Origin of the sequence: Paenibacillus sp. S-38, from assembly GCF_049942825.1 — a bacterium.
In the GTDB taxonomy this organism is placed as follows: domain Bacteria; phylum Bacillota; class Bacilli; order Paenibacillales; family NBRC-103111; genus Paenibacillus_G.
This window is the reverse complement of record NZ_CP187970.1, coordinates 1,479,851-1,537,521: the sequence shown is the minus strand read 5'-3', so window position 1 is coordinate 1,537,521 and position 57,671 is coordinate 1,479,851. Positions and strand designations below refer to the sequence as shown.

43 protein-coding genes and 1 riboswitch (2 of these 44 running past the window's edge) are annotated in these 57,671 nt (G+C 59.9%); of the genes, 16 read left to right on the top strand and 27 right to left on the bottom strand.

The genetic code is table 11. The features are described from left to right. The 3 genes from ACP26L_RS07200 to ACP26L_RS07190 form a co-directional block, all read right to left on the bottom strand. A protein-coding gene (locus tag ACP26L_RS07200) for an ABC transporter substrate-binding protein (RefSeq protein WP_426451880.1) crosses the window boundary here: on the bottom strand, nucleotides 1–1,402 show its 5' portion. Its footprint begins 278 nt before the window's first position; the window shows 1,402 of its 1,680 coding nt (coding positions 1–1,402); it begins with the start codon at nucleotides 1,400–1,402; the stop codon falls past the left edge of the window. Between the two features lie 471 nt (nucleotides 1,403–1,873). Then, complete coding sequence (locus ACP26L_RS07195) at nucleotides 1,874–3,640, bottom strand: sensor histidine kinase (RefSeq protein ID WP_426451879.1); 1,767 nt, start codon at nucleotides 3,638–3,640, stop codon at nucleotides 1,874–1,876. 22 nt (nucleotides 3,641–3,662) lie between these two features. Beyond that, nucleotides 3,663–5,240: a response regulator transcription factor gene (locus ACP26L_RS07190; protein WP_426451878.1), complete on the bottom strand. Its 1,578-nt coding sequence runs from the start codon at nucleotides 5,238–5,240 to the stop codon at nucleotides 3,663–3,665. Between the two features lie 295 nt (nucleotides 5,241–5,535). Between ACP26L_RS07190 and ACP26L_RS07185 the strand changes: the two genes are divergently transcribed. Then, nucleotides 5,536–6,093 carry an NADPH-dependent FMN reductase gene (locus ACP26L_RS07185; RefSeq protein ID WP_426451877.1) on the top strand — a complete coding sequence of 186 codons (558 nt, stop codon included), beginning with the start codon at nucleotides 5,536–5,538 and terminating at the stop codon, nucleotides 6,091–6,093. 46 nt (nucleotides 6,094–6,139) lie between these two features. On the opposite strand, the gene ACP26L_RS07180 is transcribed toward ACP26L_RS07185, so the two are convergent. After that, a complete protein-coding gene (locus ACP26L_RS07180) occupies nucleotides 6,140–7,399 on the bottom strand; it encodes an ATP-binding protein (RefSeq protein ID WP_426451876.1) in 1,260 nt (419 codons plus the stop codon). Nucleotides 7,400–7,616: 217 nt separating this feature from the next. Beyond that, the gene (gene asnA / locus ACP26L_RS07175) at nucleotides 7,617–8,645 is read right to left on the bottom strand and encodes an aspartate--ammonia ligase (protein WP_426451875.1); all 1,029 of its coding nucleotides are present in this window, start codon (nucleotides 8,643–8,645) and stop codon (nucleotides 7,617–7,619) included. Between the two features lie 353 nt (nucleotides 8,646–8,998). Here asnA and yhbH point away from each other — a divergent pair, with 353 nt between their 5' ends. Continuing rightward, complete coding sequence (gene yhbH, locus ACP26L_RS07170; RefSeq protein WP_013917185.1) at nucleotides 8,999–10,159, top strand: sporulation protein YhbH; 1,161 nt, start codon at nucleotides 8,999–9,001, stop codon at nucleotides 10,157–10,159. Then, entirely contained in the window at nucleotides 10,156–11,571 is a 1,416-nt protein-coding gene (locus ACP26L_RS07165) for a SpoVR family protein (protein WP_426451874.1), read from the top strand. Before yhbH ends, ACP26L_RS07165 begins: the two co-directional genes overlap by 4 nt. 186 nt (nucleotides 11,572–11,757) lie before the next feature. Here ACP26L_RS07165 and ACP26L_RS07160 read toward each other — a convergent pair whose 3' ends face one another. The 3 genes from ACP26L_RS07160 to ACP26L_RS07150 form a co-directional block, all read right to left on the bottom strand. Then, nucleotides 11,758–12,153 (bottom strand): helix-turn-helix domain-containing protein, encoded by a 396-nt coding sequence (locus tag ACP26L_RS07160; RefSeq protein ID WP_426451873.1) that lies wholly within the window; start codon nucleotides 12,151–12,153, stop codon nucleotides 11,758–11,760. 219 nt (nucleotides 12,154–12,372) lie between these two features. Beyond that, nucleotides 12,373–14,139, bottom strand: a complete 1,767-nt coding sequence (locus ACP26L_RS07155) for a glycoside hydrolase family 30 beta sandwich domain-containing protein (protein ID WP_426451872.1) — start codon at nucleotides 14,137–14,139, stop codon at nucleotides 12,373–12,375. A gap of 315 nt (nucleotides 14,140–14,454) precedes the next feature. Further along, a complete protein-coding gene (locus ACP26L_RS07150; RefSeq protein WP_426451871.1) occupies nucleotides 14,455–22,299 on the bottom strand; it encodes a glycoside hydrolase family 3 N-terminal domain-containing protein in 7,845 nt (2,614 codons plus the stop codon). 498 nt (nucleotides 22,300–22,797) lie between these two features. Between ACP26L_RS07150 and ACP26L_RS07145 the strand changes: the two genes are divergently transcribed. Next, on the top strand, nucleotides 22,798–23,607 hold the full coding sequence (locus tag ACP26L_RS07145) for a DUF5995 family protein (RefSeq protein ID WP_426451870.1): 810 nt from the start codon (nucleotides 22,798–22,800) through the stop codon (nucleotides 23,605–23,607). 206 nt (nucleotides 23,608–23,813) lie between these two features. Here ACP26L_RS07145 and ACP26L_RS07140 read toward each other — a convergent pair whose 3' ends face one another. The 3 genes from ACP26L_RS07140 to ACP26L_RS07130 all read right to left on the bottom strand — a co-directional run bounded on the left by ACP26L_RS07140 (nucleotide 23,814) and on the right by ACP26L_RS07130 (nucleotide 26,287). Then, nucleotides 23,814–24,023 carry a hypothetical protein gene (locus ACP26L_RS07140; protein WP_426451869.1) on the bottom strand — a complete coding sequence of 70 codons (210 nt, stop codon included), beginning with the start codon at nucleotides 24,021–24,023 and terminating at the stop codon, nucleotides 23,814–23,816. Between the two features lie 41 nt (nucleotides 24,024–24,064). Beyond that, nucleotides 24,065–24,898: a hypothetical protein gene (locus ACP26L_RS07135; protein WP_426451868.1), complete on the bottom strand. Its 834-nt coding sequence runs from the start codon at nucleotides 24,896–24,898 to the stop codon at nucleotides 24,065–24,067. Nucleotides 24,899–25,057: 159 nt separating this feature from the next. Beyond that, the gene (locus ACP26L_RS07130; protein ID WP_426451867.1) at nucleotides 25,058–26,287 is read right to left on the bottom strand and encodes an MFS transporter; all 1,230 of its coding nucleotides are present in this window, start codon (nucleotides 26,285–26,287) and stop codon (nucleotides 25,058–25,060) included. Nucleotides 26,288–26,964: 677 nt separating this feature from the next. Between ACP26L_RS07130 and ACP26L_RS07125 the strand changes: the two genes are divergently transcribed. Continuing rightward, nucleotides 26,965–27,951 carry an aldo/keto reductase gene (locus ACP26L_RS07125; protein ID WP_426451866.1) on the top strand — a complete coding sequence of 329 codons (987 nt, stop codon included), beginning with the start codon at nucleotides 26,965–26,967 and terminating at the stop codon, nucleotides 27,949–27,951. A 1,204-nt stretch (nucleotides 27,952–29,155) separates the two neighbouring features. Here the strand turns inward: ACP26L_RS07125 and ACP26L_RS07120 are convergent. Further along, complete coding sequence (locus ACP26L_RS07120) at nucleotides 29,156–30,145, bottom strand: Gfo/Idh/MocA family protein (RefSeq protein WP_426451865.1); 990 nt, start codon at nucleotides 30,143–30,145, stop codon at nucleotides 29,156–29,158. A 218-nt stretch (nucleotides 30,146–30,363) separates the two neighbouring features. Between ACP26L_RS07120 and ACP26L_RS07115 the strand changes: the two genes are divergently transcribed. The 5 genes from ACP26L_RS07115 to ACP26L_RS07095 all read left to right on the top strand — a co-directional run bounded on the left by ACP26L_RS07115 (nucleotide 30,364) and on the right by ACP26L_RS07095 (nucleotide 32,325). Further along, nucleotides 30,364–30,555, top strand: a complete 192-nt coding sequence (locus ACP26L_RS07115; protein WP_426454846.1) for a hypothetical protein — start codon at nucleotides 30,364–30,366, stop codon at nucleotides 30,553–30,555. Nucleotides 30,556–30,696: 141 nt separating this feature from the next. Continuing rightward, complete coding sequence (locus ACP26L_RS07110; RefSeq protein ID WP_426451864.1) at nucleotides 30,697–30,948, top strand: hypothetical protein; 252 nt, start codon at nucleotides 30,697–30,699, stop codon at nucleotides 30,946–30,948. After that, complete coding sequence (locus ACP26L_RS07105) at nucleotides 30,948–31,217, top strand: hypothetical protein (protein ID WP_426451863.1); 270 nt, start codon at nucleotides 30,948–30,950, stop codon at nucleotides 31,215–31,217. Before ACP26L_RS07110 ends, ACP26L_RS07105 begins: the two co-directional genes overlap by 1 nt. A 145-nt stretch (nucleotides 31,218–31,362) precedes the next feature. Then, nucleotides 31,363–32,073 (top strand): hypothetical protein, encoded by a 711-nt coding sequence (locus ACP26L_RS07100; RefSeq protein WP_426451862.1) that lies wholly within the window; start codon nucleotides 31,363–31,365, stop codon nucleotides 32,071–32,073. 69 nt (nucleotides 32,074–32,142) lie between these two features. Further along, on the top strand, nucleotides 32,143–32,325 hold the full coding sequence (locus ACP26L_RS07095) for a hypothetical protein (RefSeq protein WP_426451861.1): 183 nt from the start codon (nucleotides 32,143–32,145) through the stop codon (nucleotides 32,323–32,325). Between the two features lie 626 nt (nucleotides 32,326–32,951). On the opposite strand, the gene ACP26L_RS07090 is transcribed toward ACP26L_RS07095, so the two are convergent. From ACP26L_RS07090 to rbsK, 3 genes are all read right to left on the bottom strand, one after another. Continuing rightward, the gene (locus ACP26L_RS07090) at nucleotides 32,952–36,137 is read right to left on the bottom strand and encodes a bifunctional cytochrome P450/NADPH--P450 reductase (RefSeq protein ID WP_426451860.1); all 3,186 of its coding nucleotides are present in this window, start codon (nucleotides 36,135–36,137) and stop codon (nucleotides 32,952–32,954) included. A gap of 157 nt (nucleotides 36,138–36,294) precedes the next feature. Beyond that, nucleotides 36,295–36,912, bottom strand: coding sequence for a TetR family transcriptional regulator (locus tag ACP26L_RS07085; protein ID WP_426451859.1), 618 nt, complete (start codon nucleotides 36,910–36,912; stop codon nucleotides 36,295–36,297). 457 nt (nucleotides 36,913–37,369) lie between these two features. Continuing rightward, a complete protein-coding gene (gene rbsK / locus ACP26L_RS07080) occupies nucleotides 37,370–38,278 on the bottom strand; it encodes a ribokinase (protein ID WP_426451858.1) in 909 nt (302 codons plus the stop codon). Between the two features lie 816 nt (nucleotides 38,279–39,094). Further along, a riboswitch (SAM riboswitch) is annotated at nucleotides 39,095–39,244 on the top strand. Between the two features lie 215 nt (nucleotides 39,245–39,459). On the opposite strand from rbsK, the gene ACP26L_RS07075 reads away from it, so the two are divergent. Genes ACP26L_RS07075 through ACP26L_RS07065 form a run of 3 tightly spaced genes read left to right on the top strand, consistent with a single transcriptional unit; the run spans nucleotide 39,460 to nucleotide 42,049 of the window. Beyond that, nucleotides 39,460–40,485, top strand: coding sequence for a methionine ABC transporter ATP-binding protein (locus tag ACP26L_RS07075; RefSeq protein WP_426451857.1), 1,026 nt, complete (start codon nucleotides 39,460–39,462; stop codon nucleotides 40,483–40,485). Further along, a complete protein-coding gene (locus ACP26L_RS07070; RefSeq protein WP_013917163.1) occupies nucleotides 40,478–41,143 on the top strand; it encodes a methionine ABC transporter permease in 666 nt (221 codons plus the stop codon). The genes ACP26L_RS07075 and ACP26L_RS07070 overlap by 8 nt, the downstream gene beginning before the upstream one ends. 60 nt (nucleotides 41,144–41,203) lie before the next feature. After that, a complete protein-coding gene (locus ACP26L_RS07065) occupies nucleotides 41,204–42,049 on the top strand; it encodes a MetQ/NlpA family ABC transporter substrate-binding protein (protein WP_426451856.1) in 846 nt (281 codons plus the stop codon). Nucleotides 42,050–43,123: 1,074 nt separating this feature from the next. Here ACP26L_RS07065 and ACP26L_RS07060 read toward each other — a convergent pair. The 7 genes from ACP26L_RS07060 to ACP26L_RS07030 form a co-directional block, all read right to left on the bottom strand. Further along, nucleotides 43,124–44,245 (bottom strand): IS110 family transposase, encoded by a 1,122-nt coding sequence (locus ACP26L_RS07060; RefSeq protein WP_426448395.1) that lies wholly within the window; start codon nucleotides 44,243–44,245, stop codon nucleotides 43,124–43,126. A 410-nt stretch (nucleotides 44,246–44,655) separates the two neighbouring features. Beyond that, nucleotides 44,656–45,165, bottom strand: coding sequence for a hypothetical protein (locus tag ACP26L_RS07055; protein WP_426451855.1), 510 nt, complete (start codon nucleotides 45,163–45,165; stop codon nucleotides 44,656–44,658). Further along, nucleotides 45,162–46,835 carry a hypothetical protein gene (locus ACP26L_RS07050; RefSeq protein ID WP_426451854.1) on the bottom strand — a complete coding sequence of 558 codons (1,674 nt, stop codon included), beginning with the start codon at nucleotides 46,833–46,835 and terminating at the stop codon, nucleotides 45,162–45,164. The genes ACP26L_RS07055 and ACP26L_RS07050 overlap by 4 nt, the downstream gene beginning before the upstream one ends. Before the next feature lie 73 nt (nucleotides 46,836–46,908). Then, nucleotides 46,909–47,649 (bottom strand): hypothetical protein, encoded by a 741-nt coding sequence (locus tag ACP26L_RS07045; RefSeq protein ID WP_426451853.1) that lies wholly within the window; start codon nucleotides 47,647–47,649, stop codon nucleotides 46,909–46,911. After that, nucleotides 47,646–47,846, bottom strand: coding sequence for a hypothetical protein (locus tag ACP26L_RS07040; protein WP_426451852.1), 201 nt, complete (start codon nucleotides 47,844–47,846; stop codon nucleotides 47,646–47,648). The genes ACP26L_RS07045 and ACP26L_RS07040 overlap by 4 nt, the downstream gene beginning before the upstream one ends. A gap of 18 nt (nucleotides 47,847–47,864) precedes the next feature. Then, entirely contained in the window at nucleotides 47,865–48,428 is a 564-nt protein-coding gene (locus ACP26L_RS07035; protein WP_426451851.1) for a hypothetical protein, read from the bottom strand. Nucleotides 48,429–48,500: 72 nt separating this feature from the next. Continuing rightward, nucleotides 48,501–49,577: a metallophosphoesterase family protein gene (locus ACP26L_RS07030; RefSeq protein WP_426451850.1), complete on the bottom strand. Its 1,077-nt coding sequence runs from the start codon at nucleotides 49,575–49,577 to the stop codon at nucleotides 48,501–48,503. A 276-nt stretch (nucleotides 49,578–49,853) separates the two neighbouring features. Between ACP26L_RS07030 and ACP26L_RS07025 the strand changes: the two genes are divergently transcribed. Further along, complete coding sequence (locus ACP26L_RS07025) at nucleotides 49,854–50,906, top strand: phosphatidylinositol-specific phospholipase C/glycerophosphodiester phosphodiesterase family protein (protein ID WP_426451849.1); 1,053 nt, start codon at nucleotides 49,854–49,856, stop codon at nucleotides 50,904–50,906. 391 nt (nucleotides 50,907–51,297) lie between these two features. After that, nucleotides 51,298–51,768, top strand: a complete 471-nt coding sequence (locus ACP26L_RS07020) for an SRPBCC family protein (RefSeq protein WP_426451848.1) — start codon at nucleotides 51,298–51,300, stop codon at nucleotides 51,766–51,768. A 191-nt stretch (nucleotides 51,769–51,959) separates the two neighbouring features. Here the strand turns inward: ACP26L_RS07020 and gerQ are convergent, their stop codons facing one another. The 5 genes from gerQ to ACP26L_RS06995 form a co-directional block, all read right to left on the bottom strand. After that, complete coding sequence (gerQ, locus tag ACP26L_RS07015; protein WP_426454844.1) at nucleotides 51,960–52,403, bottom strand: spore coat protein GerQ; 444 nt, start codon at nucleotides 52,401–52,403, stop codon at nucleotides 51,960–51,962. Nucleotides 52,404–52,426: 23 nt separating this feature from the next. Further along, nucleotides 52,427–52,849, bottom strand: a complete 423-nt coding sequence (locus ACP26L_RS07010) for a cell wall hydrolase (RefSeq protein WP_426454842.1) — start codon at nucleotides 52,847–52,849, stop codon at nucleotides 52,427–52,429. Nucleotides 52,850–53,145: 296 nt separating this feature from the next. Continuing rightward, nucleotides 53,146–55,809, bottom strand: a complete 2,664-nt coding sequence (locus tag ACP26L_RS07005) for a metallophosphoesterase (RefSeq protein WP_426451847.1) — start codon at nucleotides 55,807–55,809, stop codon at nucleotides 53,146–53,148. A gap of 300 nt (nucleotides 55,810–56,109) precedes the next feature. Continuing rightward, nucleotides 56,110–56,415, bottom strand: coding sequence for a DUF5658 family protein (locus ACP26L_RS07000; RefSeq protein ID WP_426454841.1), 306 nt, complete (start codon nucleotides 56,413–56,415; stop codon nucleotides 56,110–56,112). Nucleotides 56,416–56,555: 140 nt separating this feature from the next. After that, on the bottom strand, nucleotides 56,556–57,410 hold the full coding sequence (locus ACP26L_RS06995; protein WP_426451846.1) for an AraC family transcriptional regulator: 855 nt from the start codon (nucleotides 57,408–57,410) through the stop codon (nucleotides 56,556–56,558). 185 nt (nucleotides 57,411–57,595) lie between these two features. Between ACP26L_RS06995 and ACP26L_RS06990 the strand changes: the two genes are divergently transcribed. Further along, nucleotides 57,596–57,671, top strand: the 5' portion of a protein-coding gene (locus ACP26L_RS06990; RefSeq protein WP_426451845.1) for a Gfo/Idh/MocA family protein. It continues 953 nt past the right edge of the window; only the first 76 of its 1,029 coding nucleotides appear in the window; its start codon is at nucleotides 57,596–57,598; the stop codon falls past the right edge of the window.

The window sequence follows — 57,671 nt, the reverse complement described above, 5'->3', positions numbered from 1 at the left end:
CGTAAGCCTGAAGGATCTTCCGGTCCCCTTCGGTGTAGTCCATCTCCGCTACTTCCGGCTGGTTGCCCACGCCGTAGGAGTTACCGTCCTTCAGTATGGAGTTGTTGCCGTAACGCGGCCAGCTGTACTCAAAGTATTGGAAGCCGAAGGAACGCTTGAACTCCGGATCGTTGCGCTTCTTGAGCATCTCCGGTGTCAAGACATAGCGGCCCTTCTGATTGACGGTGTACGTCTGGTCCTTGATACCCCACTGGACGAGGATCTGGTTCTCTTCCTTGAGCAGGTTGTCGAAGAACTTGATGATGCGCACTGGATCCTTTGCCTTCACCGAGATGCCGATCCCGCGGTTGTTAACGAAAGCCGGCGGATCGAGATACTGATCCTTGATCTCCTTATCGAAGACGATCGGCAGCGGAGCATAGCGCTTCTCGTCCACGCCGGCTTTCTTCAGATTGTTGGTTGCGTCCCCGACGAGCCAGTTGTAGCCAAAGTAACCGAGCACACGGCCGGAGGTCAGCTTGGCGAGATATTGGTCCTTGTTAACCGTGAACGATTCCGGATCGAAGAGTCCCTGGGCGTTGACTTCGTTCAGCTTCTGAATCCAGCGCTTCTCGTATTCGCCCGCAGAGTAGACCTTCGCCTCGTGGGTCTTCATGTCAACAATGACGCCGCCGTCGTTCGGGTACCCGGCCAGGTGCATCGACGCGTTCGTCAGCGCGAAGAAGTTGTCCTTGACGCCGGCGAAGGCCGCGAAGCCGATCGTGTCCTTGCCATCTACCTGGGGATACTTCTCCTTGTATTTCTTGATGAGGTCAAAGTACTCGTCGAGCGTCTTGATCTTCGGATAGCCGAACTCCTTGAGGACGGAGCGCTGAATCCAGAAAGCGCCCTGAGAAATGCCGGGATCGGCGATATAGCCTTGGTTGGCGGAGAACGGAAGGTGATAGATCTTGCCGTCTTCCTGACGGAATTTGTCCATATAAGGTCCGTATACCCTCTTGATGTTCGGGCCGTACTTCTCGATGAGCTCATCGAGAGGGATGAATGCTCCTGCATCGAGCAGCTTATCGATCTCGCCTTCCGGTACGATGACGTCGGCATAGTCACCGCTCGCGATCATGACCCCTGACTTCGTCTTCGAATCGCCGACCGCGAACTCCATCTTGAAGTTGACGCCGGTCTGCTTCTCGAGCTCCTTGCCGATAACCGTCTCGTTCGAATTGACATCCTTCTCCTTGGAAAAGGAGAAATACGTGAACGTGACGGGCGACTTGTCATCCGCGGCTCCCACGGATTCCTGGGCTGCGCCAGCCGCCGGCTGCTTGTCGCTGCTGCATCCCACGGCTGTCGCTGCAAGCAGCACCGACAAGCCTACAGCAGCTATTTTTTTATGATTGATCATCTGCGTTACTACCCCTTTCGATCCTCGAAATTCGCTAACGGTGTAAGCACTTTCAGTATAACGCGCGGGCGCTTTCCCCATGTACCCATCAAACTTTAGTTTCCACTTTGAAAAGCATATAACAATTGGCAAAAAGCGGGAAAACGGCGCATGCAGAAAAAAGGCCTCACGCAGGAAGCCTTTAGGTTAACCGATACTAGACACAAATCCCACCGCGTCTTGGCTGGTTTTGCTGACCCCGATTCTTAGGAAAGGGGGACCCCCGCTGCCGTAAAAGGCAGTTGCCAACCCGTACTCACACGTAACTACCGCCGGCCGATCATCGCGACTCCGTCCAGGCGGCCTCTCCCGTCTCGGGCGGCAGGCAGATGCTCACGAACGTGCGGGGTAGCTACCAGCAGACATAGTCACTCGTTCCACCTTACGGCTAACGCTCCAGGCCACGCCGATCCGTATTCAGCACGCGACCGATCATCGCGACTCCGTCCAGGCGGCCTCTCCCGTCTCGAGCGGCAGTCGGATGCTCACGAACGTGCCGATATCCTCCTCGCTTTCGATATGAAAGCGAAAGTTCCCGCCGAACCACATCCGGAGGCGGTAATAGGCGTTCTTCATGCCGACTCGGTCGCCCATCGAATCCTCCTCCTGGAGGTAGCCCAGGATTTCGTTCAGCTTCGAAGCGCGCATTCCTACGCCGTTGTCCCGAATGGAAAACACAAGCTCCCCGCTGCCCCTGTCGATTGCGATGCCAATCACGATCAGCCCTTTGCGCGGAGAGGTCTCGATGCCGTGGATGCTCGCATTCTCTACGAACGGCAGGAGGGTCATCTTCGGGATCGACAGGTCGCCTGCTGCCGGGTCCACCGTGATCCGATAGTCCAGCTTATCGCCAAAGCGGTATTTTTGAATCTCCAGGAACCGCTCGATGAGCTCCATCTCGTCTTTCACACTGACCCAGTCCCGGCCCCACGAGATCGATTTGCGGAAGATTTTGGCCATATGCTGGATGATTCTTGCAGTCTCCCCTTCCCCCTTCATCAAGCTGCGCATGCGTACGGTCTCCAGCACATTGAACATGAAGTGGGGATTGATCTGGCTCTGAAGCGCATGAAGCTGGGCCTGCCTCTGCTTGAGCTCGGAATCCTTCTTCTGAATATCCGCTATGTACACATCGTCGATCAGGCTGCGGATCCGGGAGGTCATCCGGTTGAATTCCGCCGTCAGCTGGCCGATCTCATCGCGGTACTCCTCGTCCGGAATCTCCTCGAAATTCTGGTTCTTGACCTTCTTCATATGCCTCAGGATGCGGACAAGCCGCACGTGGATTGAGCGGGACATGGCTATGATGATAATGGAGGGGATGACAAAATTGAGGCAGGCCAGATAAATCAGGAACTTCCAGGATTTGCGCACCTCCTCGAGCACCACCTTGTCGTTCATGGTCCCGTGAAGACTCCATCCGTTCAGGTAACTGCGGGTCGTATAAGGCACTTCATAATAGAGGTTTTTCTCCCGCAGGGACAGAGAGGAGAATGATGCGCTGCCGCTCTTCCAGTCCACGCCCGGCACGTTCGTGGAGATGATGCTTCCTTCCCGGTTCAACAGATAGAGCTCGCCGTCGAAGGTCGAATTGCGCAGCCTTTGCTGGAAGGTCCCCATATTCAGCGTGATCTTCACGAACTTCTCGTGCCCGTTGTAATATTTGTAATTGTCGAGCCGCTGAAGCAGGCTCAGCGTGTCACCTGTGCGGAGCAGCACCGGATTAGGCGCCGGAACATTCATCAGCTCCTTGTACCATGCCGTGCTGCGGACCGTATCGCTGATATATTCCATGCTCCCCGAGGCGAGCAGCGTTTTGTTATCCGAGTATACTTCAATCCTCTGAATGGACTGGTAGGTGGACTCATTATACTTATCGAACATGCTCCGCAGTGTGTTCTGGTACACCTCGATGTAATCAAGCGAGGAACGGTAGTCCCGGTCCAGCGTCTCATTCAGCAGCGGATCGGAGAAGAAAATATACGATACACCCGCCGCCTCGTCCATGAGGGCCTGAATCTCGCTTCCCGTCTTGTCGATCGCCACGGAAGCATCCCGGTGCTTCTGGTTCTTGATGTTCGTCGTGGTCACATGATAGAACACCACATTGGTCAGCACGATCGGGATAAACACCGACAGGACATACATCAGCAGCCACTTGTCGCGGAGCCTCATGTGGTTGAGGTGCAGCTTGCCCATGCCTAACCTGGCCTCCTTCCTGTCAAGCCTTGCCGATCAGCTTGTTGCGGTATTCCGTCGGCGTGACCCCCTCCAGCTTCTCGAACTGGGTCACGAAATAATCGGCGTTCTGAAAGCCTACTTTATCGGCCACCTCATACATCCGAAGATCCGTCTGGCGCAGCAGCTTCTTCGCTTCTCCGACCCGGATGCCCAGAAGGAAATCGTTGAAGTAGACCCCATACGTCTTGCGGAACAGCTGGCCGAGATACACCGGGTTCATAAAAAATTTGGCCGCGATGCTCTTCAGGCTGATATTCTCCATGTAATGGCACTCAATAAACTTCCGGATCTTCTCAATGCCGCCTTTCATCTGTTCCTTGCGGAGACGGCCGATGTAATCCGACGCTTCCGTAAGAAAAGCGGCAAGCTGGTCCCGCAGCTCCTGCAGTCCCCCCTGGCGCCCCTGCGCTTCCATCATGCCCTGCAGGGTGGAGAGGGTGTTCTCGTCACCCTCCATTCCGCGGACCACATTCACGATGTCGATCACGCAGCGGGTGACGCTGCCTGCCACCGCACTGGGGGCCAGACGCTTCGTCCGGAACTGAAGGACCATCTCATCCACGGTCCGGAGGCAGGCCTCCAGCCGGTTCTCTTCCAGATGCTCCAGCAGCTCAGCATACAGGCGGGGCTCGATATCAAAATAAGACAAGGGCGTTCCCTGCACGCTCTCATAGGCGATTACCGGCCGGCCATCCTCCGCATATTTGTACGAAAGCGCTTCACAAGCCGCCCGGTAGGAGATCTCCACATCCGTTATACGATCCACCGTCCTGCCTGCAAAGAGCACAGCGTGCAGCCTCGCCGACCGGGTCAGCTCGCGCTGAAGCAGATGGAGAAATTCTTCGAGCGTTCTGCCTGCAGCCGCCAGGAGCGAAGCGTCAACGAGAAAACCATACTGTCCGGGAGGCTGCTCCACCATCGGCAGCTCGGCGGAAGCCCCGCCGAGTACGGATCGCACCGAGGAGACCAGCTTTGCAGGCAGAGCTCCCCCCTCTTCCGCTTTCCCGTCCGGATTCGAAATCCCGATAATGACATAGGTAAAACGGGAGGCCTGCTCCATCCCCAGCACGGCCGCGACCTGCGGGGCGTCCTCCGGACTCACGCTTCCCCGGATCAGCATCTCCAGCGCGGAAGAAGCCCCGCTCGACAGCGCCTCCCCCTTCTTGCGGGACAGCCTGCGCATGCTGAGCTTACCTGCAAGCTTCCTCAGCGTATCCTGCATTTCCTCATCGTCGACAGGCTTCAGGAGATAGTCCTGCACCCCATAGCGCAGCGCCTTCTGAGCATAATGAAAGTCATGATAGCCGCTGATGATCACAAAGGATGGCGGGGACGACAGCTCCTCCGACGCCCTGCCGATCAGCCCCAGACCATCGAGAACAGGCATCCGGATATCCGTGATGACCAGGTCCGGGTCCAGCCGACCGATCTCCGCAAAAGCCTCCTCTCCGTTCTCCGCTTCGCCGCACACCTCATAGCCGAGCGCTCCCCAATCGATCAGGCTCCGCAGCCCCATGCGCACGAACATTTCGTCGTCCACGAGCAGCACCTTAAGCATCGGTCCATTCCCTCCTGCCCTGTCTCCTGCCAAGTTTCTTCACATAGCATGCACCGGCCATCCTTTATTTTGCACCAATTATTGTAATCGTTTTCAAATTTCTTCGACCGTTTTCAACATAGTATAATGCACTTTGCCTTCCCTGCCTACCTCTATAATCTTACATTCTACTCTAAAGATTAAAGATCCCTTTCGTGTGATCCATGTCCTCATCTAGAATTAATCCTTTGCTGAATTTCCAGAGAAAACATCGTATACTAGAAAAAAATGGATTTTGAGAAAGAAGGTCCTTTCCTTGAGCAAAGCATCTCCCCTAACCGTTCTGGCGCTGGCCGGCAGCCTGCGCAGCCGCTCCTCGAACACAAAGCTTTTGCAATCCGCCGCCGCCCTGGCCCCCTCCGCTGTCCGCCTCTCCTTCTACGAAGATCTGGCGTTGCTCCCCCACTTCAATCCCGACCTGGACGAAGGGGAGCCGCATGAGGCGGTGCTGGCCTTCCGCACCCGGCTTCAGGCCGCCGACGGCGTGATCATCTGCACCCCGGAGTATGCTAGAGGGGTGCCGGGCTTCCTGAAGAACGCCCTGGACTGGATCGTCTCCTCCGGCGAGCTTGTGAACAAACCGGTGGCAGTGATCTCCGCTTCGCCGTTCGAGAGCGGTGGAGAAGTCGCTCATGCTTCACTTCTCCTCACGCTCGGCATGATGACAGCGAAGCTCGATGAAGCCATGAACCTCACCGTCCCTTTCGTGAACAAAAAGTTCACCGGAGAGGAGCTGACAGATGATGAGACCCGGGGCAGGCTGGAGCTCCTGCTGCGGACGCTTGCGGGGCATGCGGAAAAAGGGCGGAGCTGAGCTTCCGCCCGTCTCCGTCCGCGGCTAAACTAAGAATCGGCTCAGGTCAGGACTTCACCATGCCGAGCGGCAGCAGGATGGCGAACTTCGTCCCCACCTGCGCCTTGGAGGTTACCATCACGCTTCCGCCCAAGGCATGGATGACCTGATAGGAATAGGTCAGTCCGAGGCCGGTGCCGCTGGTTTTCGTGGAAAAGTAAATCGACCCGAGACGGCTCATCTGGCTCTCGCTCATGCCGATCCCGTTATCCTTGATGGTCAGTACGGCATGCGGCTCTTCCGTCGCCAGCTTCAGGATTACCCTGCCGTTCGGCACCTCGGAGCAGGCTTCGACGGCATTCTTGATAAAATTCAGGAGCACCTGCTTAATCTCGTCCGGATTGGCCATAATCCGCACGGGCTCTTCAGGCTTATGAATCTCCAGCCCTACGTTGTGCATATTGGCGTAAGGGGACATGACCTCTCCGATGGCCTGCATCTGGGTACAAAGATTAATAAGCTCACTGCGCTCCGCCCGGGGCTTCGAGATCGACAGGTAGTCGGAGAGTATGGTCTCCGTCCGTTGGATCTCTTCGAGCGAAATGGCGATGTACTGCTCCATCTTGGTGCGGTTCTCCGGGTTCTCGCGGATCAGCTTCAGGAAGCCCTTCACCGCCGTCAGGGGATTGCGGACCTCATGCGCCAGCGAGGCCGCCACATGGCTCATCGTCTCGATCTTCTCGTTCTGCGCATGCTTGATGAACAGGTCCTTATCGGCCACCGCCTTGCTGAACAAGGACATCAAGAGCCAGATCCCAAGCGCGTTCTGCAGCGGGATGACGAAGAGATGGAAGGGCAGGTTCTCGAGCGTTTGTCCGGGGAAGAAAAGATAAACCAAGGTGAGAGGAACGGAGGCGAAGACGATGCCGGCCACGAGGGTCACCAGCGTTTTGCGATAAGTATTCCTGTACCAATGATATAGAAACAGGGACAGCACGAAGGCGCAGGCGACGATGAGGAGGGATACGGGCGCCCCCTGTCCTCCAATATACACTCGGTAGGCGGCGAATTCGGCCAGAAGAATAAGCGAGGTCGGCAGGCCGCCGTAGACGAGGGAGAAAAACATCATGACGTACCGAATGTCGAAGATCAGCCCTTCCGTGCGGCTCGATGCGAAAGTCATCGACAGCAGCAGGCAGGCGGAGCTCGTAGCAAGAATGAACCAGGGACTGTAGTTGCGGAGCTTATCCCGGTAATAGATATTGTATACGACGAAAGGAGCGAGAGCGAAAAAGAGCTGCAGGATAATCTCTTTGAACAAACTCATCAGGTCAACCCCAATACCGTTTTGGCGTGCTTGTCATCTTTACCACATTCGACACAGGGTCTTCCAATCCTTCCTCTGTTCAGGAAAAAACAGGAGAAAATCCAGCCGATGGCCTGAATCGGCGGATGACTGCAGGCGCTCAACCTGCCCCCAACACAAAAAGCCCTGCCTCCCCTTCAACTAGGGCAGACAAGGCTCCGTACCCGTCCCTCTTCGGTTATTCGGCCGCGTTCAGCAGCTCGATCCCTCTCTCTCGGCAGCGCTCAACCATATCCGCCGGCCAGACGGACATCTGCACCTCACCGATGTGGGCCTTGCGCAGCAGGAACATGGCCACCCGAGACTGGCCGATCCCCCCGCCCATCGTGAAGGGCAGCTCCCCGTTCGCCAGCATCCGGTGGAAGGGAAGCGCCAGCCGGTCTTCGCAGCCGCACTCGCGAAGCTGGGCCAGGAGTGCCGCCTCGTCCACACGAATGCCCATGGAGGAAAGCTCGAACGAGGTGCCGAGGACCGGGTTCCAAACGATGAGATCCCCGTTCAGCCTCCAGTCGTCGTAGTCGGGAGAGCGGCCGTCATGCACCTCTCCGGAAGCCAGCTTCCCTCCCACCTCCAGCAGGAAAACAGCGCCCGCCTCCCGTGCGGCTTCATGCTCGCGTTCCTTGGGCGTCAGGCCCGGGTAGCGGTCCTCGAGCTCCTGCGTGGTCATGAAGGAGACCGCTTTGGGAAGCACGGGCGCAAGCTCCGGGTACAGCACGGCAAGTTCCGCTTCGGTTTCCTTCAGCGCCTCATAGATGTGTGTCACGGCGCTCGTTAACGTGCCGGTGTGTCTCTCTTCCCGGGTAATCACCTTCTCCCAATCCCACTGGTCGACAAGGTAGGAGTGCAGCGGACCAACCGCCTCGTCCCTCCGGATCGCCCGCATGTCCGTGTACAGCCCTTCTCCGGGACCGAAGTCGTAATAGCGGGCCGCCAGCCTCTTCCATTTGGCCAGGGACTGTACCACCTCCAGCCGAAGGGGGGCCTCTTCCCCGAGCCCCGCCGTATCAAAGGAGACGGCCCGCTCCCAGCCGTTCAGGTTGTCATTGATCCCGCTGCCTTCGGCTACGAACAAGGGAGCCGATACCTTCATCAGGTTGAGCCTGCGGCTGAAATGGGCATCGAACTTCCCCTTCGCCAAGGCAGCCCGCCTCTCCGCTTCTCTGGCCCGGTCTCCTGCCGCAGGCCTTGGCTTCACTGCTTCCATCATCCTTCATACCCTCTCTCATTCTTATAGTCCGGCTTCGGCACAGTACCGCTTCCCTTCTTTAATCTACTAAATTATTACATCTTTTACAATATTAATGTTTCGTTAAGATACAGCTCCTGCTGGCCTCTTCCGAGCCCTTCCCCTTCCCGCTTCCTGTAACTCTATCAGCATGCCGTAAGACAGCGGTATGACGCCTAACCGCCAAAAAATAGGCACCTGCTCCCATCACATATCCCCGTCCTCCTTGAATATAGTTAGTAACAAGCACTTTTTTTACAAAGTCTTGTTCATCCAAACCATCGTCCGGTTTTTCATTTTGCTTACCATGAAGCCCACTTCAGGAGGTGTCCCGCATGACAGAGCCTTTGTTTACCGTCTCAAGAGAAGATTGGTCCCTGCACCGCAAAGGATATCAAGACCAGACCCGCCATCAGGAAAAAGTACGCGAAGCCATCAAACAAAACCTGCCTGACCTGGTGACGGACGAGAGCATCGTGATGTCGGACGGCAAGCAGATCGTGAAGGTGCCTATCCGTTCCCTGGATGAGTACCGTTTCCGTTATAACTACAACAAGAGCAAGCACGTCGGGCAGGGCGACGGCGACAGCCAGGTCGGCGATGTGCTCGGGGTCGATCCGCAGCCGGCCAAAGGATCAGGGAAGGGCGAGGGGGCAGGCGACCAGCCCGGTGACGATTATTACGATGCCGAAGTGCAGATGGAGGAGCTGCAGACCATGCTCTTCGAAGAGCTGGAGCTGCCGAACCTGCAGCAGAAAGAGAAAAATAACGTAACGACCAAAGAGATCATTTTCAACGACGTCCGCAAAAAAGGCATCATGTCCAACATCGACAAGAAACGAACGATCATGGAGAACCTGCGCCGCAACTCGCGGGAGGGCACGCCGGGCATCCACCACATTTCGCCGGATGACCTTCGCTTTCGGACCTGGGATGAGATCGTCACCCCGCATTCCAATGCGCTGATCCTCGCCATGATGGATACGTCGGGCTCCATGGGATCGTTCGAGAAGTATATTGCCCGCTCCTTCTTCTTCTGGATGACCCGCTTCCTGCGCACCAAGTACGAGCATGTAGAGATTGTCTTCATCGCACACCATACCGAAGCCAAGGAAGTGACGGAGGAGGAATTCTTCACGAAGGGAGAGAGCGGCGGCACGATCTGCTCCTCCGCTTACCAGCTCGCCGTTGACCTGATCGATCGCAAGTATCCGCCTTCCCGGTACAACATCTACCCGTTCCACTTCTCGGATGGCGACAACCTTACCTCGGATAATGAGCGCTGCGTGAAGCTGATCGGAGAGCTCGTCAAACGGGCGAACCTGTTCGGTTACGGTGAAGTCAACCAGTACAACCGCAGCTCCACCCTGATGTCGGCGTACCGCAATATCCATGATCCGAAGTTTGTGCACTATGTGATCCGTGAGAAAGGCGAAGTGTACAAAGCACTGCGGACCTTCTTCCCCAAAAATGTTGAAGGGAGAGCCGCCCGATGAAGCTCGACGATATCAAAAAGCTGGAGTATGCCATTGCCGAGATTACCGAGGTCGCCACGGGCTTCGGCCTCGACTTCTACCCGATGCGCTATGAGATCTGCCCGGCTGAGATTATCTACACCTTCGGCGCCTACGGGATGCCGACCCGCTTCAGCCACTGGAGCTTCGGCAAGACGTTCCACAAGATGAAGATGCAGTACGACTTCGGCCTGAGCAAGATCTACGAGCTCGTCATCAACTCCGACCCCTGCTATGCGTTCCTGCTCGACGGCAACTCGCTCATCCAGAACAAGCTCATCGTCGCGCACGTCCTGGCGCACTGCGACTTTTTCAAGAACAACGTGCGCTTCTCGAAGACGAACCGGAACATGGTCGAGAGCATGTCGGCCACGGCCGAGCGGATCCGGCAGTACGAGATCGAATACGGCAACGAGGAAGTCGAGAAATTCATCGACGCGGTGCTGGCGATCCAGGAGCATGTCGATCCCTTAATCACCAAGCCCGGGCGCGGGATGAGCGGACTGCGGACCGAGGCGGCAGCCCCGCCGACCGAGCGGACTTTCGGCTACGAGGATCTGTGGGATCTCGACGAGAAGCCGAAGCCGCCCGAGCGCAAGGAAGGGCCCGCGAAGTTCCCTCCCCGGCCGGAGAAGGATCTCATGCTCTTCATCGAAGAGTACGCGCCGTACCTCAAGGACTGGCAGCGGGACATCATGACGATGCTGCGCGACGAGATGCTCTACTTCTGGCCGCAGATGGAGACGAAGATCATGAACGAGGGCTGGGCCTCGTATTGGCATCAGCGCATCCTGCGGGAGCTCGATCTCACGGAGGATGAGACGATCGAATATGCGAAGCTGAACTCCTCCGTCGTCGTCCCGTCGCGCCACAGCCTGAACCCCTACTACCTCGGTCTCAAGATCTTCGAGGACATCGAGAAGCGCTGGGAGCATCCGAGCCGGGAGGACCGCGAGCGGTTCGGCTACAAGGGCGGCGAAGGGCGGCAGAAGATCTTCGAAGTCCGCGAATTCGACTCCGACTCGTCATTCATCCGCAACTACATGACAAAGCAGCTTGTCGATGAGCTCGACCTCTATGTGTTCGAGAAGAAGGGGCCCGAGTGGAAAATCACCGACAAATCGTGGGAGAACATTCGCGACCAGCTGATCTTCGCTCGGGTGAACGGCGGCTTCCCTTACATTGTGGTGGAGGACGGTGATTATGAGCGCAGCGGCGAGCTGTACCTGCGCCATATGTATGAGGGCACGGAGCTCGATCTGAAGTATGTGGAGCGCACCATCCCCTACATCCACCGGCTGTGGGGCAAACCCGTCTACCTGGAGAGTGTCATCGAAGGCAAACCCGTGCTGTTCTCTTATGACGGCCGCAAGCATAACCGAAAATTTCTGTGAACCCCTGTGTTATATTATCTGAAATTTCTGATATAATGGGCTTTTTACTGTATACCCCCCGCAAAACCAAAATCAAGGCCGCGGCAGAATCGAATCTGCCGCGGCCTTTTTGGAGTGGTGTCTGACTGCTTGGCTTGTGAATAACCATACAATGAACGTGACGAATGAGGTTGGCGAAATGCAGGATCATTCCGGCGCCACGGCCAGCCGCAAGCCCGGCTGGCGGCCTTGAACCAGTCGGAGCCCCTGCTCCAGCATGCCAAGGAGATAGTCGCCGGCCTGCGGGTCTGCAGCCGTCAGCTCCCGCAGCTCAAGCAGCACGCGTTCTAGGCGCGGGGATGCAGAGGCCTCCGGTTCCGGGGCCGCTTCCGTCTCTTCCTCCTTCGTCAGCTCTTCATCCACGGACCAGTACAGTTCCTTCTCGAGCCTCGAGAGGATCTCCAGCTGGATCGTCTGGGTCCGCCCGGTTTCCAGGTTGCGCAGATACCCTGGCGAGACGCCGAGTTCTTTGGCAAATTCGGTGACTTCCATGCCCTTCAGCTCTCTTAATTCGCGCAGCTGCTGGCCATACCATGTGCTCACGGTCAGTCCTCCCGTCGTCGGTCTGGTCTCCGGATTCTCGGAATCTTCCAATCCGGACTTCTACGTTGTACCAGTATCGACAAGAGAGAGGCGCAGTAAACCCGGGGCTTTAGGTAAAATCAGCCGCGCTCCCTGTGCGAAAACGGAGCTGCCGTTCGAATACAGACCGTGCCCGAACTATTGCCAAGCGTAACAGCCAAGCGTGTCCGGCCGAACGGGTTACCTTGCGATCAGCTGGAACGTCTCCCAAGTACCGACCGAGGTCTTATTCGCGATCAGCGGCGAGGCGCCGGCGTTGTCCGCGCAGACGAATCTGCCGTTAGCCGCCGCTTTCAGTGAGATGCCTCCGCTCACGCCGGCCGACTGGAACGTCTCCCAACCGCCGATGGATGTGCTCCGGGCAATCAGTGCGCTCCCCCCCGCGTTCTCCGCAGTGACGTACCTGCCGTTCGCGAGAGACTTCAGAGCGATATTCCCGCCGCCGAGATCCACTTTCTCGAACGTTTCCCAGCCGCTGACTGTAGAACTGCGGGCGATCAGCGGGTCCGCTCCGCCGTTCTCCGCCGCCACGTAGAGCCCGTTGGACGAAGCTTTGATCGCAACGAGGTCCCGGGTCGGATTCCCGCTCCACTTGTAGGTCACGACGGCCCCGGCGGGAAGGGAAGCGATGAACGCCTGCTTGCCCCACTTGATTTTGACATTCTGACTGGTGGAGGTCCGGTTATAGGCCACGACGACCTTGGAGCCGTCCGGATTCTTGAAGGCGACGTTCTCGAGAGTGCCGTCGTAGGAAGGCGTATCGATCCGATAAGCGCCCGGCACGACGAACTTGCTGAAATGCCCCATGAGGTAGTAATGCTGATTGTACGATACCTGATCCATGGCGTCGGAGCGGATCTTAAGCATGCCGTAGTTGATCGAACTCGCGAGCAGCGAAGGTCCGTTATTCTGGTCGAGAGCGATATTCCAGGCGATGAATGACTTCGACCAGTTGCGCGGAATCGTGATGAGCTCGTGCATGATGTTGCCAAACGTATCGTTCCAGGAGCCGAAGCCGCCCTCGGTGAACCAGATATCCTTGGCCGGATGCAGATTGTGCAGGATCGTCATCGCCGAAGGGTCTCCGCCGTAGTGGTGGAAGCCGCTGCCCGCGATGTAGCCCGCCGCCCCGGCATCCTTCAGGACCGTGTCCGGGTAGGACCAGTTATCGAAGTTATGGTCGTAGGCGATGATCTTCGTGTTCAGTCCCGCCCCCCGTAGTGCCGGCCCTAGATAATCGCGGATAAAACCGATCTGGTCGGCCGTCGACATGCTCATCGTAGGATAGGCGGTGGTGGTGTAGAGCGGCTCGTTCTGCGGCGTCAGGGCATAGATCGGGATGCCCTGCCCCTGATAGGCTTGAACGAACTTCGTCAAGTAATTGGCATAGGTGCTGTAGGCCTCCGGATTCAGATAGCCCCCGTTCATCGAGCCGGACGATTTCATCCAGGCCGGTGCGCTCCAGGGAGAGGCAATGACCTTGATCGACGGGTTCTTCGCCAGTGCCTGCTTCACCATCGGTAGGATGTAAGGCAGGTCCCTGGAGATGGAGAAGCTGTTCAGGCTCCAGTCCCAAGCGGTATCCGCGTAGCTGTAAGCCTCCCAGTTAAAATCCGAAGCCCCGACCGTCTGCCGGAGCAGGCTGAGTCCGATTCCCGTGGAGCCGAAGAGCTTCTCCATCACTTCCTCTCGCTTGGCCGCGGTCAGCTTGTTCTGCAGCAGCCAGGCGGAGGAATCGGTCAGCGAGGCTCCGAAGCCGTCCATCTGCTGGTATTTCAGATCCTCGTTCACATCAATGGTATACCCGGCACTTCCCGTATCCGCTCCGAATACGGCGTTCCCCTGCCTCGCAAGCGCTGCACTCCAATCCGGCTTGGACAGCCAAACCTCCACCGGCTCGCCCGCCGCCCGGGCCGGTGCAGCCGCCGAAATGGCGGAAACCGTCATCAAGACGGAGCATAGAACCAGTTTGGCCCCCGCCAGTTTCGTTTCAAGTTTCGTTTCCGGATGGAATCCCCATCTTCTCATCAATCCAATCACACCTTTCTTATTGGCTTATAATGAAATCGATTTCAATAAATTCACTAAAAGGCTGGATCACCTCCTGATCCTCATTTTATAAGGGACCGGGGGAGGGAAAAAGGATTCATTTTTCAGGTGGATGCACTAATTTTCAGGTGAGCAGGATGGATGGCAAGGAACAGAGGCGGCCCGAAAAAGAAAAGGAGCCCGGCGGAAAAACCGCCCAGACTCCCTTCCCTGTTATCGATGATACAGCCTGTCGATCAGCACTGCCGTCTCGGCACGGGTCGCCGTTCCCAGCGGATTCAGCCGGGAGCCGTCGCCTGTGATGAGGCCGCTCTTCACAAGGGCCGCCGCGCTTCCTTCCGCGTATGCAGATACATCCGCTCGGTCCGCGAAGCCGCCGAGTATGGAGACGTCCGCAGCCGGCAGTTCCTTGCCGGCGAGCTTCAGCGCCCGAGCAGCCAGCGTCATCATCTCCTGCCTGGAGACCGGAGACGCCGGGTCAAAGAAGCCGCCCTCCCTGCCTTCGGTGATCCCCAGCCTCTTCGCGATACCGACCGCCCCGTAATAATAATCGGAAGAATCGACATCTTCGAAATTACCGCTGAAGCTTGCGCTTAGATCCAGCCCCTTCACGAGCAGGAGGAGGAAGTCCGCCCGGGTTACCGGTGCCGACGGGGAGAACATCTTATCGGCCGTGCCTTCGATCACACCCTTGGCGGCCATCGTCTCGACAGCTTTGCGTGCCCATTCATAGGACGCAAGATCGCCGAAAGTCTTCGTGACGTAGGTGACCGCAAACGTGCTGAAATGTGTTGTCGTGAAGGTCACCAGCCCGCTTTCCTCGTCATAGCGGCCGCTTGGGACCGCCGACACTTCACCGTCCTGATTCACATACCGGACCGTAATCCGTTCGGGATGAGCCAGCTCCTGCGCATCGGGCTGATAAGGAATGGAGACGGACACCTTGGCGTCCGGATTGCTCCACTCGAACGGCCTGCCGTCTGCGAGCAGGCTCAGTTCGATCACCGGTCCGTCCCCCAGCTGCTGGCGAAGCGCTGTACTTAGCGAGGACGGATCTGCGCTGCCGATCCGCAGCTCGATCTGTTCCGCGCCGCCTGCGGAAGTCAGCATGCCGCTCGGAAGAATCAGAGAACCCGCTCCCGTAGCGATGTTCAGCGTATGCTTGCCGGACCCGGCTGTGAGGACCGAGGCCGGGAGGGTGATGCCGTAAGCCTTGGCGCCGGCAGCCTGCGGCACTTCGATCTTGACGGACGTGCGGCCTGCAAGCGCGTTGGACAGTTCTGCGGCCGGTACGGTCACCGCGGCGACCCCGGTCGACTCGTCAAGCGAAGGCTGCGGCGTCGTCAAGACCGACCCGCTGCCGGCAGACGGAGCGGGAGTACCGCCGGCACCGTCGCTTGGTGTGCCGCCGCTGTTACCGCCATCACTGCTGCCGCCATTGCTGCTGTCACCGCCAGCGTTTCCACCGCCGTTGTTGTCGCCACCACCGCCGTCGTTCCCGCCGCCGCTGCCCGGTGCCGTGATCACATAGGTGAATGCAGCGGCCGCACTGTCGGCCATGCCTTCCTTCACCGCAATCGCCTTGATCGTCGTTGTGCCGACCGGCACGGTGATCGCATGCTTATACTCCGTACCCGCAGCTGCGGTAGGGGTGCTGCCATCCAGCGTGTAATAAATCGCCGCTCCTTCCGTCTCCGAAGCGAGGACCACCTGCTGCGGTGCCGTGTAGCTGCCCGGACCCGGCGAAGCTACAGGTGCCGCCGCCGGCTCCAGTGGCTGCTCGCCCACTTCCACAACATACGTGTATGGTGCCACGAAGCTGTCTTTCAGCCCCGTCTTGACCGCAATCGCCCGGATCACCGTCAGCTCCGTTACCTTGATCGGCCCTGTATACGGCGTACTAGCCGAAGTAGGCAGCGTTCCGTCCAGCGTATAGAACACCGACGCCCCTTCCGTCGACGTGCTCAGCGTGATCTGCCGGCTGCCGTAGTACGTGCCGGCCCGTAGAGATGCTGCGGGTACGGCTGCCTGCTCCGTCACGGTCTGTTCGGGAGCATCCGCCGGCTGCAGCTCGAACCAGTCCAGATTGAATCCGTCGCCCTGGTCCAGCAGGGAGATCGTCTGCACGCCTTGTCGGAGGCTTACGACATGGGACGCTTCCTTATACGTCCCCCAGCCGCCCGTACCCGGCAGTGCGGCGGTACCCAGTACTTGGCCGCCTGCCGTGAAGGCTGCGGATACCCCGCCCTGCGCCGTCGCATACCGGTAAGTCACCCGGTAGTAGCCGTCCTCCAGCACGTCGACTAGATAATCGAGCGTATTGCCGGCGCTCATGTAGCCGATATTGCGGAACGCCGGGCTGGTGCCGCTTGCGGCATTGTCCTGAATGACGCCGACGGTCGCATTCGAGTAGCTTTCGGCCTCGACACGCAGATGACCGTCCTCACTCATGACCTGCGGGGCAGCCGGCTCCAGGGTCAAGCTGCCGAGCTCGAAGCCTCCTGCCTGGGCGTACACCCGCAGGATCTGCTCCCCTGCAGGAAGTGTAACCTGGCTTCCTACGGTCACCCAGTTCTTGTTATAGAGCTGCGGCACCGTGTATTCGGCCAGGGTCTCCCCCGCGCCGTTCTTCAGCACAATCCCTTTGGACGCGCCGGATTCAAACGTAATCCGAAGTGCGGCCAGATACGTGCCGGCCTGCGCCGCATCAATCTTATATTCCACATAGTCGCCGGCATCGAAGCCCGTCAGCTTGCGGGTGCCCTCAGGACCTTCGTCCGTTACGGCGCCCTGTACCTTATAGAACGCGTCGGCTGGCACGCGGCCCGGCACCGGCACCGCCTCCTGGCGGTTCACCGTACCGCTCAACACGACCGAAGCGGTGAGAGCCTCCACTCCGTCGGCATAAGCTTCCTTAGGCACCTTGACCTCGAGCTGCAGGTCCCCGTAATAAGCGGTTCCGTTCCAGCCGAGCGTGAGCTCCAGGTGCGAAGCATCCACCGCCCGGACGGATTTCAGGCTGACCCCGCCCTGCGTTACCGCCGTACCGGCCAGCGTGATGCCATCCAGAGCCTCGGCACGGAAGGCGCCGCCTTCGAGCGCAAGCCCCAGTACGCGGCTGTCCACCCCGTAAGGCAGTGGTCCGCCGCCGATCTCCAGCTCTTCGGCATCATCGACAGCCGAAAAAGCAACCCGGCTCCGCAGCACACCGGAAGCGTAGACGCTGCCGCTGACGGTCTCGTAGACCGCTGCCGTAACAGCCCCCCGGATGTCCTTATCGTAATCCGCGGTGCGGGTACCGCTCAGCACCACCTGAGCATGCCGGTCGTCCAATCGGGTTACGCTGCCGACGGACACGCCCTCCGCGCCCTCCAGGCTCCAGCGCTCTGCATGCAGCACCTCCTTGAAGGTGTCGTTGAGCAGCTCCAAGGTGACCGCCGTGCCGTTTTCCTGCCCTTCCGGTATCGGGACTCCTGCTGACGCTGCCAGTGTCGGCCCCACGGCGAGCCAGTCCAGACGGACCCGGCTGTCCTTCACGGTGAGCTTCAGTACGTGGTCGCCTGCCGGCAGGGTTATCGTATCTGACGCGTAGGCCCACTGGTCGCGGCCGCCCGTGTCCTGCAGGTACGTCGAACCGGCCACCGTTCCTCCCGTGGAGAGTTCCACGCTTGCCCGGCCGCCTTCCGAAGCGTACCGGTACGTCATCCGGTATTCCCCGCCTTCCTCCGCATGGAACGGATACTCGGCGCCCGCCCCTTCCGGCTCGAAGCTTACGGCAGCTCCGTCCGTGCTGCGGTCGAGCAGCGCGCCCGGCAGCTGCTGCGCAGATTCCGCTTCGATGAGACCCGGCACGCTGTGCGGCCCTTCCTCCGCCTTCGCCAGCACAAGATCCGTAAGCGCGTACCCGCGTCCGTTCGCCGTCAAGGTCAGCTTGTGGATACCTGCCTCGAGCGTCACTACCGCTCTGGCATAACCGGCCGTTCCACCGCCCGGCACCGCCTGTGACAGAGGGACCGCGGCGCCATCCTCTCCGTCCTTCTTCAACTGCAGAGACGCGTCCTGCGGAGCTCCCGTATAGCCAACATCCACCGTATACGTGCCGCTCTCGGCCGCGTTTACCAGGTAATCGAACGATGCCGGCGCCCCGGAGCCTTCATTCAATCCACCGATCGTACCGGTCTCCGCGTCAGCTGTATAGCTGCCTGAGGCTTCGTCAAAGTCCGCTGCGCGGATGGCACCCGGTACCGTCTGTTTGGCCGCTACGCGGTCCCACCGGTAGGTAGCTACCGACTTGGCCGGTACGGTCGCCGTAATCTGCGTCCCGTCGCTGAGCAGCTTCACCGGCTGATCCTCATTCGTCTGGTTGATCACGACCGTTACGATTTTCTTCCCGTCCGGGCTGCGGAAAGCCACGTTCGTCACCGTATCGGCCGAGCCGTAATTGCTGTCGATCCGTACATAGCCCGGCTCCACGAACTTCGTATACTGCCCGAGCAGGTAATATTCCGGCGCAAGCCAGTAGTTGTCCCGGTCCGCGGAATCCTGCACAAGTGGCGTCGGATCCGGCGTGCCGACCCATTGGTGGGTGCGGATGTCGCTGTCGAGCATCACGACCCAGGAGTTGTAGCTGCGCGCCCAGTTGCGGAAATACTGCGCCATCCGGTCCGCCCCCTTCGTGCCCCAGACGGCACGTTCGGAGAGGTAGACATGCTCATCCGGATACAGGTCGTGCAGCTTCGTCATTTCACCCAAGTCGCCGCCGTAGTCATGGAAGGCGGTGCCGTCCACGGCTTCGCGGTTCGCCGGGTCGCGCAGCAGCGGGGCAGGATAGGCCATCGTGTCGCCCGGATTATGGTCGAAGATCCACAGCTTCACGTGGGCGAACCCGTTGGCATCGAGCACCGCGCGCAGCAGCTTAGCGAGCTTCGCCTGCTGCTCCCAAGGCATCTTCGCGCTCGGGTATTCGATCTCGAGCAGCGGCTCGTTCTGCATCGTCATCGCTTCGATCTCGATCCCCTCGGCCCGGTAAGCCTGCAGGTATTTCAGATAATACTTCGCGAGCACCGGCAGATACTCGTCTTTGACCTGGCCCTTCATCAGCGAGTCCGTCGTCTTCATCCAGCCCGGAGGGCTCCAAGGGGAAGCGAAGAACTTCACGTCCGGGTTGATGCGCTGAATCTCCTTCACCGTGTCGATGATATGAAAGTCGCGGTCTTTCTGGATCGAAAAGTGCTTCAGATCGGGGTCCGTCCCGCCCGCCGGCATGTCATCGTAGCTGTAGAAGGTCTGCGCGGTAAAATCGGCCGTGCCGATCGTCAGCCGGATGAGGCTCATTCCTGCCCCCTCCTGGGGGTCCGCCAGCTTCCTCAGCACCTCCGTGCGCTTCGACGGGGACATCTTCCACAGATTATGCACCGTGGACTCCTCCATCGAAGACCCGATGCCAAGCATGGACTGGTAGGTCTTCTCCGGATCGATCTTTATCTCCGTGCCCGAAGCGCCGCCCGGCAACTGCATGACGAGATCCAGATTCGGCTGCGCCTCCAGCTTCTTGTCGCCCTCCCGGTATCTTGGCGCGTAGTACCACCGGATATCGCCCGGGTCGCGCTCATTGGTGATCCACGACTCCACCGCACCGGCCTTCACGACGGCTCCGCTTCCCGTATCACCGCCTCCGCCGTTGTCGGCGGGCACCTCACCCGTACGGCGGAATTCCAGCCAGTTCAGGTTAATCGAGCCGCCGAATTCCAGGCGCAGCTTCTGAACCCCCGCTTGCTTCAATACGACCTTCGCGGCCGTCCCCGTCTGCCAGCTCTGCCAGCCTCCGGTTGTCCCTCCCGTGAAAGTACCCGCCGTGCGGCCCGCCTCATCCTTGATCCGGATGCTCGTCGGACTGCCCATCTCCCCGGCATAGCGGAAATCCACCTCGTAGGTGCCCGCCTGCGACACATTCACGGTATAGTCGCTCCAATCGCCCGCGTCCGCAAAGCCGAGATTCTGCGTGCCCTCGGACGCTTTCTCAAGCTGAAGACCGCTTTGTGCGGCAAAATCCTCCGCTTCCACCCGGCCCGGAACGGCGTGGGCCGGATCGGCAGGCTGCCCCGGCTTCTCCGGCACAGGCGGAAGCTCAGGGGTCTCCTGCCCCTTCGTGAGCCCGTAGCCCGTTGGGAACAGTACATACGGCGAGTCCGCCGTCTTGATCGGATACGCCTCCACATAGAACGGCCAGCGCATCGGCAGTCTGCCTGTAAAGTCGTTCTCGCCGAAGAGCACATCCGCAATCCCGGCGCCTTCCGTCCCCGGAAGCCAGGCGGCGATCAGCCCCGCCCAATCCTTCAGCTGTTCGGTCACCGTCATCGGACGCCCCGAGACCAGCACGACCAGGATCGGAATCCCGGGGTCCGCGCTGCGGATGTTCTCCAGCGTTGCGAGGTCTTCCGTATCGAGGTTCAGGTTCGCCGTATCGCCGTTCGTCTCCGCATACGGCTTCTCGCCGAGCACCGCAATCGCCACATCATACCCGGCCGCACCGCGGCCGTGCTTGTTGTAGGTCACGGTCCGCTTGTCCCCGGCCGCCTCCCGGATGCCCTGCAGGATCGTGGTTCCCGGTGTCGTCGGGCCGCTCTGGCCCTGCCAGGTGATCGACCACCCGCCCGCCTGGTTCCCGATGTCATCGGCATTCTTGCCCGCGACGAAGATCTTCTTCATCGAGGGGAGCTTCGACAGCAGCGGCTGCCCGTTCACCTTGTCGTTCTTGAGCAGCACCAGCGATTCACGCACCGCCTGTCTTGCCGTCTCCCGGTGTTCTGCGGAGCCGAAAGAAGCCGCCAGGTCTCCGTTCGTCTTGGGCTGCTCGAAGACGCCGGATTCGAACTTCACGCGCAGGATGCGTGCCACCGCGTCGTCCACGCGCTCGTTCTTGATGCCGCCCTCGTCCACATTTTCCTTGAGATAGCGGACGATATCCCGCCACTTCTCCGCCTCCATGAACATATCTACGCCGGCATTGACCGCCGCGCGGACCTGCTCCTTCAGTCCGCTCACCGGCCGGCCTTCCCAATCCTTCGTAATCTGGTCCACGCCGTTCCAGTCCGTGATGACGAAGCCCCGGAAGCCCAGCTCGCCCTTCAGCTTGTCCGTAAGCAGCGGCTTGCTTGCGTGCATTTTCAGCCCCTGGATGCTGTTGTAGGACGCCATGACGGACTTCACACCGGCATCGACCGCCTGCTTGTACATCGCCAGCTCCCGCTCCAGCAGCTCCCGGATCTCTTCCTCGGTGTACGTCTTCGTGGACACGTCCCCCTGATTCGTGCCGTTGTCGGTATAGCCCTCGCCCATAAAATGCTTTGCCGTCGCCACCACCTTGTCCGGCCGGCTGAGCTCCGAGCCGCCCGCTCCCTGCAGCCCCTGGATGTAAGCTGCACCAAGCTGCCCCGCAGTGACCGAATCGTCTCCGAAGCCTTCGTAGGTGCGTCCCCAGCGCGGGTTCTGCACATCGGCGATCGTCGGCCCGAACGCGTAATTGACTCCGGTCGCCCTCATCTCCTTCGCCGTCAGGGCGCCAAGCCTCTTCATCAGCTCGGGATTGCGGGCAGCGCCGAGCCCGATGTTATGCGGAATGAGCGTGGCCCCGATGACATTGCTGTGCCCGTGCACCGCATCTACGCCGTAGAGCAGCGGGATGCCCAGGCGGGTCGACAATGCGCCGTCCTGGTAGCTGTCATAGAGCTCCGCCCATTTCTCCCGCGTACTGTTCGCCTGCTTACCGCCGGGGAAGGAGCCTCCTCCGCTCAGCATAGAGCCCAGATGGTACGTCTTCACATCCTCCGGTGTCGCATAAGCCCGCTCCCCCTGGACCATCTGCCCCACCTTCTCATCCAGCGTCATGCGCCCGAGCAGATCCTGCACCCGCTCCTCCACCGGCAGCTTCGGGTTCCAGTAAGGTGCGAGCTCCGCCGGCGATCCAGCCGCCGAGACAGGTGCCATATACGGTGACGCAAAGGTCGAGCCCAGCAGCACTGCAGCCGTCACCGCAGATAGTGTTCGTTTCAGCTTCAACGTTGTCTTCCCCCATCCGATTCTTCATGGAATCGATTTCATTTTTACTCTCTCTCATTGTAAAGCAGCGCCTCTTCCCGGATTAGGTCTCATTTTTCAGGTGAAGTTCTCCGTTTTTAGGGTGAAGCCCCGTTTCTCTCCGTGAGACCGCACATGCTTGCGCTGCGGAAAAGCCAGAGCACGCAAATAAACGCCTCCTATTCACCTGCTCCCATGCCTTCGCAAAGTACCCCCACACACCGGTGTAGAAAAACAGGCGGGAGGATTAGCCCCTTGTGTGAAAAGTCCTACCTGCCGCCTGAAGAGCGTGCTAAGATGAGAGCATGAAATCTTCTGGAAACAAGATAAACGGCTTCGCCGTCCTCTACGGACGATGTGCGTTTATAAGAAATAGAAGATGACGGGATCGAGTCCTGGCGAGATATAAATTCTTATAGTTCAAGGAAAGCAGCCTAACCGGAACCCTCCGGCGAACACAACAACGAGGAAATGCGGGGAATGAACATGAACGGAGCATACGGCGGTGCGCGGACGATTGATGAGGTGCTGCTGCAGCTTGACCGGGTTGTGGAAGATGCAAGGTCGTCCTCCTCCCGGCTCGGCTATTTCGCAGCCTTGTACCGGATGGTGACAAGGAAGGTGAAGGAAGGCATCGCCCAATGCTTCTTCGAGGACGGTCCGCGGATGGAGCGGCTCGATGTGATTTTTGCCAATCGCTACCTGGAAGCGCTGAACGCCCACCTGCACGGAGGACGCCCTACGGACTGCTGGGCCCTCTCGTTCAAGGCCGCGCAGAATCCGCGGCTCCTGATCCTGCAGCACCTGCTGCTCGGAATGAACGCCCACATCAACTACGATCTGGGCATTGCGGCAGCACAAACTTCCCCGGGAGCGGAGCTCGGCAGCCTGTATGCCGACTTCAACAAGATCAACTCCATTCTAGCCGGGCTTATCGGCCAGGTAGTCGACGAGATTCAGGAGCTGTCCCCGTGGATCCGGCTGCTCGACAAGATCGACACAAAAGCCGAATTCGCCGTGATCAACTTCAGCATGCTGAAGGCCCGGGACTGTGCCTGGCAGGTGGCCGAGCGGCTGGCACTCGGCGACGAAGCAGCCGATACTTCGTACCTTCTGCAGCTCGATAACGACGTTACGTACCTAGGCGGCAAAGTGACTGATCCCGGATTCTGGCTGAACCTCGGGCTTGGGGTGATCCGGTCCCGGGAGAGCAGCGACATTCCCCGCGTCATCGATGTGCTTGGCGGCACGGATACGGACGTGGTGCATCCACTCGGTCAGGCGGTTTGAACGCTTCGAGCAGGGGATGTGCGCTCCGCCCGCAGCTAACGCAAATAAGGCCCGGCCACCTCTTGGCCAGGCCGAACCGGGAGATCCCGCAGGGGGATCTCTCTTATTGCTGATCCGCATGCTGCACCGTAATGGCTTTCCCCAGGATCGACGTGTACAGGACAAAACCAACCGCTTGATCCCGGCTGTCCAGACTATGGCTGCGGTTATCCCCCGATGCCGAACACCGTCCCTTTCGGCACCACCGTTTCGGGAAAATGACGGACATTATTCGGTCTTCCCTGCTCTGCAGCCCGCTTGAGCCCGTCCGCTAGATACGGCTCATCGAGAATTTGTCCGTCGAGGTATACCGTGTCGCCTGTCCGCCTGCCAGCGCAATGATCCGCTTGAAGTACACCCCCCAAGGCATACTCCATATACACCAAATGGAAAGCACGAAAAATGCTTCTGCATCTGCTCAGCGGGAAAATACGACCTTGATCAGCGCGGGCACCGCGATGAACTGCAGATACGCACCCGGTTCCCCGGCAAGCTCGGGGCTAATTTTGATGAGATCGGCACCGCCGGAGAAGGCATCCCCGTTACGCGAAGGCAGCCCGCCGTTGTAGAAGCGGATGAGCTCCCGGCCCGACGCGTCCAGGATCCGGAAGGACGTGCCGAGCAGGTCGTCGCTTTCCACCCCGCCGGTCGTCAGGCCGTTCCGGTCCCGGAGCTCCATCCTCGCCTTCACCCACCCCTGCTTGCAGCTGGCGATCAAGGCTCCGTCCGGCAACCGGATGTCGATGGGCGAGTTGATTCCTCCCCGCTGCGTGAGATAGAGCCGGGTTACACCGCTGCGGTCCGTCACGACGAAGCTCTTCGGCAGAAACGGCCTGAGGCTGTCCAAGATCCAATCGGCCGCAAAAATCCATCTCCGGCTCGTCTCCCGAAACTCCAGCAGCAGCTCCCCATCCACCGAGAAGTAGCGGATCAGCGCCCGCATCCCCCCTTGCTGCATCAGCATCATTTCCCGGTCCCGGTGAAGAAAAGGATCCCCGCCTTCCCCCAGCTCACTATGGCTCTCCCTGCGCTCCTCAGGAAAATAATCCGCCTTCCGCTTCTGGGCTGCTGCGAATCCTATCATAAACAGAGCCAATAGAACCATGCCGCACACGTTAATCGCCCATACCTGCTGGGATGACCAGCCGTTCTTCCACTCCAGCAAGCCATACACCGCCGCGGCAGCGAAGAGGATCAGCCCTAGCTGCCTTCCTATCCGCGCATTCTTCTCATGATGCTTCTTCCAATCCATGGCTTCCCTCCTTCAGCACTGCTCAGTGAACTCTTCGGCCTTCTTACTAATGGACGGTCTTATTATGGAAAAGGTTACCTGTCAATGCAGAAAGTCCGGGAGATGCTTCTCCCGGACTTTCTGATTGGGATTCCGGCCATGAATTCCGGCCTTTCTTCTTTATTCTCCGGCCCCCACCGCATCTTCGCTCCGGATCCTCGCCCCGAGGAACAGCAGCAGTCCGGCAAGCCCCAGCGCTCCGACGAACAGCATCATTCCCCCGAACGGCAGTGCCCCGTTCAGCGAAGTGCCGATGAGCGGACCCGCGGTCCCGCGGATGCCGAACAGCATCAGGTGCAGTCCAAAGACGACGGCCTCCCTCCCTCTCGCGAAACGGAACACGAAGGCCATGCAGCCGATATCCCAGACGGCATCGCTGATCCCTTGGATGCCGCTCGCCACCATGACCGCAGGGAAGCTGCCGACAAGACCATACAGGAACGGAACCGTCGTCATCGCCGTCAGTCCGCAGGCCATCACCGCCTGAGGCGAGAAGCGGTCGATCGCCCACCCGGCGATCAGGTAGGCGAGCAGCATACAGGCAAAGTACGACATCCGCAGATACCCGATCTGCGCGTTGCTAAGTCCAAGCTCGTTCACCTGGTAGATCGCATACAAGGGACTCGCGAGCATGTTGCCGAAGCCGGCAAGACTCGTCGCCGCAAGGAAAACAAGCACCGGCCGGTTGCCGCGCAGCAAACGCAGCTGGCCGAAAAGCGACAGGCGAAGCGCTTTTCCTTTGCCGCCGGCGAAGAAGCGAGGGACCTCGCGCACCCTCTGGAACGCGATCAGCGAGAGCGCTCCTGTAGCAGCGGCTACAAGCAGGGGGCCCGTGCTGCCGGCGGCGTCGATCCACAGGCCGGTCACCCAGGCCAGCGGCAGCATCAGCAGGCCCATGATCACGCGTACATTGCCCATCAGACGTCCCCGCTGATCGGCCGGATAGAGCCGGGTCATCAAGGCGGCATAGGCCGGCGCCTGTATGCCCATGAGCAGGTGGAACAGGAAGGCCGTCATCACGAACATCACCGGCGTCGAGTAAAGCGCCGGGACGATCAGCAGCAGCCGCCCGATGAGGTTCGGGAGCAGGAAGAACGGCTTCGGCGAACGCCCCTCCATCAGCCCCGCCCAGGCAGGCGAGAAGAGCAGTCCCACAGCCGGTGCGGCGGCGAGCAGGCCCACCTGCAGATCGCTGGCCCCATGGCGCAGGGCAATCGGAATATAGAATTGATTGAATACCACGTTGAACAAGCTGAATACCGATCCGGCGATCATATCCCACCGGAAGTTATGCCAAGTGTCCCTGCTTATGCGCAGCCCCGAGAAATTAATGACTCTGTCTTCATCCATCCGTCTCTCTCCATCTCCCATGACCATGCTTCCATAAATTCACACTATTATGGATTTTACTACGGAAGTCAGGCTATTCCCATGCCCATTTGCGATAGGTGAGACTCCGATTCCTCTCGGTTCCCCGGGCAAAAGCTGAGACCGGAGAAGGGATCGATGCGCCGATAGCGTTCCGTTATAATTGTTTTTTCCATTTGATTTCCTGCTTCCCTCCCCCATAATGAGGAACGGAAAGGAAGTGGAGCGGATGCATTACTTTGAACTCGAGCTTCAAATGACAGAAAGGCAGCAGATCATCCGGCAGCGAAGCCGCGGCCTGCTGCGCAGATCCATAAGTCACGTATGGCGCACATCACACGGGTACACTTTGACCCTTCTGACCTGGGTCGTCACAGCGGGCTAGGCTTGGAAAGGCGCATCATCCGGCGGATGTCAGCGCTGATATCAGGCTGTTCCGACCGGTCCTAGGCGGATAAGGGCCGGCCGTTCAGGCGAGGCTGCAGCGGGGCCACAAACGCCGCTCGGAAGCCATAACCGAGGGAGCCTGCGGGATGCTTGGTTGGGGCGTTCTGCGCTTCACGAACGGTCTTCTTGAACTCCCGCGGCCGGAGCGCTACACTGGAGAAGACTGGAACATATTGGGACTCTATGAATATCACTGGAGAGGCGGTATGAAGATGAAGACACGAACACTCGGCAGAAGCAAGCTGGAGGTCTCGACGCTCGGACTCGGCTGTATGGGCATGTCCGATTTCTACAGCGGGCGGGATGAGCAAGAATCGATCCGTACCATTCACCGGGCGCTGGAGCTCGGCGTCACCTTCTTGGATACCGCCGACATGTACGGCGTAGGCCGCAATGAGGAGCTCGTTGGCCGTGCGGTCCAAGGCCGCCGGGACGGGGTCATCCTGGCGACGAAGTACGGCAACGTGCGCAGTGAAGACGGCCGGTTCCTTGGCGTGAACGGACGGCCGGAGTATGTCCGTTCGGCCTGCGAAGCGAGTCTGCGCCGTCTCGGCGTGGACTACATTGACCTGTACTACCAGCACCGGGTCGATCCGAATACGCCGATCGAAGAGACGGTCGGCGCGATGGCCGAGCTCGTGCGGGAGGGCAAGGTCCGCCATATCGGCCTGTCGGAAGCGGGGCCTGCGACCATCCGCCGGGCTCATGCCGTGCATCCCGTCACCGCCCTTCAGACGGAGTATTCGCTCTGGAGCCGCGACGTCGAGGATGAGATTCTCCCCGTATGCCGGGAGCTTGGGATCGGCTTCGTGCCGTACAGTCCGCTCGGCCGCGGCTTCCTCACGGGGCAGATCCGCCGGTTCGAGGATCTGGCGGAGGACGACTACCGCCGTTTCTCCCCCCGCTTCCAGGGCGAGAACTTCCAGAAGAATCTCGATCTCGTCGAGCGGATCCGGGAGATCGCAGCGGCCAAGAACGTGCAGCCTTCGCAGCTCGCGCTCGCCTGGCTGCTTGCACAGGGCGACGACATCGTGCCGATTCCCGGCACGAAGCGCACCGCTTATCTTGAGGAGAATGTCGGGGCGCTCGATATCGAGCTGACGCCGGAAGAACTCCGCCGCATCGACGAAGCCGCCCCGAAGGGTGCCGCCGCCGGCAGCCGGTATCCGGAAGCGAGCATGAGCAGCCTGAATTTGTAAGACGCTGCGAGTTGAATGGCGGAGTGCACGCGGTGGTGAACCGACCGCTGATTCGCGCGCGGTGAGAGGGGTACCGAGGCTGTAGCGGAGCGGACGGCGCGATGCGCACGGCACGAGGCGGGCGGCGCCTAGCCGACGGCGTCAAGCGGGCGGCGCCAAGCAAGCCTTCCATGCGGAGATAGTGTCTCGAGGAGGCCTTGAGGGAGCATCACGAGGCTTTGCTGCGGGTGGAGTGGGTATCCGAACGGGCCCGGATTTTGCGTGATGAGGTCTGTGTGCCATAACCGATCCTTCCCCGGCAGCTGGAATCAACTCTCATCCGGGGGGACCAGCCCTTGAAGCACCGCATTTTGAGGACAGTTTTGAGATAACGGAACTGAGATGCCTTATCCGGGTATTTCCCGTGATTTCCCAAAGAATAGCGGAACTCATGTTCCTTATTCGCTCTCCATCGGCTGGATTTCATCCGGTGGAGAGTCAATAGGGAATCGTAGTTCCACTATTTGTCTGAAGCGGCCTTCCAGACCGACGATAACGAATCTGAGTTCCGCTATTCTCTGAAGAGGCCTTGCAGAACGGCCCCTGAAGGGGCCTCCCGGCTGAAAAGAGCCTCCTGCCGGAGCTGATCTTCCTGCAGATCTCCTCAAGGAACGCCTATCCGCTTACGCCGCGACCATGAAAACGCGAATAGGACCTGGCTGTCTGCCAAGTCCTATTTTGCGTTAATATGCCACCGATCAATCGGAGCATGAGCCGGAGCAGTTTTGCGACCCGGCACATAGGCCGGCTTCTCCCAGACGGGCTACGTCCGCACCGGTCGGCCGCTGGAACCTTCGCGACGCGCTCTGCCTCAGCCGCCGCAAGCCGCCACGGCTGCACACGCCCACCGCTCCCTAGGATCGGCCGCTGCTCAACCTTGGCTTTCCGTCGGGAATACGAGGCCGATCTGTTTGCGCGCCCTCCATACCCTAGACTCTGCAAGTGAGCCATTCGATAGGCGTTACAAGCCTATCCGCCTATCCTGAGCATGAGCCGGAGAAGTAGAAGAACGCTTGTTTTGCGGCACGGCACATAGGCCGGCTCCTCCCAGACCGGCTATGTCCGCACCGGCCGGTCGTTTGGAGCCTCCACAGCGTGCTCTGGCTCAGCCGCAGCAATCCGCCACGGCTGCACACGCCCACCGCTCCCTAGCGTCGGCCGCCGCTCACCCTTGGCTGTCCGCGGGGAACACGAGGCCGATCTGTCTGCGCGCCTCCTCGATGACCTGCATTACAGCCAGCGAGGTTCCATGCGAATTGACGGCAGACTCCGTCTTCCCCGCTTCGAGCAGAGCTGCGAATTCCATCACTTCGTAGTACATCGAAGGGTGCTCCGTCGGCTGCGTCAGGTCCTCCACCCGGCCGTCCTTGTACCGGATCTCGACGCGGCCCGGCTCGTTAATGCGGTCAATGACCATCGTCCCGAGCTCCCCTTGAATCTCCGCAGGCAGGTAGGAGTTGGCAATTTTGGAATGCATTATGACCCCGTCCATTCCCCCGTACTTCAGCAGCAGGCTGCCTTCTCCGTCCACACCGGACTCCAGCATGAACGCTTCAGCCTGCACCCGCTCCGGCCGGCCGAACAGGACGACCATCGGATAAATGCAGTACACGCCGAGATCCATCAGCGATCCGTTAGAGAATTCCGGCTTGAACGCATTAAGCACATTCCCCTGCTTGTACGCGTCATAGCGCGACGAATATTGCCCGTAGCTCGCCGTGTACCTCCGGATCGGGCCAATCTTATGCAGATGCTCCTGAACCGCGCGGAAGTTCGGCATCAGCGTGGACTTTACCGCCTCCATCAAAAGAACCTGATTGCCTTTGGCCGCATCGATCATTTCCTGAACTTCGCGCGTATGGGAGGCGAGCGGTTTTTCGCAGAGCACATGCTTCCCGTGGTTCATCAGCTGAACCGCGTATCTCGCATGCAGGGAATTCGGGCTCGCGATGTACACGGCATCGAACTCCGTACTCTGTCCAAAGGCCTCCAGATCCGTATACACGTGAGGAATGCCGTACTTCTCCGCGAACTCCCTCCCCTTCTCCTCCGTCCTCGAATAAACGGCCGTGAAGGACACTTTGTCCGTGAGCAGCGCGGCTTGAATGAAGGTCTCCGTAATCCAGTTCGTCCCGATAATTCCGAATCTCACCATCGTTATTTCATTCCCTCTCTATATGTATGAATTCGTTTCTCTCTGTATCAGGCCTGCTCCAGATCTGCGCAAGCATGACCTTCTCTGAACAGTATAGCAGAATCTCCCGCCCCGTCCCAAAGAACGTTTCCATGCCGCACGCGCTCTTTCTTCCAACGCAGGATTTTGATAGGATGACAAGGATAGGTACCCATATGAATAACAAGAGGTGGATGGTTATGCGTACGGAAGATCAGATCCGGAGAAAAGTGAATGAACTGCTGCTGCAAAAAAAATCGGTGGAAGAACGTCTGGCTGCCGCGGAAGAAGACCGCAAAGCGGGCCTGCAGTCCGATCTCGACCGGCTCGATGATATGATTCTGCTGCTCGAATGGGTGCTGAACAAGCCGGTGGGCAGTTATCACGGGTAATATGGTCAAAAGAAGGAAAGCCTAGTATGCCAGCAGAGATTAAGATGGTATAGCCTCCCTCCTCATAGGGCATCGCTAAAGAGAGCTCCTTGGGGAAGGAACATAGCCTATGTTGATAAAGCCATTTTATGGGCAGCCTTTTTGCTGCCTTGGGTTTCCCTCGTCTTCCTGGACCGCGAGACGCTCCGCCGGTATCTGCCCGTGGCGGTCGCCGCCGCCCTGATCAATACGATCGTGGGCCAGATGGCATGGACATACGGGTGGTGGAGGTTCAATGAGACGCTGTTCGCCTGGGACCGGGTCATCTCCCTGTTCTCCGTCTACGGTTTCTTTCTGGCGGGCACAGTATGGATTTTTGTATTCGACTTCCGACGATTCTGGGGGTGTACCTGATGACGAATTTGGCGGTCGACCTGGCCTACGGCCGCGGGCTGACCGTACTGCTGGACAAGCTCAGCGCAAGGGAGAACGGCACGGTCACCCCCCTGTCCAATTTGGCGCTGATGACCGGCATAGCATTGATCCTGTACGCCTATCAGAAGTGGCAGGAGGGGGACTTGCTGCCGGCCAAGCCAAAAATGCCGAGGAAGACTGCTGGGCTGGAGCAGCGGCTGGGCATCCGGGTTCTGTCGAAGTCGAAGCGGATCAAAGCGAAAACATAACGGAAGTGCGAGAACAAGGGACGCTGCGTCTCTTGTTTTTTTGTCGGCTGGGGCTGCCATACACTCGGAAGGCCTAAGGGAACACTATCACCTCCGTCAGCGTCCATAAGGAGGCAGTCCGAAGCTGATTTGCCCTCTGTAGAGATTGGAGAGATACAAAGATGAAAAAGAAACCGAGCTGCGCACTCCCGCTCCTGCTGTTCCTCTCGCAGCATGCTCCCCCCTGTCCCCCCAAGCCGATATTGGGACCCTGGAGCCTGCAGCGGACCGGGCCGCAGCGCCTGCCGCCTCTGTACCTACTGCCGTGGGTCCCCAAAACGAGGCACCCGGACCTGTCTACGTCAAGCCGGAGAACCTGAAGGCCGTGCCCCTGGTCTTTGGTCCGATCGAGTCCCCGGCTCTGGAGAAAGCGGCTGCGCCTGAGGCAGCGGCTCCATCCAAAGTATATGAGTGCGGCCCCGCCCCCGGACTGCCTTCCTGTTCGGTCTACCTGTACGAAGAACGAGCAGACAACGGCTATAGAGGAGTCCGTGTTTTCTTGAAGGCTCCGGACGGGTGGTATGCCGCAGGCGGCTCCATAGCGGGAGATGCAGGCTCGCTCGCGGTACGTTTTTTGCCTCAGGGAGGCGGCCCTGCCGGAGACAGCCCCATAGAGATCGCGATCGGCGGTGCGCGGGACGACAGCTATGCCGGGCTGGTACGCACCCTCTTCTACGATGCGGAAAAGGAGCTATGGCGGATGCAGGACTTTCAAGGACATGACGTGCAGCGGCTCGATCTCAATCAGGACAGGCAGCACGAATGGGTCAGCCCGTCCGTGGGTTTTGTTCCGCCAAGCATTGGGATCTACCGCTGAAACCCCGCCGTTCAGGGGTACGAATACACGATCGTGGAGAACCATGCGGCCCCCGCTTTTGGGTTGACAATGGAGCAAGTTCCACTGCAGGCTTACCTGTTCCAAGAGGGCGGGGAGTGGATCATCGAAATCGGGCCTGCGGACCGGTATGGTTTCTTCCGGCAAGAGGGGGATCTGCTGGTTCCCGCCAGACTGAAGGATTCCCACAGCCGGCTGATGGACCTTCGGCGGACGCAGGGTCACGTGCACTAGGCAGCGCCAAGCGCGGAGAGAACCAGCGCGGCACGCTAGGAGCTGCCAGCCGGCGTTGGGCGCCGGATAGCAGGGGCTGGTGGCCGCACTGATAAGGCGGACGCAGACCGTCCCCGTGTGCCTAAGCAGCAGCGTTGCGGTAGACGCAGGGCATGAGCGCTATAGCTGTGGGGCTGTCCCATATGCCTAAGCAGCAGCGTTTCGGCAAACGCACCGCACGAGCGCTATAGCTGCGCGGCTGTCCCGTGTGCCTAGGCATCAGCGTTTCGGCAAACGCACCGCAAGAGCGCTATAGCTGCGCGGCTTGCCCCATGTGCCTAAGCAGCAGCGTTTCGGTGAACTTGCTGCCGCGGAAGCCGACAGCACAGCGTCCACCAGCCGCGTGTACCACCCGCTAAAGCCGCTCTTCTGCCGCCGAAAGCCAGCGCCGCCTCGCTTGCAGCGGAAACACTCACGCGACTCGGGGTCGCCCCCTCAGGGGCGACGAGCCTGGCGGCGCGACGAGTCTGCAAGGATTAGCCCGGTATAAACGGCATCCCCCAAACACAGCAGAAGGACCCGCACGCCTCCACCCAGGAAGCTGCGGGTCCTTCCATTTCCTTCTAAGCCTATTGTATCTGCCAAACTCAGCCTGTCGTCCCGGCCCACACATCCTTGGCATAGCGGTTCTCGCGGGCGAGCCCGTCAAGCCAGTCCGCCGCCTCCTGCCCGCTGACGCCGTGAATCTCGCTGTACGCCCGTCGCAGGGCGGCTTCCACGTCGGGCGCCATCCGGCTGCCGTCGCCGCAGATGTACAGCTTGCCGCCCCGGTCGAGCAGCCCGATGAGCAGCGCAGCGTCGCCCTTCATGAGATCCTGCACGTAGGTTTTCTCCTGCCCATCCACGCGGGAGCACGCCGTATGCAGGACGACCAGACCGTCCTTCTCCGCCTGCTCGAGCTCCTCGCGGTAGAGGTAGTCGTGCTGCGGATTGCGGCAGCCGAAGTACAGGTGGGCCTCGCCGAGCGCGGCGCCCTGCGCCTTCAGGACGCGGCGGGCCTGCAGGAAGCCGCGGAACGGCGCCACCCCTGTGCCCGGGCCGACCATGATCACCGGCGTCGCCGGATCCTCCGGCAGCTCAAAGCCCGACTCCGGCGAGCGAACGAACACGACCACCGGATCGCCCGGCTTCCGCTCGGCGAGGTAGTTCGAGGCGATGCCGCGGTATTCCCCCCGGCCGCTCCAGGCCGGGCCGCGGACGACGCTGACCGTGATGCTGACGCGATCCCCCAGCACGCGCGGCGAGCTGGAGATTGAGTAATAGCGCGCCTTCAGCGGCGGCAGCAGCTCGAGGAAGCGCTCGAACGGCAGCTCGCACGCCGGGTACTTCTCGAGCAGCTCGAGCATGGTCACCCGCTTGCGCAGCACTTCGCTCTTGTACGCGTCCTCCTGCAGCAGCGCCTCAAGCTCCCGCTTATGCGGCGGGCACACCGTGTAGGCGGCCAGCTCGCGGAGCTGGGCCCGGCTCGCCGGCTCCTGCAGCTCCACACTTCCCCCGAGCAGATCGGACAGCCGCACCGGCCGGTCGAGCGGCAGGTGCGCCGCGCTGCGACCGCTCGCGTTCAGCACGAGATGGTCCCCCCCCTGCAGGCCGAAGCGCTGCAGCACGCGTCCGACAAGGTCTTTGGGGTTCAGCGGCAGCACGCCCAGGTGATCGCCTTCGCGGTAGCTCACCTCTTCAGGCAGCACCACCTCGATGTGCCTTGTGCTGCGGTCACTGCCTTCCCCCTGCAGCTCGCGGTTCTCCGCGACCGTCGTCTGCAGCGCGTCGTACGACTCGGCCAGCGGTGTGCCGATCAGGCCGCTCACGAACTGCACGGTAAGTGAGCTGCGCTCCTTGCCGGCATTCTCGTTCAGCGACTGGCCGAACGCCTCCATGACCCGCGGCCACAGGTCGCTGCGCCAAGACTCGAGCTGCTGCTCGAAATCGTCGCTGACATCGCCTTCGCCCAGGCCGGCCAGACGCTTCGCCCCCTTGTCCGCGAGCAGCCCGTCAATCTTGCGCGGCACCTGCTGGTAAGTGCTCGCCCAGTTGCGGTCCCCGCAGCCGAACACGGCATAGCGGACGCCCTCCAGCGAGCCCGGCTCCGCCTGCTCAAGCCACTGCACGAACGCACGGGCGTTGTCCGGCGGGCTGCCGTTATATGAGGCGGTCACGATGAAGACCGCCCCCTCCTTCGGCAGGCTGCCGACATGCTCATCGAGCGGCGCAGTCTCGCTCGAGAAGCCCTGATAGCGGGCCGCGTCGGCGAGCTCGCGGGCTATGCCTTCGGCCGTGCCAAGGTTCGAGCCGTAGAGCACGAGCAGCGGCGTATTGTGCTTCGGCACCGGAGCGGCCTCGGCGGCCTGCTCCCGCTTCTCCTCCCGAGGCGCCGCCTCCCGGCCCGGCATCACCACCGCCAGCGGCTCGATGCGCGAACGGACCCGCATCGTGAAGCCCTCCGGCTTCAGCGTCAGCGTTTCTTTGATTTTGAGCTGGTAATTCGTATGGTCGATGATCTCGAAGTGCCGCAGCACCATCCCCAGCACGAGCACAGCCTCATGCAGCGCGAACTGCTGTCCGATGCAGGCCCGCTGTCCGTTGCCGAACGGCTTGTAGGCGTGGGTCGGGATGGCGGACGGGTCCTCGAACCGCTCCGGAATGAACGACTCGACGTCATCGCCCCAGACGGAGGGATCCCGGTGCAGCTTCGGGATGAGAACCGAGACGCTGTCCCCTTTTTTCATCGGGTACCGGCCTCCCAGCATCGTATCTTCCTTCGCCGTCAGCGCGAAGGCGGGGGCCGTAGGCCAGAGGCGCAGCGACTCGTTCAGGATCATGCGGATATACTTCAGCTCACGCACCTGGCTGTAGGTCGGCAGCGGGCTTGTAAGCACCCGGTCGACCTCCTCGTATGCCTTGGCGAGCTTCTCCGGATTCTTCAGGAGGAAATACAGGGCGAACGTCAAAAGACCGCTCGTCGTCTCATGTCCGGCAATCAGGAACGTGATGATCTGGTACCGGATATTCTCATCGTCCAGGGACTCTCCCGTGTGCGGATCGCGCCCGTTCAGCATATGCGCGAGCAGGTCTTCCCCTTCCTTCGAGCCGTGCTCCTTGCGCTCGGCGATGATCTTATCCACCAGCCCGAACATCGTCTGGATGTCATGCTTGTACTGCCGCTTGGAGATGACCATAAGCTTGTCCTGCAGACCGAGCCTCTGCAGCTGGCTCATCGCTTCGTCGAGCGCCCGCACCATCGAGGTGATGAACGGATGCGGCTGATCCCGGTAAAAGCTGTTGAAGCGGTAGTTGAAGCCGCAGAGGCCGATCGTATCGAGCGTAAGGCGTGTCATATCCTCGCCGACTTCGACGCTCTCGTCGGGATTAAGCCGCGCCCACTTCTGTACGAGCTGTACCGCCAGGTCCACCATCATCGCATGGTAGCCCTGCATCGCCCGCTGCGAGAAGCTCGGCAGCAGAATCGCGTGCGCCTTCTGCCAGTTCGGCTCCTCCGTCTCGGCCGTGAAGAGCCCGTCTCCGGCGAATGCCCTGACTTTTTGCAGCGGCGCCCATACATACTTGTCGAAACGCGACTCGTCGCAGGCATCGGCCACCAGTTCGTGGCTCGAGATGTACACGGACTTGCCCCTCGGCAGGTCCAGCTGGAAGATCGGACCGAATTCGTCCGCAATTTTGACAATGGACTGCACCGGTTCCTTCGTATTCAGGTTCGGGAGGTTGCCGAGCGGTCCGAACGTTTTGGGCTGCGGAATCAGACTGGTTTGGGTCATGGATCATTCCTCCTTGATTCGGTTAGTAGGACCCCATCGGATACGCACACTATGCTGCACGCACCCTCGGATTGAATGGCAGACGGGCAGCCTGCCCGAAGTGCTGAACTGACGACAAATAAACCCGAGATCGGAATGAACGTTCATTCCGCAACATCTATGAAATCCCTTGAGCTGCGGCTTGCCCACCCTTTTCTTCCTGCGGATGTACCCGCACCGCGTCCCAACAAGCCTGTTCTACGCTGTCAATGAGATCAGAGGTTTCCTGTATTTTGCCGGCCCGGATCGCTTTGTACAATGCTGCGAAGGCGCCATACACGATCGCAATCAGCGCATCGGACGGCATGGGGCGGATGATGCCCTGCTCCCGGCCAATCCGGAAATAAGCCCGGAGAAAATCCATCATCTCCCGGAACAACTCATGACTCTCTTCACTTAAATAACGTGCGTGCCTGTGGGTCTCCAGCAGGTAAAAGGCACGCTCCTGCTCCTTGGCGAACTCCACCATGCGGAAGAAAATATGCCGGAACTGCTCCCTCGCGTCCCCTTCCGCCGGATATCCCCGCTGCACCGCCTCCGAGAACTCCCGCACACACTCCTGGAATAAGGCGTTGCCCAAGGCTTCTTTATTCGTAAAATAACGGTATATGGTGCCTGCCCCCACAACAGCTTTGTCGGCAATCATAGGCACGGTGGTGGTTTCAAAGCCCTGTTCGGCGAACAATTCAAGGGCCGCGCTCATGATACTCTCCCGCTTGCCTCCAATAACGTTCATCCTCCCCCTTCGGGCATAATTCGTCCTTCTCTCTTTACCCGCCGCCGGGAATCCTGAAGCAAGCTTTGGGCCGGACTTTTCCTATATTTAGGATAATCCCCTGCTCCGCAAAAATCAATTCTCCGCATTTCGCCTTAGAGAAGAGAAAGCACGGCGTTATCATGGGTTCCATCGATTGGAACAAGACCGCATTCATTTACAGGGTGCCCAGCCGCCTCCTTTGTGAGCCGGAGGAGCCTGCCCCCGCAGGCTTTAACTTTGCCTTCTTGAGGGGACAGACTCATCCTGACTTGAAGGAGGCGCAGGGAGCTGCTCCCTCATCCGGCCCTCACCGGATTTCACAGTGCGCACAACTGAGCCCCATCCGCCCAAACTGCATACGCTCTTTCCCATGGTCACTTAGACCCCAACATGGAGTACCCGCCTCCACGCATCCACTCCTCTGCGTCCGGCCTACTTAGCGCTCCGGTACTTCATCCAGGCGCGGCATGCCGGCCTGGGCACCGAAACGGGTCACCGACATGGAAGCAGCCCGGCACGCAAAATCGGCAGCCTGCTGCAGGTCCCACCCGGACGCCAGACCAAAGCACAGCGCGGCATTGAAGGCATCGCCCGCTCCCGTCGTATCCACCGTCTCGACGGGCAGGGCCGGCTCGGTCCGCAGCCGCTCCCCTTCGTCCAGCCAGGAGCTGCCGAGGCGCCCCCGCGTAAGAACCAGCATATGCCCATAGTCCTGCTGCCAGGCAGCCATCACCCGGCGCAGCACTTCCTCCGACGTGTCCTTCTCCCCGCTGAGCAGCGCGAATTCGGTCTCATTCGGTGTCAGGATATCCGCCAGCGAGAGCAGCGGAGCCGGCAGCACCTTAGCCGGGGCGGGATTGAGCACCGTCCGCACGCCGGCCTGGCGCGCAATCTCAAGCGCCCGGTGTACCGTGTCGAGAGGCACCTCCAGCTGGACAAGCAGCACATCGGCCGACTCGATCCGCCCCCGGTGCTGCTCAAGAAGCTCCGGCGTACATTCGGCATTCGCGCCGGGCACGACGGCAATACAGTTGTCCTCCGCAGTGTGGAAGATGGCTGCGGTCCCCGTCGGACGTTCCACCGTACGGACGCCGCCAAGGTCAATGCCTTCCTCCTGCAGCCGCTCCAGAATCTCCCTGCCGAAGTGATCTCCCCCTACCGCGCCGATCATCGCCACCTCCGCGCCGAGGCGAGCACAGCCGACTGCCTGGTTCGCTCCCTTGCCTCCAGGTATGTAATGGATATCCGATCCATGAACGGTCTCCCCCACCTGCGGCATCCGCGGCATGGAAACGACGAGATCCATGTTGAGGCTTCCGACTACGGCAATACGTGGACGCTTCATTATTTACCACACTCCTCTTCTACAGTTTTCATTCCCATCTGAAACAGACCTCTTCCTTGGCGGTATGCCGAAGTCCAAGGCTTCTCTATTGTATTACTACCCGGGAATCGCAGCAGCCTACCGGCCAGCCATGAACGTCCCCCTGCCCCCGGTTTTTATTCGAACGATAGGTTTTGATTGCCCGTTTGCTTCGTCTTTGGTGAGCACCCGATGACCGTGCACTTCCGCCCTGCCCCCTATCCCATCTGATGACGGCACTTCCACCCTGACACTACCCCATCTGGTGACAGCACTTCCGTCCTAACACTATCCTATCTGTTGACAGAACTCCCGCTCTGCCCCTATCCCATCTGGTGCAGTCTTCCGCCCTGCCTCCATCCCATCTGGTGACAGCACTTCCGTCCTGACCAAAAAAGCATCCTGACCGACCGGGTACTTCAGCCGCCGACCGACTCGCCAGCCATCATTCGCGGGCTTCCGCCCTGTTCTTCACGGATTTCATTACCCGGGCACGCCTCGTCTACTATCGAAGCCAATAGAAGATGACCTTTCGAAACTCTCCCTATCATCATCCGATAACGTACATTTCTGTCCCGGCCTTTACTGACGCCGTCCTTCACTTTCTTTCCTTATGGCAAAAACCGGGTTCCAACACTCCCAATCCGGGTAAATCATAGAGTGGGAAACATTGCTAGGGTCCCGGATTACTCGCAGCTGTTGACTTCATCCCTGTTTTTCTATATGATAAAGATCGTTTTTAAGTCCCTAGCAATATGACCCAAGGTTAATTATTCTGCTAATTTCATAGCGGTTCACTTCTTATCAAGAGAGGCGGAGGGATAAGGCCCGATGAAGCCCGGCAACCGTTCCTGTATGGATAAAGCGTGCAAGCGGCAAGGCTTGTTCACGATCCAAGGAAGTCTGGTGCCAATTCCTTCAGAATGCAGCCCGGCTGCGAGGCGCGCTCATGCGGACGCCCCGGCCGGAGCAGGCCCCCAGGCCTTTGGTGCACACCCGCGCACCGGAGGATGGGACAAGGCTGCTGGATTCTGACAGATGAGAGGGCACAGTGTGACATCATAAACCTGTACCTCGCTGCAATCCCCGCAGACCGGCTTCGGCCGCTGCCGGTTGCTTACGATGCTGCAGGTTTTTTAGTGCGTATTTCCGGAGGTGTAGATGTGATTCAACTGCAAGGCGTATCCAAACAATATCCAAGCGGGCGCGGAACCGTTACGGCGCTGCAAAAGATCGACCTGACCGTTAACAAAGGCGAGATCTTCGGCATCATCGGACACTCCGGTGCGGGCAAGAGTACCTTGATCCGCACGATCAACCTGCTTGAGAAGCCGACCGGCGGCACAGTCATTATCGACGGCGTCGAGATGACGAAGCTGAGCAGCCGCCGCCTTCAGGAAGAGCGCCGGTCCATCGGCATGATCTTCCAGCACTTTCATCTGCTCTCGTCGAGCACCGTGGCGGACAATATCGCCTTCCCGCTGCGTCTGTCCAAACGGCCCGAGGCCGAGATCAAGCAGCGCGTGCAGGAGCTTGTCGGACTCGTAGGCCTGAGCGGCCACGAGCATAAGTATCCGTCGCAGCTCTCCGGGGGCCAGAAGCAGCGTGTCGGCATTGCCCGCGCCCTGGCGACGAACCCGAAGGTGCTGCTCTGCGACGAAGCGACATCGGCGCTCGACCCGCAGACGACCAACTCGATTCTCTCGCTGCTGCTCGACATCAACCGGAAGCTGCATATCACCATCGTGCTGATCACGCACGAGATGCACGTGATCCGGACGATCTGCGACCGGGTCGCGGTCATCGACGGAGGTCACATCGTGGAGATGGGCTCCGTGACCGAGGTGTTCCTGAAGCCGCAGCATCCGACTACACGCGATTTCGTGGCGCAGCTCGCGGAAGATCCCGAGACGTTACTCGCTGAGACCGGGGCTGACTCGAGCGCCGGCAGCCGGATCCGCATCCGTGTGACCTTCCTCGGCGAGCAGACGTACGAGCCGGTGCTGTTCGAAACGATGCGTGAGACGAACGTGCCGTTCGTCATTCTGCAGGGGACCGTATCCCGCCTGAAGGATACGCCCTACGGCCAGCTCCTGCTCGAGCTGCGCGTGAACACGGCCGAGGCGGAAGCGGCCATCGCCGCCCTGCGAGGACGCGGACTTGACGTGGAGGTGATGCAGCATGGCTGAGTTTTTGAAAGACATCGTCTGGGAGGATATCTCCCTTGCTACTTATGATACCTTGACGATGCTGGGGCTGTCGACGCTCTTCACCGTGGTGATCGGCCTCCCGCTTGGCATCCTGCTGTTCCTGACCTCGCGGGGCCAGCTGCTGCAGCAGAATGCGCTCTATGCCCTGCTATCCTTCGTGGTCAACGTGCTGCGGTCCGTGCCGTTCATCATCCTGATGATTCTCGTCATTCCGCTGACCCGGGTAATCGTCGGCACGTCGATCGGCGTCCCGGGATCGATTCCTCCCCTCGTCATCGCCTCCGCGCCGTTCTTTGCGCGTCTGGTGGAGACGGCCCTGCGTGAGGTCGACCGCGGCGTGATCGAAGCCGCCCAATCCATGGGCGCCACCTCCGGGCAGATCGTCACCCGCGTGCTGCTGCCTGAAGCCCGTCCGGGCCTGATCGCGGCGATCACGATCACCGCCGTCACGCTCGTCTCCTACACAGCGATGTCCGGTGTAGTCGGGGGCGGCGGTCTTGGGGACCTCGCGATCCGCTACGGCTACCAGCGGTTCAACACGCCGGTCATGGTGGTCACTGTCGTTATATTGCTCGTATTGGTTCAAATCCTACAGTCGCTCGGCGACCGGCTCGTCCGGAGATTTCAGCGCAAGTAAGGATTTTTGATATAGATCCAAGGACTTTATACCACACTACATTTATGGAGGGATTCTACTATGAAAAAACCGCTAACACTCGCCCTGTCTCTGGTTATGGCCTTCTCGCTCGCGGCATGCGGCAGCAAGCCGGCCGAGCAGGCGGCGCCAGCCCCATCGAACGGAAGCGCAGCACCTGCCAAGGAAGTGACGCTGAAGGTCGGCGCAACCGCTGTTCCCCACGCTGAGATCCTGAACAGCATCAAGGACAAGCTCAAAGCCGAAGGCGTGAACCTCGAAGTGAAGGAGTTCACGGACTATGTTCAGCCGAACGTACAGGTATTCGAGAAGCAGCTCGACGCGAACTTCTTCCAGCACACGCCTTACCTCGATGACCAGAACAAAGCTAAAGGCATGAACCTGGTGAAAGTCGTTGGCGTCCACATCGAGCCGTTCGGTGCGTACTCCCAGAAGATCAAGAAAGCCGACGAACTGAAGGACGGCGCTACTGTAGCCATCCCGAACGACCCTTCGAACTCCGGCCGCGCCCTGGCGCTGCTCGAGAAGAACGGCCTGATCAAGCTGAAGGAAGGCGCCGGCATCTCCGGCACCGTGAAGGACATCGTCGAGAACAAGAAGAACCTCAAGATCAGAGAACTCGAAGCCGCCATGCTGCCGCGCGTACTGCCTGAAGTCGACCTGGCCCTGATCAACACGAACTACGCTCTCGAAGCGAAGCTCAACCCCACGAAGGACGCCCTGTTCATCGAGGACAGCAACTCCCCTTACGTGAACCTGCTCGTAGCCCGTCCGGACAACAAGGACTCCGAAGCGATTCAGAAGCTCGCCAAGGCCCTGAACTCCCCGGAAGTCCGCAAGTTCATCGAAGACAAGTATCAAGGCGCTGTCGTTCCAGCGTTCAAGTAAGCATAATCTAAAAAGGCTGCCGCCAAGCTCACCGGAGCAGGCGTGCAGCCTTTTTGTTGTGCGCGGGTTTGCTGGGCGACGGGAGACCTGGGGGATGGGAGGCCAACGGGCGACGAGCCTCGGGCGACGAGCCTCGGGCGACGAGCCTCGGGCGACGAGCCTCGGGCGACGAGCCTCGGGCGACGAGCCTCGGGCGACGAGCCTCGGGCGACGAGCCTCGGGCGACGAGCCTCGGGCGACGAGCCTCGGGCGACGAGCCTCGGGCGACGAGCCTCGGGCGACGAGCCTCGGGCGACGAGCCTCGGGCGACGAGCCTCGGGCGACGCGATGCCTCGGGCGAGAGGATCAGGTGAAGCGGGGGCCTGGCTTGGGGGCTTTGCATTACGGCGTCTCCCGATGCCCGGGACCAGCTGATCCCCCCCCAAATCCCCTGTACCCAAAATAGCGGAACTGTAGTTCGCTATGGCCCACCTATGGACTGCTGAATCAAAAATAGCGGAACTTGGATTCTCTAATTGGACTCTCCGCAGGCAAATGCCCTGTCTTGGGAGTCCATAAGATACCTGAGTTCCGCTGATATGAACGTAACCGAGCAACTCCCAGCACGTATCCCTGTTTTTTTGTACTCCAAACTAAGCCTGTCAAGGTGTTCTTTTTGACAGGCGGCTTCTTTCCTCCCATACTTGTTTACGGGTCTGACTATCAAGTCAGACCCTGCCTTACGGCGAGTAACGGGGTGCAGGGGGCGTGCTCCCTGCATAGTCTTTTTCCTGAGAACAGCGGGACATGTCTACATTCCTTGGCACGAGGGCAAAATGGTTCTTTGCGCCGGCTGGCAACCTGATATTCGTGGGTTCTCACATGTGATTACATACGACCAGAGAGTTTCCTGCTAACTATCAACGCACATAAAGCTCCTGTTCCCTTGCTTTGTGCAGCGGAACTACGCGGATTTCTCTCTGCCTAGCTTTGTACTTTGCCCCCGAGCCAAAGAATGTAACGCATCTTCCTCAAATCCGTTCTCTTACCACCTCCTTCTTCGTATTTTCAAACTTCTATTACAAGCACAAGCGATTATGCTGCCGCCCTTTGCTTCTGGACTTCCTTGGCTATAGCCCAGATAAATCCCAAGAGCTCCCTGGCCACGGCGGTAACGATGGTTCCTTTGTTCTTTCCCCTGAAGCTTAACCTATTAAATTTATGATGCAGTCTTTTATGCGCCTTCCAAGAGATCTCAATAATCTCCGAGCTTAGCTCCTTTTGCCTCTCTCGCAGGGCTCTTCTTACAGCGGGTTTGCTCCGATAGGTCCAGGCGGCTTCGACCAGTACCCGTCGGATATGCGCATTTCCGACTTTCGTGATTCGCCCTTGCCGGCGGCTGCCTCCGCTTGAACTTTCCGAAGGTACCAATCCGGAATAACTCATAAGCTGCGGCGCAAAAGCAAATCTTCCTGCGAGATCTCCGAGTTCGGCCGCAAGAGTAGTGGCCGTAACTAAAGCAATACCATGAAGTCCTTGCAGCGCCTGAATCATGGTAGCCTGGCACCCTGCCGAAGCCTGCCGTTCCATTTCCTTTTCGTATCGCCCAATCCGGTTTGCGGCCTCCCTGATGGTGTTGCGGTATTCTTGAAAGACGATATCCTCGCACGCATCCGTAAAGCGCAAGGTATCCAGCCAGTTCTCGTAGGCCGATGTCCATACCTTCGTGCCGCCCGGTGGATGAAGCTGGTGCCGAAGCAGGAACTTCGTTAGCCGCTGCTTGTGCCGATTCATATCCTGAACCGCATCCTCCCGGGCCCGAACCAAATCCCGCAGCGCTTCGTCCTCGGGCGTAGGTACGTAGATTTCGGTTAACTCTCTGGCCCTGTAGAGCTGCGCTAAACGTATGGCATCCCTTTTGTCGGTTTTAATGCGCTTGTTGCCATCCAATGCTTTGGGCGCAACGACGCTGCAATTGACAAAGAGTTCAAGGAACCAACGATACAGCTGAAACCCTGTAGGCCCGGCCTCATAGCAAACGTCGAGTTTGATCTCATCGTCCTTTGCAAGCTGCTTGACTAACTTTCGCACGGCCTCCTTGGTATGGGGAATCGTCCCCCAGAACCGCACGGGCTCATCTCGATTTTCCGTGGCTATGGCAACGGCAATTTTTTCCTTGGATACGTCTAACCCTACATACTTTGTGGACATACTCATTACTAACCGACTCCTTTTTGTTTGTAGCTCTGTTTTGGATTTGATTGGTGTATTCACTCCAAGTCATTTCCAACTTCAACCTACGTGATGCAAAGAGGTAGTCGGTTTCGTTCATTATAACTATTTCACGGGAAATGACGGGAAATAATCAAATAAGGAATCGTAGTTCCGCTATCTGGGCATGGGGAAGTTTGTTACGGGCCCGGCTCATAAGAGGATCAAAGTGACTGCCTCAGCTGCCGTTCATAACAACCGGGTTGGCCGGTGAACCCTCCGGCTGCCTCGTTCACCAGGCTGCCGTTCATAACGGCCGGGTTGGCCGGTGAATCCCCCGGCTGCCTCGTTCACCAGGCTGCCGTTCATAACGCCCGCCCTGGCCGGTGAACCTGCCGGCTGCCTCGTTCACCAGGCTACCATTCATAACGGCCGGGTTGGCCGGTGAACCCTCCGACTGCCTCGATCACCAACTTGTGCGGCGTCATGCTGGAGCGGTCGAAGGGGCGGCCGTCACTGTCCCGGAACTCGGCGAACGGCAGCGCGGATGTCCCTCTCGGCACGGTACCCGCCTTGTAGACATACCGGCCGTTCAGTGTCACGGTCACACCGGTCCACACGAAGTCGTTACCGTTATCGAGCAGAATATGCTCCTTGGCAAACGACAGTGCGGCCAGCAGACCTGGTGAGTCTGCGGGACGGTCCTGTGCACCGCAGCCTGCGGCCAGCACAAGGCAGAGCAGCAGCGCCCAGAGCTGAAGCCGACAGTGCCGGCCAGCCGATTCGGGGCGTCTGCGTCCGCCGCGAGCGGAACTGTCGCATGTGGAGCTGCCGTACCATCGCTGCGGCTGCTGCCGAAAGAGGAGTCTAACCAATGCCGTAGGCCGGGAGAAACAGGTGCGGTTCGAAGGATCACTCCACTTCATGGCGCTCCCCCTCCCCCGGCGCCGGGCCGTTCCCGGACCGTCAGGCTGAGGTCGAACCACAGCTCCGGCGTGTCCGGGTGGCTGCCGTGTACTTCGACGGCAAGCGTGTTGGTCCCCTGTATCAGAAGCTCAAGGTACTCCTCCAGCGGGAACGATTCGTAGATCACGCCCGAATGAGGAACCCCCAGCGTCCGGTCGTCGACCAGTCCGTCACGGATCGAATCGCGGGCGACCTCCACGCCGTTGAGATAGACGATGATGCCGTCCTCATAAGCGGCCCGGAGCGTCCACTCCTGGCCTTCCTTCGGCGGCACATCCAGCTGGAACGCATGGCGGAAGTAATACGCCGGCGAAGGCCCCGCCGGCAGCGCCGTGGCGATGCCCCGCTGCCTGACGGCGTCGCGGGAGCGCCCAAGCGGCGCCTGCCCGGCGGCCCAGCCGGCGGCGTCAAAGCCCGCGCCGCGCCAGTCGGCGGCAGGCAGCGGCGTCCGCCCGGCGGACGGATGCTCGCCCGCCGGGTCGAGCCCCTCGGGCACGACCGCGGGCAGATCGCTTCCGCCGGGGCGGTAGCGCCACTGCGCTCCGACCGGCACGGCCGCCCGCTCCAGCGGCGCGGGGCCGCCGAGCGCTGCGGCGTCGAGCCCCAACGCCGCGCCCAGGCTGCCGCCTGCGGGCAGGCTCACGCTCAGCCGCGGTCCCCGCCCCTCGAGAAGCAGGTAGCCTCCGGTTTCCTGCTTCTCGCCCGGGGGCGGGGTCCACGCGGCCCAGCCGGCGGGGCCGGGCGCGCTGCGCCAAGCCTCCGGCTGAGGCGCCTGCACGGCTGCCGCGGGCGCCCAGAGGCGGCCGCCGGCGAGCACGAGCTCGACGCCGGCGGCGGTGAAGCCCTGCCAGGCCTGCGGCGCGGCGGGCTCTTCCGCCAGCAGCACGATACGGTGCGGCTGCGGGTTCTCGGCGGCAGTGCGCTGCAGCCAACCAAGCTGCACCTGCGGTTCCTCCGCCAGCTTGGCGGCATTCAGGAACCAGAAGCGCGCCTGGCCGTAATCGACGGAGTAAGCCGTGCGGCCATAGCCGGCAAGCTGTTCCTCCGGGATGTGCGGGAAACGGACTTCGGGCTGCTGCCCGGCAGCCCCCGCCCCGTCCCCTACCGGGAAGAACGTCCGCGGCGCCGCTCCACTGCGGGCCAGCCCTGCCGGACCGGCGAAGAAAAGCACGTCCGGTGACTGCGCCACCAGCCGCTCGAGCTCCCCTGGAGCAGACGTTCCCAGATCCGCAAGACTGTACACCGCCTGCCAGGATCGCTCTTCACCCGACGCAGCCGCCAACTCCGCTCTGCCGGTCACCGGCGGACGGGACCAGAGGAGCGCACCGGCCAGCCCTCCGAAGAGCAGCAGGAAGAGCAGCGTAACCGGCAGGAAGCGCCGGGCGCCGGTTCCCGGACGGCTTGTGCCGCCGCCTTTTCCCTCCCGTACGAATGCTTGGCCGGCAGGATGCCCGGAGGAACGTTCCGCATGCCGCTGGGACATGAGGGAGACTTCACGGCCTGCAGCCTCTGTTAGGTCAGAGTATAACAGCCCTTCGGCCCGGGCAGAGCCTTCAGCCTCCGGCACATTCGCCGTGCGGACCGGAGCCCGCCTCCTCCGTACTCCATGATCCGTCATCTCATCCGTCACGTTCCATCCCCCCTCTTCACCGACTGCCTGCAGTCCAACCCTTCCAACGACCCGATTGCAAAAAACTGCCCCCCTAAGCCGGCCAACCGTAGATGGCATGATACACCGGCGGCCACAGGAGCAGGAGCAGCAGCACAAAGACGGCGGCAAAGCCATACGCCCACGTCTTGAGCGGCGGATCGTACCGGCGCAGCAGCAGAAACAGCATGGGCCAGGAGCCGAGCCAAGCCGCAAGCGCCGCCGCTTCCTTGCCTGCATAAGGTCCGATGCGCAGTCCGCCCGGCACCCAGGAGGCCAGCTTCAGCAGGCGCGGATTGGCGGAAGCCGGGTCGCCCGAGCTCCACCAGTGCGCTGCGGTCAGTACGGCCATCCCGAGCAAAACCGCCAGCATGGCCGCTACAGCTTCACCGTTCTTTGCCGCGGAGGCGCTGTCCCTCCCGCCAACTCCGCGGCTGCTCTCCGCATGCTTTGCAGCCTCATCTTCTTCGGAAGCTTCGCCTGCCGCAGCACCATCGCTCTCCTCTCGGCTGCTCTCCACTGCCGTTCCAGCCCCATCTACCCACCGACTCGCTCCCGGTACTGCACCTACCACGGCTTCTCTACTCTTCCCCGCAGCACCGTTCTTCGTTCGTTCGCCAACTTTCCGGTTTCTCCGGGCCTTCATACCAGCCTCCACTTCCCACCGGCCTGCTCCCGACCCCGCGCCTGCCGCGTCTTCTCCTCCCTTGAGCGTGGAGCCGCTTTCGCTCCTGCCGGCCAGTCCCCGGACCGGCACCGCTTCCGTACCGGATTCCTCACGTCCCGCTTTCCTCAACGGCTGCTCCCTCCTCTCGCTCCTCCCTTGAGCGTGGAGCCGATTTCGCTCCTGCCCGCCAGTCCCCGAACCGGCTCCGCTTCCGTACCGGATTCCGTCCCGCTTTCCTCAACGGCTGCTCCCTCCTCTCGCACCAGCCGGCCAAGTCTGCTGCCTATGAGTCCCGTAAGCCCGTCCGCTTCCTGACTATGCGGCATATCCTATGATAAGGCTCCTTACACCGGCCTCCACTTCACCAGGATCAGCCCAAAGGCGAAACCCACCAACATGCACAGCCACAGCAGGGTCAGCAGGATCCCTATCACGAACCGTACCCCCTCGGAAGGGGTTCGGCCGCCGCCCAAGCGGTGCAGAATGACCTGGGCCGCAGCTCCGCAGGGCAGCGTCATCAGCGACACGAATTCCTTATATTCCATTACGACCCAATGCCCCGCCGGCAGATGGAGCTTGAACCATTCCGAAGCCCCCTCCGGCCCTTGGTATCCGATATAGAGCCAATTGGCCGTAATCAAGGTGAGCAGCGTGAGCCCATTCGTCATCCCGAGCCTGCGCGCCAGCCGGCTCCTGCCCGCTCCCCGGCCTCTGGCATAATCGTAGAACGCATGCCATGTATACGTTGCCACAAGCATGGTCAGCGAAGCGGCCAGCCCATGGAGCATCCCTGCCGTCCGGTGCATACCCGGACCGAGCAGTGTCGCCGCGGGCACGAGCAGGAACAGCACCACTGCGGCCGCCCCCTGCGCCATGGCGAGATCTCGAAACGGCGGCTGCATTTTCATATCCTCCTGCTCCCCTTCCCCTCATAGACTTGTCAGCCGCTGCCGGCTGACCGCGCCGCGAGGCGCATAGTCCTACCGCTCGACAGCAAAAGAATCGATCCGATTCTGCTGCAGATCGTAGGCCTGGAACTGCGCCCGGCTTCCGTCCACGTCGACCACCATATAATGGTAGCTTGCTTTGGGGCCGACGACGATTCCCTTGTTCTCCTTATTGCCTGTATACAGAGGGGCCCCCGCTCCGCCGATCGTCAGCTGGTAGATCTCCTGACGGAACGTGTACCCGCTGCCGCTGAACGAAGCGTCCACCTTGCGCCGGTTATAGTTATGCTCATGCCCGACGAGCACAGCCGTCACCCGGTAGCGGTCGAGCAGCGCCCACAGCTTGTCCCGCGAGGCGGGAGCCGCATCCAGTGAGCTGCCGAGGTGGGCGCCGACGGGATAAGCCGGCACATGGAACTGCACGAAACGGTGCTTATCCGGGGCGCCCTTCAGCTGCTCCTCCAGCCACGCAAGCTGCGCATCGTCGATGACATAGTCACCATCCTCATTCGTCCGGTTGGAGTTCAGCGTAATGAATCGCGCGTTAACGTGATCGAACGCATATACGGTCCGTCCGTAGCCCTGCAGCCCATTCTGCGGAAGGTAAGAGAACGCCTGGCTGAAGATCTTCTCGTCGTTCTCGTGATTGCCGAGCGCGGGATAGATGGAGGTCACCGGCATATAATCATCTGCGATGTTCTTCCAGCTCGCCAGCTGCTTGGCCACTGTCGAGCCTCCCGTAACCTGGTCACCGGTGAACAAGATGAAGTCCGGTGCCGGCTTCAGCTCCTTCACCTTCCCGAGCAGGGCCCGCAGCGTAGCTTCGTTCGTCCCGTTCGAGGAGCCCCGACTGTCTCCCATCACCACAAAACGAAACTTGCCGGCCGCAACCGGAACCATGCCGGACGTCTCTTCCGCGGGATTACCGGCTGGAGCTCCCACCGCTCCGGAGGACGGGGCGGCAGGAGCGCCCGCCGTTCCGGGTGCGGCGCTCTGCTTTCCCCAGCCGCACCCGGTCAGGAGCAGCGCTGCCGCAAGCAGCAGCCCAGTGCCCCGCCGCAGGGCCCCGCTGCCCCCCAGCACCCGCCTGCTTGTCCGTTTGACCATCATCCAACCCCTCGCTTCCCGATCCCAAAAAGTGGTCCTATTATATGTCATTTTTTACCCCAAAGTCCAGCGCAGGCATTCACCCAATTTTCACAAGTTTCGACGAATTTGTAAGGATCTTGTCACAAATGTGGGTAAGTAGTTAGAAAGCAACCCCACCAAAATCCTCGAGGAGTCAGAACCCTATGGTATGGTATAGGTATAGGTATAGGAATAGGAATAGGAATAGGAGTAGCACCTAAAGAGAGAACACAATACTTAAGAGAGGCGGAGATGGTTATGAACCGCATACTGAAAAAAGCAGCATCGATGCTTCTGGCCGGCGCCTGTTTGTTCACGCTGCATGCTCAGGGAACATCGGCCGCCGAACCGACCCAGCCCGATTGGACCAAGTACTCCCTGATCGCCCATGCTATGGGCGGTATTGATGGAGTCGACTATACGAACAGTCTGGAAGCCTTCAAGGAGAACTACGCCAAAGGACAGCGTGTTTTCGAGGCCGATTTCTCCCTGACGGAAGACGGACAGCTTGCGGCGCGGCACGATTGGCTCCCCTACCTGGCGGATAAGTTCAAGCAGGATATCCCGAAGGACAAATTGGATACCCCGCTGACGATGGCCGAGTTTAAGAGCTATCCGATCCTGCGCAAATACACACCTCTGTCCATCGAGGATGTGGCGTATCTGCTGAAGCTCTATCCGGATGTATATCTGATCACTGATACGAAGGAAACCGATCCCCGGACCGTGCAGCAGCAGTTCACGCTGATCCGCGATGCGGTGAATAAGGTGGATCCGAAGCTGGTCGACCGTATCGTTCCCGAGCTCTATTCCCCCTCGATGATCCAGCAGGTGAGAAGCATCATTCCCTTCCCGAACTACATCTACTCCCTGTACCTCTCGGAGCTGACGCCGGAGGAGATTACGGAGTATGTGACAACCCACGGCATCCGCGTCGTGGCCATGCCTACGGAGCGTGCCACACCCGAGTTCATCGCCGCTCTTAAGGAAGCAGGAGCCGTCGCCTACGTCCACTCCCTGAACAAGCCGGATGAAGTGAAGGAGTACCTGGACATGGGGGTCAACGGGGTGTATACGGACTTCCTGACCTACAGCGACATCGGAGCGACGACGGCCCCGCTGGCCGACTCCCAGCCTGGTGAAGTAAGGCAGGCAAGCTTCACCGCTGAAGCTCCAGCCCCTGAGGCCGGTACTGCCGTACAGGAACCGCTGGAAGAGGACAATCCGGCGGAAGGCAACGTCCTGGACACCTTCATCAAGCTGATCAGCGAGATTTTCGTTCCGGTGCAAGAGGGCGATCTTCAGCCGTAAAACAGCAGGAGCAACACACAAAATGGGGCAGCACTCAAGCCCCTGCGCACACGACGCAAAACGGCCGCCTGTCCCGAACAAGGGATGGGCGGCTTTTTGCTGCTTGCCACGGCGTAGAGCCGGGTGCCCGCCGTCACGCCCTCGGCTCCGCACCAGATTCCCGCCGCACCGCTCTCGGCTTATACCCGAGTCCAGGCGTCCCACTCTCAACCTCTTACCCGATTCCCGCCCGCATCGTCATCCGCCCTGCAGCCTGCTCCTCTTTCGCATCCTCCTGTCCATCGCCCATATGGCCCTATGGTTTGACCTACATCATCCCGGGGGTGAACATAAATCAGGACCCAGCCTCACATCATAAGTAATAGTAAATCCACGGTAAAGGATGAATCCATTGGCAGACGTTCAAACCGAGATTACCATTCATCGTCCCTTGGAAGAAGTATCGGCCTATACCGCCGACCCGGACCATGCCCCCGAGTGGTATGTCAATATTCATTCCGCCGAATGGCGAACCCCCCGGGCCATCTCGGTGGGGGCGCAAATCGCCTTTAAAGCCAGATTCCTCGGGCGCGAGCTCTCCTATGTGTATGAAATCGTGGAATACCTCCCCGGACAGAAGCTTGTGATGCGTACGGCGGACGGGCCTTTTCCTATGGAGACCACGTACGAGTGGGAGGCGCTGGATAGCTGTACGACGCGAATGAAGCTGCGCAACCGGGGCAACCCGGCCGGCTTTTCGAAATTCCTGGCTCCACTGATGGAGCCAGCGATGAAGAGAGCCAACAGCAAGGATCTGGCCCAGGTTAAGGCCATCCTCGAAGGAGCGCAGCCCTCTCCAGAGAAGCATCCCAGGCAGGGATAACCAAGGGAATTTGAACTCGATGGAATGCGCTGTGCGATGGCCTGCCATTCGGTTGTACCCCGTCCCGGCAAAATACATTTCTGAGCAATGCCTGTATAGGAGAAGAGCAGTCCATTAGACAAAGAAAAAAAAGATCGATCCATTCGCCGGATCGATCCTTTGGGTATGCCGATTTTTTTCGTTCTACAAACTCACACCGACGAAACCAAGGGGACTTTAGGCTGCTGCGGAAGCGGATAGACCACTTCTTCATCGAATTCCACCCAATCCAAATTGGCCATCAGCAGCAGGTAACGTTTCCCCTTTGGGTCGCTGATGATGAGGTGGTCACGGCCGGCCGTTTCGATGCGACCGCGGTACACTCTGGCATTCCACTGGTCGTTCCCTTGGTAAGTGAAGTAGAATGTAGCGACCTTGCCTTTGTTGAAGCGAAGGATATTTTCGATAAAGGATTCTTCCACTACACCCCCCGGAAACTGCTGCCCAGTCCCCATCGGGACTACGGGTTGGGCAAACGAGGGACCCGAATGCATAGTCGCAGGGAAACCTTGAGCGACACTATTGCGCATGGTGGAATCTGGTTGAAAACCGGAATAAGCATTCGCCGGATAAACACTGTAGTACCCACAAGTCATGAGAAGGTTCAGCTCCTTATTCATTATCGATAAAACTCTGGACAATAACCCGGTACACCGACATAGAAACAATGATTTTTGTGTGCAAAAACGAATTGGGTCATGGGGGATCTAGGCATCGTGGGAGAGCAAGGAACCCGGTATCTCTTTCCCGGGCTCGGGTTAAAAAACCACAAACTCATTCTGGCCCGGGGATCCCTATAACCATGCAGCAAATTTCTAGCTCTCTGGAGGTCGCCTTCTCTGGGACGTTGTGTATACAATGTTCCATTTAAGACAGGCTCGAAGTGAGGAATTGCCGTTCCAGGTATGGTTTGATAGATCGCATGTTTAATTTCACGCAAATTTCTAAAGTCAGGAGCACAATCAGCCTCTACCCGGTTGGCCACTACTGTGCCCACCATGTTCATTCCTTGGACTCCTTCGCCAATCGCTTCGGCCAGCATGAGCCTCGCTAATTCCTCCACGTCACGTGATGTATGTTTGATTCGTCTTCCCAACTCACTCCCCCCTCTCGTTCTTATACAGGTAGCATATTGTAAAAGAGCTCTTTAGGTAACTTGCCTATAGCCCATTTTTACCGGAGAATGGAACGGGTTGTCACCTATTACTCGAAGCCGGAAGGGGGACGCCGCGAATTGCCTATGGCGCGTACCCCGCTTGATCAAACTTGTCATCATAACAAACAAGCAGGCGGGTCCCCGGGATCCACCTGCTTGTTGTTTGTTATGCCCTCCGCTTCCTACTTCGCCTCGAACGTCCAGACATCCGACCGGCTGACGCCGCCGAACTCGTCCTTCGCCGCCGCATACCACGCATACACGGAGCCCGGCGCAAGTCCCGAGTACGGCACCTCGGACCGGCTGCCGCTCGGCACCCGGTCCGCTTCGCCGATGAGCTCGTCCGTGCGGGCGTAGACGCCGATATAATCGGTCGCCACCCGCTTGTCGATCGGCTTCAGCTTCAGCGGCAGCTCCAGCTCATCAAGCTCCGGCTTGAAGAAATTCCACTTGTTCAGATAGGGCGAGAACGTATTGACGAGCAGCCGCTCCCGCTCCAGATCGAACTGGAGGAAACGCATGAAGCCCTGGCCGCCCTCGGGCCCGTTCTGGTAATCGCTGAGCATCTCAAGCACGGTGCGGCCGCCGACCTTTTTCACATTATGGGCCGCTCCCGGATTGTGTCCCCCGAGCACCATCACCACATTGGGGTTCGGCAGGACGAGCTTATCCCAGATCGTCTGGCCCTGCCCGAAATAATGCTTGTTCGGTTTCAGGTACTCGTGAACGGCAATGATCGCGTTGCGGTCCGCATACTTCTTCAGCACGCCGTTCGCCCAGTCGAAGCTCTTCTGGTCGATCAGCCAGCCCAGGTATACGATGACGAAGTCATGCCCCTTGACGCTGACGAGATCATAGTGGTCCCGGTTGTTATCGAGGTCCGCCCCGAAGGTCGGCTGAGGCCGGAAGCGGTCCACGCCGAAGTACTTCCAGTACTCGTCGTACTCCCCGCCATAGGACACGTCATGATTTCCGGCAAGCACGCCGTAAGGGATCTTCGCCTCGTCAAGGATCTTCATGGAAGCCGAAGCGTTCTCCCACTCCTTCCTGCTGTTCCAGTTGTTGACGATATCGCCAGTGTGGATCAGGTAGCCGAACTTTCTCTTCGTCCAGTTGTCCACCGTCCAGCGGGTCATGACGTCGTAGATCTTCGGATACGTCTCCGAATAATACTGGGTATCGCTCATCCACACGAAGGCAAAATCATATTCGCCCGGCGTCGGAATCCGGTCCTGCACCAGCACCTCCACGCGGCCCTCCCTCATCATCTCGGCCGGTACGACCCTTCCGCGGAGCGTGAAGTCCTCGGTGCCCTGGCCCGAGTCCGCCTCCTCCCAGACCGACTTGGCGTAATTCCACAGGTAGAGCGTTACGCGCCGGTCCGGCAGCGAATGCCCCTTCCATACGACTTCGGTATCTACAGGGAGCTGCTCCCCCACCTCGAAGGAAAAACGATGATAAGGAAACCGATCCTTATGATCCGTCACGAGATACGCACCATCCGGTGCGGCCGCAAGACGGCGCTGCGCTTCCGTCAGCTCGGTCTCGCCCGCCGGCTCCCTCTCGAGCGGCGGCTCCCGGTCCGCCGAATGCAGGAAAGCCGTGTGCCGTCCCCCCGGCTGGCCAAGGTCGAACCGCCGTGCTTTGTAGAATCCCACATGCAGCGGGTCCTTCGCCGCGTCTCCCACTTGCACGCTGAGGCGGGCCGTCCCTCCCGTAACCGCCGCCTTGTCTGCCGGTGACGGCGCCGAAGGCGGATAGGGCATCTCATCCTGCACCAGGAAGGAGACGGCCGTCTCCTTCTCATTGCCGGCCTTGTCCGATGCCGTGACGACCAGCTTATGCTCGCCTACGGGCAGTCCCCCGGTCTCCAGCACCGAAGGCACCTCGATGACCTGGCCGTCCAGCTTCGCCACCAGCGAAGGCTTCTCCTCCGTCCCCTCATCGGCTGCCTGTACGGCGACGCTGACCTTATTCTTGTATACCCGGCCTTCGACGGGGGATACAACCTGCACGCTCGGCGGGGTGTTATCCACCCGGACGTTCACCTTCCGGCGCGGACCGAAGCCGAAATTCCTTGCGGCCCGCAGCTCGACCTCGTGAATACCCTCCGCCGCCTCCTCCGTGTTCCATACGTGATAGACTGTGCGGTATTTTTCTTCCTTGACGGTAAAATGCAGGGTCTTCTCCAGCGGCTCCTCCTCGGGCTTCTTGGGCGCGGGGACGCCTACGGTGTATACCGCCGAAGTGCGGTAGTCCGGATCCTCCAGCAGCGTGCCGTCCGCCAGCGTGAAGGTCAGTCCCCGGAACTTCCACGCGTCCCGTTCACCGCCGGCCTCCTCGGGGGCCCCCTTGCCTCCCGAGCGGAGCGTAATTTCGTTCACCCCGGTGCGAAGAGCCGATCCGGGGATGGAGACCTTGACCGGGGCGAATCCTTCCGCCGTGTCTTCCAGGGTATGTACGAGACGCCCGTTCACCCAGATGCTGCTCCGGTACCCCTCCGCCCCCTGCAGGCCCTGTGCCTCGAATGACAGCACCGCGTCCTGCTTCATCACCGGCGTGACCGGCACTTCTTCCCCGTCTATCTTCAAGCGCGGAAGCGCCTTCGTGTCAGGTGCGGTGGCCAGGATGATTTTGGCCCCCTGCGCGGTCTCTCCCTCATCCAGGGAGAGGACATACCCGTCTGAAGCGTCAGACTGAAAAGGCCATGCCCCGCTCCGCAGCTGCTGCCAGGCCGCGCCGGCCAGCAGGACCAGAACGAGCACCAGAGCGGCCATCCACAGCCGCCGCTTTCCCCCTGTTCCCGGGCCTCGTTCGGGATGGGATTTCGGCTCCGTCTTCGCCATGAATACGCCTCCTTCCAGTGATTCCCGAGCTTGTCTACTCTTTATAATACCACGGCAGCCCCGCTCCCTAACGCGGCTATGCCCGGAAACTCGGCGGCGTTAGGCGGGTACGCGCGCTGCCGGTCCGCGGCAAAGCAAAACAAAGCCCCGGCGTGTATGCCGGGGCGGGATTCACCGCAGTAAGGCGGCTCGCCGATTGCTTCCTTCATGCTGGCAGCAGGGCTATCAGCCGATGGGAAAGGAAGCGGTGTTGAATGAGGACTACACCTGGCTCCATGAACACCGCCCGGCCTTCCCTCTTCAGGTGAAGGTCATCAGCAGGAAAGCGGAGAACCAGAACGAGTGAAGTACAAGCACCCCGGCGTATACCACGGCCGGCACGATCAGCAGACGCTGGATATAAGCCCGCCGCACGTTTCTCATCAGCAGGAAGAGCAGCAGCGGCAGCCCGATCTTGACTCCATAGAATAAGAGATAAGCATGATCATATAAAAAACGCATCAGGGGATTGGCCTCTTCGATCATATTGGCCTGCAGTCCGAAATCGGTCATGAAGGCATCGGCCGCGCCGGCCGCTACGAGGAAGATCATCAGCCATCGGGTCATCACCGGCTCTCGCTCCTTTGCAAAACCATCTGAGATATTGATACGAATCGTATCCTTATACATATTGTATCATATCTTCCGCAAAGATTCATCCCAAAATGCAGCCGCGGGAGACCGGGCCGGCGGAAGGGACGAATCCCTTATTTCCGCCGTGCCGATGGGGAGGAACGCTTCACCTTTTTGAACACCCGGTCGAAGTAGTTGATGCTGCCGAAGCCCACGCGCTCCGCGATCTCCGTCACCGGCAGGTCGGTCGAGCGCAGCAGCTCCTCCGCCTTGTTCACCCGGCGCTCGTTCACGAAGGAGACGAAGGTCTGCCCGGTCGCCCGCTTGAAGAGCTTGCAGAAGTGGTAAGGGCTCAGGCTCACCAGCCGGGCGGCCTCGTCGACGGTGATCCGGCAGCCGTAGTGGGCGTCGATGTAATCGAACAGCGGCATGAACCGCTTCACCGTACGTTCGTCGGGACGGCCCACCTCTGTTTCGCTTAGAAGTCCGTGCCGGGCCAGCACCGTAAGCAGCAGGGCGAGCAGACTCTTCGTCCCCGCCTCGTAGGCGGTCTGCTTCATGGAGCACTCCTCGATGAGCCCTTCCAGGTATCGGCGCACGGCAGGGTAAGCTTCGTCTCCCGGGCTCACCTTGGGCGGGAACGACCACCTTCCCTCGCGCAGCGGAAGCGTTATCTCCCGGTAGTGGGGGTCGTCGATCTGCTCGAAGAGGGCCGGGTCATAGACGACAGCGTAATATTCCACCGGCTCGGCGTGCCGCAGGCTGTATCCTTCGTGAAGCTCCCCGCCGTTCACGAACAGGATATCGCCGGGCCCCGCCTGATGGCGCTGCTGACCGATCCGGAAGACAGCCTCCCCCCGGGTCACATAGATCATCTCGTAATGCTCGTGCCAGTGCAGGCCGAGTGCACGGCGGTTTAAGAACACATTCACCGGGAAGGCGGCCGGGTCAATCAGTACGGTTTTCTCATGAAGCTGCAGGTCATTCATTGGCGTCTCTCCTGTGGGTGGTCCGGCACCCGATCTTCCGCCATCCCAACCCTTTTATCGCAAAATCGTACAACAAGTGCACAAGATCAAGTAGAGATTCCCGGCACGGTTTGCGGTTATCATAGGAGTATCATACCCGATCGCAAGCGCTTCATAAAGCGCGGCGGCTTAAAGGAGGCGGGACTGTGTCCCCTTATCGCATTATTGTAGCCGGGTGCGGCGCCATGGCCAAAACCTGGGTACGATACGCCCTGGAACGGC

Bases quoted from the DNA above. Each gene is read 5' to 3' on its own strand.
- ACP26L_RS07195 (WP_426451879.1), bottom strand. From the start codon at position 3,640: ATGGGCAAGCTGCACCTCAACCACATGAGGCTCCGCGACAAGTGGCTG.
- ACP26L_RS07190 (WP_426451878.1), bottom strand. From the start codon at position 5,240: ATGCTTAAGGTGCTGCTCGTGGACGACGAAATGTTCGTGCGCATGGGG.
- ACP26L_RS07180 (WP_426451876.1), bottom strand. From the start codon at position 7,399: ATGAGTTTGTTCAAAGAGATTATCCTGCAGCTCTTTTTCGCTCTCGCT.
- asnA (WP_426451875.1), bottom strand. From the start codon at position 8,645: ATGATGGAAGCAGTGAAGCCAAGGCCTGCGGCAGGAGACCGGGCCAGA.
- yhbH (WP_013917185.1), top strand. From the start codon at position 8,999: ATGACAGAGCCTTTGTTTACCGTCTCAAGAGAAGATTGGTCCCTGCAC.
- ACP26L_RS07165 (WP_426451874.1), top strand. From the start codon at position 10,156: ATGAAGCTCGACGATATCAAAAAGCTGGAGTATGCCATTGCCGAGATT.
- ACP26L_RS07155 (WP_426451872.1), bottom strand. From the start codon at position 14,139: ATGACGGTTTCCGCCATTTCGGCGGCTGCACCGGCCCGGGCGGCGGGC.
- ACP26L_RS07145 (WP_426451870.1), top strand. From the start codon at position 22,798: ATGAACATGAACGGAGCATACGGCGGTGCGCGGACGATTGATGAGGTG.
- ACP26L_RS07140 (WP_426451869.1), bottom strand. From the start codon at position 24,023: ATGGAGTATGCCTTGGGGGGTGTACTTCAAGCGGATCATTGCGCTGGC.
- ACP26L_RS07135 (WP_426451868.1), bottom strand. From the start codon at position 24,898: ATGGATTGGAAGAAGCATCATGAGAAGAATGCGCGGATAGGAAGGCAG.
- ACP26L_RS07130 (WP_426451867.1), bottom strand. From the start codon at position 26,287: ATGGATGAAGACAGAGTCATTAATTTCTCGGGGCTGCGCATAAGCAGG.
- ACP26L_RS07125 (WP_426451866.1), top strand. From the start codon at position 26,965: ATGAAGACACGAACACTCGGCAGAAGCAAGCTGGAGGTCTCGACGCTC.
- ACP26L_RS07120 (WP_426451865.1), bottom strand. From the start codon at position 30,145: ATGGTGAGATTCGGAATTATCGGGACGAACTGGATTACGGAGACCTTC.
- ACP26L_RS07115 (WP_426454846.1), top strand. From the start codon at position 30,364: ATGCGTACGGAAGATCAGATCCGGAGAAAAGTGAATGAACTGCTGCTG.
- ACP26L_RS07105 (WP_426451863.1), top strand. From the start codon at position 30,948: ATGACGAATTTGGCGGTCGACCTGGCCTACGGCCGCGGGCTGACCGTA.
- ACP26L_RS07095 (WP_426451861.1), top strand. From the start codon at position 32,143: ATGGAGCAAGTTCCACTGCAGGCTTACCTGTTCCAAGAGGGCGGGGAG.
- ACP26L_RS07090 (WP_426451860.1), bottom strand. From the start codon at position 36,137: ATGACCCAAACCAGTCTGATTCCGCAGCCCAAAACGTTCGGACCGCTC.
- ACP26L_RS07085 (WP_426451859.1), bottom strand. From the start codon at position 36,912: ATGAACGTTATTGGAGGCAAGCGGGAGAGTATCATGAGCGCGGCCCTT.
- rbsK (WP_426451858.1), bottom strand. From the start codon at position 38,278: ATGAAGCGTCCACGTATTGCCGTAGTCGGAAGCCTCAACATGGATCTC.
- ACP26L_RS07070 (WP_013917163.1), top strand. From the start codon at position 40,478: ATGGCTGAGTTTTTGAAAGACATCGTCTGGGAGGATATCTCCCTTGCT.
- ACP26L_RS07065 (WP_426451856.1), top strand. From the start codon at position 41,204: ATGAAAAAACCGCTAACACTCGCCCTGTCTCTGGTTATGGCCTTCTCG.
- ACP26L_RS07060 (WP_426448395.1), bottom strand. From the start codon at position 44,245: ATGAGTATGTCCACAAAGTATGTAGGGTTAGACGTATCCAAGGAAAAA.
- ACP26L_RS07055 (WP_426451855.1), bottom strand. From the start codon at position 45,165: ATGAAGTGGAGTGATCCTTCGAACCGCACCTGTTTCTCCCGGCCTACG.
- ACP26L_RS07040 (WP_426451852.1), bottom strand. From the start codon at position 47,846: ATGCCGCATAGTCAGGAAGCGGACGGGCTTACGGGACTCATAGGCAGC.
- ACP26L_RS07035 (WP_426451851.1), bottom strand. From the start codon at position 48,428: ATGAAAATGCAGCCGCCGTTTCGAGATCTCGCCATGGCGCAGGGGGCG.
- ACP26L_RS07030 (WP_426451850.1), bottom strand. From the start codon at position 49,577: ATGATGGTCAAACGGACAAGCAGGCGGGTGCTGGGGGGCAGCGGGGCC.
- ACP26L_RS07025 (WP_426451849.1), top strand. From the start codon at position 49,854: ATGAACCGCATACTGAAAAAAGCAGCATCGATGCTTCTGGCCGGCGCC.
- gerQ (WP_426454844.1), bottom strand. From the start codon at position 52,403: ATGACTTGTGGGTACTACAGTGTTTATCCGGCGAATGCTTATTCCGGT.
- ACP26L_RS07010 (WP_426454842.1), bottom strand. From the start codon at position 52,849: ATGCTGGCCGAAGCGATTGGCGAAGGAGTCCAAGGAATGAACATGGTG.
- ACP26L_RS07005 (WP_426451847.1), bottom strand. From the start codon at position 55,809: ATGGCGAAGACGGAGCCGAAATCCCATCCCGAACGAGGCCCGGGAACA.
- ACP26L_RS07000 (WP_426454841.1), bottom strand. From the start codon at position 56,415: ATGACCCGATGGCTGATGATCTTCCTCGTAGCGGCCGGCGCGGCCGAT.
- ACP26L_RS06995 (WP_426451846.1), bottom strand. From the start codon at position 57,410: ATGAATGACCTGCAGCTTCATGAGAAAACCGTACTGATTGACCCGGCC.